Origin of the sequence: Streptomyces sp. NPDC058052 (genome assembly GCF_042885515.1) — a bacterium.
GTDB lineage: Bacteria > Actinomycetota > Actinomycetes > Streptomycetales > Streptomycetaceae > Streptomyces.
Map to the genome: position 1 here is coordinate 1 of NZ_JBHVRX010000015.1, position 55,741 is coordinate 55,741.

Sequence of the window (55,741 nt, forward strand, 5' to 3'; positions counted from 1 at the left end):
GTCCGGAGCGCTCCGGACCGGGGGCGACGCATCCGCGGGCCCCGTCCGGGGCGAAGCGGGGATGACGGGGTCGTACGGGAGTGCCCGGATGCCGGGCGGGACCGCCCGGAGGCCATCCACGACGACCGGACGTGGCACCGGGCCGCCCGGACGTGGCCCAGCGCTGCCGGCAGAGGACGGATGAGACATGAGCGACGCGCACTGGCTCTTCGGGGATCAGCTGGGGCCCGCCTTCCTGGCACCGGGCGAGGACGGGCCCGCGCGCGACGCCCCCGTAGTGATGATCGAGTCCCGCGCCGTCTTCCGCCGCCGGCGCTTCCACCGGGCCAAGGCGCACCTCGTCCTGTCGGCCATGCGGCACCGCGCCGCCGAGCTCGGCGACCGGGTGACGTACGTACGGGCGGACAGCTACCGGGAAGGGCTGCGCCGTGCCGTCGGCCGAGGGCGGGTGACGGTGCACCACCCCACCTCACGGGCGGCGCTGCGCCTGGTCCGGTCGCTGGGCGACGTGGCGGTGCTGCCGCCGCGCGGGTTCCTCGTCGGTCCGGACGAGTTCGCCGTCTGGGCGAAGGGGCGACGCACGCTCCGCATGGAGGACTTCTACCGGCGGGTCCGCCGCGACCACGACCTTCTGATGGAGGGCGACGGCCCGGCCGGAGGCGTGTGGAACCTCGACCACGAGAACCGCGAGCCCCCGCCGCGAGGAGCCCGCTCGCTGGGCGCGCCGGCACCGTACCGGCCCCGGGAGGACGACATCGACGAGGAGGTCCGGCACGACCTGGACCGCTGGGAACGGGCCGGGGACGTCTCCTTCGTCGGCCGGGACGGGGCCCGGGCGTTCCCGGCGGACCGGCGCCAGGCGCTCGCCGCCCTGCGGCGCTTCCTGGACCACCGGCTCGCCGGGTTCGGGGCGTACGAGGACGCGGTGCTGGCCGGCGACGGCGTGATGAGCCACAGCCTGCTGTCGACGTCGCTGAACCTGGGCCTCCTCGACCCGGCCGAATGCGTGGAGGGGGCGGAGGCCGTCTGGCGGGCGGGCGGTGCGCCGCTCGCCTCCGTGGAGGGGTTCGTCCGGCAGATCGCCGGCTGGCGCGAGTACGTCTGGCACCTCTACTGGCACTTCGGCGAGGAGTACCGGACGAGCAACGTCCTCGGGCACACCGGAACCGTCCCCGGCTGGTGGGAGGAGCTGGACGCCGACGCCGTGTCCGCCCGGTGCGTGGCGACGGCCCTGCGCGAGGTCAGGGACACGGGCTGGACGCATCACATCCCGCGCCTGATGGTCCTCGGCAGCTACGCGCTCCAGCGCGGCTGGGACCCGGCCGCCGTGACCGACTGGTTCCACCGCAGCTTCGCCGACGGCTACGACTGGGTGATGCTGCCCAACGTCGTCGGCATGTCCCAGTACGCGGACGGCGGCCGGATGACGAGCAAGCCGTACACCTCCGGCGGCGCCTACATCGACCGCATGAGCGACCTGTGCGGGCCGTGCCCCTACCGCCCGGACCGGCGGGTGGGCGCGGACGCGTGCCCGTTCACGGCCGGGTACTGGGCCTTCCTCCACCGGCACCGCGACCGGCTCCGCAGCAACCCCCGCGTCTCCCGGCCGGTGGCGGGACTCGACCGGCTGCGAGACCTGCCCGCGCTCCTGGAACAGGAGCGGAAGCGGGGTTCCGGCCCGCCGTGACGGCCTGGCGCCCCTCGCCCGCACCGCTTGGCGGGCGAAGCGGGACGTGAAGCTGAGGCGCATGGGGCCGCGGCCGCTCACGCGGGGGGCTCCAGGCCGTCTCTCCCGGACCTTGCCGGGTTCGCGGGCGGCCGGGGCCCGGGGCTTCCGGCCGCTCGCGGGCGGAGCGTCAGTCCTGGATCGCCGGCGCGGGCTCGCTCTTGTAGCTCGACAGGCTGAAGTGCTTGCTCACGAGCTTCCGCCAGGTGCCGTCGGACACCATCTCCCCCAGGGCCTTGTTGATCTTGCCCTTGAGCTCGGCGTCGCCCTTCTTGAGGCCGATGCCGTAGTTCTCGTCACTCAGGGAGAGGCCCACGAGCTTGAACTTGCCCCAGTGCTGCTGCTGCGAGGCGTAGCCCGCCAGGATGGCGGCGTCCGTGGTCACCGCGTCGACCTTCTTGTCCTCCAGGCCCTTCAGGCACTCGGAGTAGCCGCCGAACTCCTGGAGGCCGGCCTTCGGGGCCAGCTTCTCCTTGACGTTCCGCGCGGAGGTCGAGCCGGTGACCGAGCAGAGCTTCCTGGAGTTGAGGTCCTCGACCTTGGTGATCGAGACCTCGTCGCCGCGGACCAGCAGGTCCTGGTGGGTCAGGAAGTACGGACCCGCGAAGTCGACCTCCTTCAGGCGCTTCTCGTTGATCGAGTAGGTCGCCACGACGAACCTGACGTCGCCGCTCTTGATGAGGTTCTCGCGCTGCGCCGAGGGGGCTTCCTTCCAGACGATGTCGTCCTCGGAGTAACCCAGCTTCTTGGCGACGTACGTGGCGACGTCGACGTCGAAGCCCGCGTAGCCGTCCGAGGTCTTCAGCCCCAGACCCGGCTGGTCGAACTTGATGCCGATGACGATCTTCTCGCCCGTGCCACCGGATTCCGACCCGAGGCCGCACGCGGTGACGGTCAGAGCGAGGACGACGGTGCCGGCCGAGCGGATGGTGCGCAGTTTCACGATGGTGCTCTACCCCTGGTGGAGGATCTTGGAGGCGAAGTCCTTGGCACTTGCTCCGTCCTCCGCAGTTGCGAGGACACTAGAGACACAATCGAAGGATTGTCATCACATCTGAGCGGAACTTGAGGTGGCCGCATCACCTTTCCCTCACACCGTCCCGCCACGCGTCGTCCGCCACGCTCCTGTTCCGGGGTGCGTGGCGAACGCGTTCCTACGGTGTCACCGGACCACGAGGCCGCTCGCCCTCGCGTCCCGGGGCACGGATCGGCCGCGCCCGCGGGATGTCCCTCCCCCGACGGCGCATCAGGACCTGCGCGCAGGCCGCGCGACCCGTACGGTCGGGACAGGACGGCGTGCAGGACCGCCGCCCTGGGTGCCGGCGCCGGTCCCCTGAACTTCCCCCCGAGCGGGGGTCCGGCGCCGCCCCCGACCCGAGACGCGGCGACGCGCCCGGTGCCGGTGCCCCCCTGGAGGGCACGCCCGCCGGGCCCGCCGGTCCCGGCCGGGTGACCGCCGTCCGGATGGCCGTCACGAGGGACGGCCCGGTCCGGTCGCCGTGAACCAGCCGCGGGACCCCATCGCACGACCGGCTTCGATGCCGGGTCGGTAGTGGCGAACTGGGAGTGGACGAGGAGCGGCTGGAAGAACGGCACCGCCGCCGTCCGGGACACCAGGTGCGAGACCGTCGACTACGTCGTCTCCATCCACTTCAGGGTCAAGTTCAACGGCCAGACCGTCGCCACGAAGAAGCGGCCGGACCCGGACGGCTGCGGCGGTTCGGACGGCTACTTCCCCGGCCTCGGCTACGACGCCGGCTTCTACGTCACCAGCGTGGAGGTCGTGACCTGCGTCGCCGACTGGGGCGAGCCCACCTGCTTCCACAGCGGCTTCGTGGACAACCCGCTCACCTGAGTGTCAGGTGCTCCTCCCTTCTGCGGCGCGCCGACTCGTCAGGGCGGTGACAGCGGGCCGCAGGAGGGGTGAGGCGCGGGATCCGGGCCGAGATCCCGCAGCCGGCCGCCCGGGCCGCGAACCGCGGGCGGCCCGGCCGGCTCGGCGGCCGGGTACCTGGCTGAAGCGGGGACGGGGCTTCAGCGCAAGAGGTTCCCGCTGCTCGGCCGACGACTACCGGTCGGACTCGAACAGGCTGTTGACCCGGGCGTAGGCCGGTGTGCCGGCCAGGAACCCGAACGTCCCGTGCTCGGACACCTCGGAGGCCGCCGCCAGGAGGCCGCCCAGTGCGGCCCGGGCGAATGCGGAGCCCAGGCTCACCCGGCGTACTCCCAGCTCCGCCAGTTCCGCCACGCTGCCCGCCGCCGGGGAGGCAAGGACGTTCACCGGCCTGCCGACGGACGAGCAGACCGCCCGGATCGCCGCCGCGTCGGGCAGCCCCGGCGCGTACAGCACATCGGCCCCGGCCGCTTCGAACGCCTGCAGCCGGGCGATGGTGTCCGCCAGGTCCGCTCGGCCGTAGAGGAAGTTGTCCGCCCGTGCGGTCAGCACGAAGCCGGACGACACCGATCGTGCCGCCTCCACGGCCGCCGTCACGCGGTCGACCGCTTCTGCCACGTCCCGCACCGGCGCGCCCGGGTCGCCGGTCGTGTCCTCGACGGACGCACCGGCGAGGCCCGCCTGCGCCGCGAGGCGGATGGTGTCCGCCACCTCCTGGCCGGTGCCGCCGTAGCCGCTCTCCAGGTCCGCGGTCACCGGCAGGCTCGTGCCGGCAGCGATGGCCGCCGCGTTGGCCAGGGCTTCGTCCCGGGTCACCAGGCCGTGCCCGTCCGGCCGGCCCAGCGACGTCGCCAGCCCGGCGCTCGTGGTCGCCAGCGCCGCGAACCCCACGCCTGCCAGCAGCCGCGCCGATCCCGCGTCCCAGGCGTTCGCGACCACGAACACGCCCTTCTCGTGCAGCCGCCGGAACGCCTCCGCCTTCGATGCCTGATCCACCATCACCCGTCCCCTTCTCTCACGGCCGGCGGGACGACACGCTCACGCCGTCCGCCCCTGTCGCACCGCACGCTACTGAGTCCAGGTGACGGAGACGGCGCCTCCCGGGAGTGTCCCTTCCCCGGTTCCGCGGTGCGTCACGTCGCAGTGCCCCGCAGGCTCTTGATCACTTCGCGGGCAGCGCGTTCGCCGGATTGGATGGCGCCTTCGATGTATCCGGCGTGCTCGAATGCGGTCTCCGTCCCGGCCCAGTGGAGGGCGCCGACGGACTGGGACGGCATGGGAAGGTATCCGTCGGTGGTCCCTGGGGTAGCCAGTGCCGCGTAGCCGCCTCCGACGTGCTCATCGAGGTGCCATGACTTCTCGTGCCAGCCCGCCGGAGCGAGAGCTTCCGCGCCGATGTGCGGGACGAGCTGGCCGAGCAGGGCCTGGCGCCGCCCTTCGGCGTCCGTCCGGTCGAGCTCTCGCGCCTCCGTGCCGGCGACGAGGATGCACAGGTGCCCTGGGCCGCCGGGTGGCGTGGTGTCGAACACCGCGCCGCCGGGGTGGGCCAGGAGCATGAACTCCCCATGCCCTGTTCGCTGCCTCCAGAAGGGGTGCTCGTAGACCGCGATCGCCTTGTACACCGACCCCATGTAGGTGTTCCGCTCCAGCATCGTTCTGCTCTCGGGCAGCGGAGGGTCGTAGGCGATCCGTGCGGACATGGGGGGTGGGACAGTGACGATCACCCGGGCGGCCCGGAGGGCGCCGCCCGTCGTGTGAAGGGTTGCGCCGCTGTCGTCGTGGTGGATCGCGGTGACGCGACGGCCGGTCAGTACGCGTTCTCCGAGGCCGGCGGCGAGCCGGTCCGTCAGCGTGCCCGCACCGTCGACGATCAGCTTCTCTTGCGCGCCACCGTCGGTGGACAGCATCGCCTTCAGGCCGCCTTGGTGCCGGACCGCGCCCGCGAAGGCATGCATCGAGTAACGGTCGAGGTCAGCTGTGGTGGTGACCGCGACAAGCACTTCGAGCAGCCTGCGCGTCGTGCGGCCGGGGACGTTCCGCAGCCAGGCGCCGACCGTCTGCGATGCCCACTTTCCCGGTGCCGCCCGCTTGGCCCGGAGCTCCCACGCGAGCAGTACGGTGTGCGCCGCAAGCATGGCCGGGTTCATCGCCGAGACCCTACGGGGCCCGTCGACGACGGCAGGCCGCTTGGGCGTGTGCATGGGGAACAGCTCGGCACCGAGCTCAGCGGCCAGGGCGGCGAACCGGTGGTGGCCGTGGCCCACCCATTGGCCTCCGAGGTCCAGGCGTGATCCCAGCGCGGATGTCTCGGCCATCATCCGGCCGCCGGGTCTGGCGGCGGATTCGAGTACGAGCACGTCGATGCCCTGGCGGAACAGCTCTCTGGCTGCGATCAGCCCGGCCATACCGGCACCGACCACGGCCACCGTGGTCGTGGCACGGCCCTCCCCGTCGGCGACCTCTCCCGCTCGTTCAGCTCTCACTGGTTCACCTCTCACCTTCCGCCTCCCGCTTCCTGCCATGAGCGCGCACACAATCACCGGATCGATTCCTTCGAACGCCGGACCCCAGGGACCGGCGGACACGGCGACGACCGGTTCACCGGCGGTCGGCTCGCACCAGCACTCCGGCCGGCCCGGTCAGCCGCAGGACGAGGGACCAGGCGTCGACAACCGGGAACTCGGACGTTCGTCCGAGTTAAAGTAGAGACGGCATCGGCTTGGGGCAAGAGACCCGCCCGAGCCTTCACAGATCGCCGACCCGCCCACGAGCGCGCCGACGACAGGGCCACGCGGTACCTCCGGCACTTCGGGAGCACCGCTGCTGCCTAGGTTCGAGGCGCCTTGAGGCGACTCGCGACCGAACACTCCCGGCCCGTTCCGACTCGTTCCGCTTCCGCCTCCTCGACTCTTGTTGGCGAAACCGTTGCCCGCTATTCTGCAGCGATCCACAGCAGAGTCGTACAAGCGACCGACTTTGAGGAGTGCAGTGACCAATTTCGACGTTGTCGTGGTCGGGGCCGGCCTCGCGGGGCTGACCGCCGCCAGGGCAGTCCGTGCCGCGGGGCGCAGCGTGATCGTTCTGGAGGCCCGGGGCCGCGTCGCGGGGCGTACCCTCGGCCACCGTCTGTCCGACGGCACCCCCGTCGAGCTCGGCGGCCAGTGGATCGGCCGGACCCAGACAGAAGTCCTCAAGCTGGTCGACGAGCTCGGCCTCGAGACGTTCCCGACGTACGACGACGGCGCCGCCGTGACGTTGTACAACGGGACGCTCACGCGGTACGCCGACGAGACCTTCGGCCTCTCCGCCGAGGGCGCGGCGACGGTCGGGCGGCTGCGGCAGGAGCTCGAGGGGCTGGCGGACACCGTGTCGCTGTCCTCGCCCTGGACGTCGCCGGCCGCGGCCGAGCTGGACCGGCAGAGCGTCGGCGAGTGGCTGCACACCCGCACGAGCGACACCGAGGCACTGGCGTTCTGGGGCGCGATCATCCCCGCGCTCTTCTCGGCCGAACCCGCGGAGCTGTCGCTGCTGCACTTCCTCTTCTACATCAAGTCCGGCGGCACGCTCGGAAACCTCGTGTCCACCACGGGTGGCGCGCAGGAGCTGCGGGTCGTCGGCGGCCCCCACCTGATGTCCGAGCGGCTGGCCGACCAGCTGGGTGATGCGGTGCGGCTGAACGCTCCGGTCCGGAAGGTCTCCCAGGACCACGACGGGGTGCGGGTCGACTTCGAAGGCGGACAGGTCACCGCGCAGCGGGTCATCGTCGCGATCCCGCCCACGCTGGCGGGACGGCTCGTCTACCAGCCCGCGCTGCCCGCGTCCCGCGACGGCCTCACCCAGCAGATGCCGATGGGGTCGGTCATCAAGGTCCAGGTCGCCTATCCCACTCCGTTCTGGCGACGGGCCGGACTCAGCGGCTTCGGCTTCAGCCTGGACGAGGGCCTGAGCGTCACCATGGACAACTCTCCGCCGGATGGTTCGCGCGGCGTCCTCGTCGGCTTCTTCGAGGGCGCCCACGCCCGCAGCGCTGCCCTCTTGCCGCTCGAGGAACGCAGAGTCTCGGCGGTGGCCACGCTGGTGAGGATGTTCGGGCCGGAGGCCCAGAACCCCGTCGAGTACGCCGAGCAGAACTGGATGGAGGAGGAGTACACCCGAGGCTGTTACGGCGGCCGGCTGGGGGCCGGTGTGTGGACGCAGCACGGTGCCGCGCTCACCGAGCCGGTCGGCCGCATCCACTGGGCCGGTGCGGAGACTTCGGACGTCTGGAACGGCTACATGGACGGGGCCATACGGTCCGGCCGTCGAGCGGCGGCCGAGGTCCTCGGCCACCAGGAAGCGTGAGCACCCCCGATGAATGCATCCAACGACGGCTCCCCGTCGCTCGACACACTGATCGAGGAGCTCCGCCACGGTGAGCGGACCTGGGCGGCGCTGTCCTTGTCCGCACGCCGCGACCTGCTCACCACCCTGTCGGAAGCCCTCCAGCGGCATGGCCGGGAATGGGTCGACGCCGCCTGCGCGATCAAGCAGCTGAATCCAGAGTCCCCGCTGGCCGGAGAAGAGTGGATCACCGGCCCCTACGCGCTGCTCACCGGCGTAAGCGCCCTGTCGGCCACACTTTCGGCCCTCGAGGCGGGGCACAGCCCGCTGGACGGCTTCCCCCTCTCACCGGCTCCCGGAGACAGGGTCTCCGTCCGGGTACTCCCCCACAGCCTGTTCGACCGGCTTCTGCTCAACGGCTACACCGCACACGTGTGGTCCCGGCCCGGTATGACGGCCGACGGGCTGCGGACGGCCGCGGGGCTGGGGCAGCGCACGCCGAAGGCGACCGGCGGTGTCGGTCTCGTCCTCGGCGCGGGCAACATCTTCTCGATCGCGCCGCTCGACACGCTCTACGAGCTGTTCGCCCACAACCGTGTCGTCCTGCTCAAGCTGAACCCGCTCACGGATCCGCTGCTGCCGGTCCTGAGCAAGGTGTTCGCCGGCTTCATCGAGTGGGGCTCCTGCGGATCGTCACCGGCGGAGTCGACGTCGGTTCGGCCGCGGTGGCACACCGGGGCGTCAGTCACGTGCACATCACCGGCAGCGTCACGTCCCATGACGTCATCGTGTTCGGCCCCGGCGAGGAAGGCAGGGCGCGACAGGCCCGCGGCGAGGTGCTGCTGGACAAGCCCATCACCAGTGAACTGGGAGGCGTCTCCCCGACGATCGTGATCCCGGGGAAGTGGTCGAAGCGTGACCTCGCCTACCAGGCGGAGCACATCGCGACCCAGAAACTCCACAACAACGGGTACAACTGCATCGCGTCACAGGTCCTCGTCGTCAGCAGCGACTGGGAGCAGAAGGACGACTTCCTCACGGCATTGCGCGAGGCATTCACCAGGACGATCACCCGGCCGGCCTACTACCCCGGCAGCGATGAACGATGCTCGGCGGCGGTGAAGGACCACCCGGGCACCGCCAGGCCGGTCGGAGCAGGCACGCGTGTCCTCCTCGAGGAGATACCGGCCGAGGGCGACATCGCGTTCACGGAGGAGTACTTCGCCCCCGTCCTGGCCGTCACCAGCCTCCCCGGACAGGGACGCGACTTCCTCGCCCGTGCCACCGCCTTCGCCAACGAACGGCTCTCCGGCACGCTGGGCGCGAACGTCGTGGCACATCCGCGGACCATCCGCCGGCTGGGTGACGACTTCACCCGGTTCGTCGCCGATCTGCGCTACGGCACGGTCGCGGTCAACGCGTGGACCGGCGTCGGTTATCTGACCGCTCGCGCCACCTGGGGCGCGTTCCCCGGCCACACGCTTCAGGACGCACAGAGCGGCATCGGCATCGTCCACAACGGGCTCCTGCTGGACGGCACCGAGCGCACGATCGTGAGCGGGCCCTTCCGTCCCTTCCCCCGTTCGGTGCTCACCGGACAGCTCACCCTCTCCCCACGGCCGCCGTGGTTCGTCACCAACCGCACCGCGGCCGTCACCGGACGGCTGCTCACCGCCTTCGCGGGTCGGCCAGGATGGTCCAAGCTCCCCGGCATCCTCGCCTCCGCCCTCCGTGGATGAGGCACTGAACCCGCCGGCACCCTCCCCGAGCCAAAAGGACACGCCATGCCGACCTACAACCTCGCCGATCTGCTCGAAGGCAGCGCCAGGAAATACCCCGACCGGACCGCGATCGTGCTCGGCGACACCCGTCTGAGTTACGCGCAGGTCGACGCGGCCGCCAACCAGGTGGCGAATCTGCTGGTCTCCCGCGGAGTGCGGCCCGGGGACAAAGTCGCTCTGATGATCCCGAACCTGCCGCACTTCACCGTCGTCTACAACGGCATCCTCAAGGCGGGCGCCACAGCCGTCCCGCTGAACGTGCTCCTCAAGAGCCGTGAGGTCGGCTACCACCTCGATGACTCCGACTCCGTCGCGCTGTTCGCCTTCGAGGGCTCACCGGACCTCCCCATCGGAAAGGAGGCGCACGACGGCTTCCGATGTTCGGCCGCCACCAGGGAGTTCTTCATGGTGACGGCCGATCCGGCCGCCACCAGCCCCGTCGAGGGAACCGAGACCTTCGGCGGCGCCGTCGCGAACCAGTCGCCGGTCTTCGAGACGGTCCGGACCGACGAGGACGACACCGCGGTCATCCTGTACACGTCCGGAACGACCGGTCAGCCCAAGGGGGCCGAACTCCGGCACCGCAACATGCGCGACAACGCGCTCCTCGGCAGGGAGCTCTTCGGCGCCGACGAGGCTCGCCCGGACACCTACCTGTGTGTGCTGCCGCTGTTCCACTCCTTCGGCCAGACCGTGATCCAGAACGGGGCCGCCGCCTACGGCGGCACCGTGGTGATGCTGCCCCGCTTCGGACCCCAGGCCGCGATCACGGCCATGCTCAAGGACTCCGTGACCTTCTTCGCGGGAGTTCCCACGATGTACTGGGGGCTGCTCGGAGTGCTCGACGAGACGGTCGACGTCGCCACGCTCGCGGGAAACCTCCGCATGGCTGTCGCCGGAGGGTCGGCTCTGCCGGTCGAGATCCACAAGGATTTCCAGCGGCGGTTCGGCGTCGTCATCGCCGAGGGCTACGGCCTCTCGGAGACCTCCCCCGTCGCCGCGTTCAAGCCCCTCGGCGCGCCGGCCCGGCCCGGATCGATCGGGACTCCGCCGCCTGGAGTGGAACTCAAGCTCATCGAGCCCTCTTCGTGGCGGGACGCGGAAGGAGCCGCCGGCACCATCGGTGAGATCGCCATCCAGGGTCACAACGTCTTCAAGGGCTACTACAACAGGCCGCAGGCGACGGCGGAGGTGCTCAGCGAGGACGGCTGGTTCCGCACCGGCGACCTCGCCAGACGCGACGAGGACGGCTGGTACTACATCGTCGACCGCGCCAAGGACATGATCATCCGCGGTGGCTTCAACGTCTATCCGCGTGAGATCGAAGAGGTTCTCCTCACCCACCCGGCGGTCTCGCTCGTCGCCGTCATCGGCGTGCCGCACAGCAGCCACGGCGAGGAGGTGAAGGCGATGGTCGTCCTCAAGGCCGGGGCCACGGTCACGGCCGAGGAGCTCATCGCCTGGGCGCGGGAGCAGATGGCGGCCTACAAGTACCCCCGGATCGTCGAGTTCGCCGACAGCCTGCCGATGACGGCCACCGGCAAGATCCTCAAGCGGGAGCTGCGGTGACACGCCCCGGATCCGGCCGCTTCGACGCGGACGCCGCCGGAGCGGGCTTCCCCATCACCGCCGTCCGCAGCAGGCCGGCACCCCGCCCCCTGCCTGCTGCGGCACGTGAAGCCGCAGACCGGGCCTGCCCGACCGCCCTGGTGGCGGGCCCGCCCAGCACGACCGGAGGTACCCGATGAGCACCGGCAGTCCCGACATCCAGAAGGTCGGCGTGGTGGGCTGCGGCTTGATGGGCTCCGGGATCGCCGAGGTGTGCGCGCGCAGCGGCCTGCACACCTTGGTCTACGAGGTGGACGAAGCCGCTCTGGATTCCGGCCGGGAACGTATCGAGCGGTCGCTCGTGCGGGCCGTGGAACGAGGCAGGCTCGCTCCCGAGGGGGCGGAGCGGGCGAGGGCCTCCTTGGCGTTCACCACCGACCTGGACGACTTCGCCGACCGGGATCTCTCGATCGAAGCCGTTCCGGAGAACGAGAGCCTGAAGGTCGGGATCTTCGCGGCACTCGACCGGGTCGTCCGGCGGCCCGACGCTCTGTTCGCGTCCAACACCTCCTCCATCCCCGTCATGACACTCGGCGCGGCGACATCGCGGCCGGGCCAGGTCATGGGTCTGCACTTCTTCAACCCCGTCCCCGCGCTCGACCTCGTCGAGCTGGTGCCGTCGCTGGCCACCGACGACGGTTCCTGGGCGAGGATGCGGCACTTCGTGAGCACCGTCCTGGGCAAGCACGCCATCGTCTCGCAGGACCGAGCCGGCTTCGTCGTCAACTCCCTGCTGGTCCCCTACCTCCTGTCCGCGATCCGCATGTTCGAGTCGGGCTTCGCCGTCGCGCAGGACATCGACGAAGGCATGGTGCGCGGCTGCGGTCACCCCATGGGGCCGCTGGCGCTGGTCGACCACATCGGACTGGACACGACTCTGGCCGTCGCCGAATCCCTGTACGCCGAGTTCAGGGAGCCGCACTACGCCCCGCCGCCGCTGCTGTCCCGGATGGTCCAGGCCGGCAACACCGGGCGGAAGTCCGGGCGGGGTTTCTACACCTATCCGGCGACCGCGTCCCGTTAGCGGAAGCCCGGCTGCTCGGCCTGCTCCCCTTCTCAGCGCTGCCGCCCTTCGACTCGTGCGGGTCGAAGGGCGGCAGGGCAGGCGTCCGCTACCGGACATCGAGGCCGAGCCGTTCGACCGACCGCCCACCCGGCGGCTCCAGGTGAACGCCCCGGCTGGGACGGGCCGGTCGCGGGCTCATTCACCCACTGACATCACCTCAGGAGTTCTCCATGCTGACGACCCGGTTCACTCAGGAGTTCGGGGTACGCCACCCCGTCATGTGCGGCGGAATGACCGGCGTCGGGACCGCGCCGCTCGTCGCCGCCGTGGCCGAGGCCGGCGGGCTGGGCTTCCTCACCGCGCTCACGCAGCCGACCCCGGCGGCTCTGGCGGATGAGATCAAGCGGGTCCAGGACCTCACGGACCAGCCCTTCGGTGTCAATCTGACGATCCTGCCCACCGTCGCGTCGGTCGACTACGAGGGGTATCGCGACGTGATCGTGGCGTCCGGCGTCCCCTTCGTCGAGACCGCCGGGAGCAACCCGGCGCCGCTGCTCCCCCACTTCCACGACGCAGGCATGAAGGTCGTCCACAAGGCGACCTCCGTCCGGCACGCGCTCAAGGCCGAACGGCTGGGGGTGGACGCCGTGGCCATCGACGGGTTCGAGGCCGCCGGCCACCCGGGCGAGGACGACGTCCCCGGACTGGTGCTGATCCCTGCCGCCGCACGGCAGCTGTCGATACCGCTGATCGCCAGCGGCGGGATCGCCGACGCGTCCGGTCTGGTCGCGGCGCTGGCACTCGGTGCCGACGCCGTCAACATGGGCACCCGGTTCGTCGCGACGCGGGAGTCCCCTGTCCACGAAGCGGTCAAGCAGCAGATCGTGGCGAACGACGAGCGCTCCACGGTGCTGGTCTTCCGCAAGTTCAGGAACACCGCGCGTGTGGTGCGGAACATCGTCAGCGAGGAGATCCTCTCCATCGAGGCGGACCGCGGCACCGACTTCTCCGACATCGCCCACCTCGCCTCCGGCAAGCGCGGCCGACAGCGTGTGCTGGTGGAAGGGCACACCGACGACGGCATGTGGTGGGCGGGCCAGTCGCAGGGGCTCATCCGCGACGTCCCCACCGTCGGTGACCTGATCTCCACTCTCGTCACCGACGCCGAGCACCTGATCAGCGGACGCCTTCAGGGCCTGGTGAACGCGTAGCGACGCTCGGAGAGGTCCTTCGGGACGCTGATCTCCCCTTGCCTGTCAGGCCCCCGGGGTCCGTACATCCTGGAGGAGCCTGTCGACGTGTCGGCCCCTCGCGGAGAAGCCGCGGGGGGCCGAGACCGTGTCCGTGCTGTCGGGACATGGGCCAGGGAATCTCCGGGGCCGCCCCCGAGCCTCGGACAGCTGGTGCGGAGCCTCTGTCGTGGCCCTCGTCAGACACTCAGGGTTGCCCAGACAGCGTCGAGCAATGTGGTGCGTCGCTCCGGTGTCCAGGGTTCGCCGGCGTCGAACCCGGAGACGACGATTCCGTCGACGAACAAGCTGATCAGGTCGGCTTCACGATCGGGGTCGGCCGATCCCGCTTCACGGAGGAGCCGCTCGATCCGCTGGTTCCACCACCGGTTGAACCGGTTGAGTTCGCCTCGCAGTGTCGGATGCCCGGCCGTGTGCAGGACGAGAGCGAGCCAGAAGCGATGGCTGCGTTCCGTGGGGCTCAGTACGGCCCACTCCACCACCGCGCGCAGGGCGGCCTGGCCGTCAAGACCCTCGGTCGCCGCGTCGGCTTCGGCACGCCGGCTGTCGAGTTCTCGGCGGACGGCGTTGCGGAGCAGTTCCTCCCGGCTGCCCACGTAGTGGGTCACCACCGATGTCGACGCTCCGACGTGTTTGGCGACAGCACGGATCGTCACGGTGTCGAAGCCGGCGTCGGCCGCGATGGCGACCACCGCGTCTTCGACAGCCTCGAGTCTGGCTGCATGATCTACCTGGCGGGGCATGCCCACAGCATAGCCGGACCCACAACGCGTGTTGCAAAACGGCTTGCCCCGGCCTTCGCCCTGGAGCCCCGGGGGCGCTGCTCACACCACTCGCCCACGGGGGTTCCGGCCCCAGAAGACCGTGCCCGAACCGGACGGTGATCCGAGGCCGGCTCGGGCACGGTCTGTCTCAGCGATCGGCGCCGCGGGAGAGGACGCTCCGGAGAACGTTCGACGCACCCGCGGGAGAGACGGCGCTGCCGAGCCACCCGAGCAGGAACGAGACCGGAACGGCGACGAGGCCCGGCGAGTGGAACGGATACCAGTCGAAATCCGCGTCGGGCCACAGCGCGTACGAAGTGCCGGAGACCGTGGGTGAGAAGAACATCAGCACCGTGCAGAGGAACAGTCCCCCGTAGACGGACCACAGCACTCCGAGCCCGTTGAACCCTCGCCAGAACAAGGAGTAGACGAGTACCGGGAAGACGCACGACGCGGCGACGCTGAGGGAGAAGGTGACGAGGAACTCCACGGGATGACGGTGGACGGCGACGGACAGGGAGAGGCACAGGACGCACAGGATGACGATCGCGGAGCGAAGCGCCCGCAGCTCTCCCAGGTCGGTGCGGTTCTTCCTTCTCGGCGCGAGCACGTCCTGAGCGAAGGAGACCGCCGCTGCGAAGGTCACGCTGCTGACGCCGGTGAGGACGGCGATGAAGGCGACGCATGCCACGGCGGTGATGAGTACGACGCGGGTGCCCGAGCCGCGCTCGAGTACGCCTGCGGCCAGGAGGATCGGTGATGCCTGCCCATTGGCGTCGACGGCCGCGATGCCTTGGCCGCCGACCACGGCCGCGGCCGCGAACCCCGTGGCGATCAGAAGGACGAAGACGGCGCCGGTGAGACCTATGGCGATGCTGACGGAGCGACGCGCCGCGTGCTCCGTTCTTGAGGCGGCGATCCGCAGGATCAGGTGGGGCAGCATGGCGGTGCCGAGGATCACGACGATGTGATCGCTGAGGGTGCTGAGGGGTCCCAGGCCCGCGGTGTGCGACCAGAGCCCGGGGCTGAGATAGCCCTGCGGGTCGGCGCTGTTGTCGGCTGCCGCGGCGAGCAGGCCGCCCGGATCCCAGTCGAACTCCTCCAGGGCCAGAACGATGACCGCGGCGAGGGCCAGCAGGGTGAGGGGGACCTTGACGACCTGGAGAACGGTGGTGCCCCTGAGGTCCGCCACCGCGGCGAAGCAGGCCACAAGACCGCCCATCAGCACGGTGCACGCGATCTGGATCTCATAGGACGCCTGCCCGATCAGCAGTGCCGCGCTGATGCCGCCGGCACGCAGCTGGATCACCAGCAGGGGCAGGGTGATGACGAGGGTCACCACAGCCGCGGCGGTGCGCGGTCCCGGGCCCGCCGCACGCAGGGCGAACAGACCGCCGAGTGTGTAGTGTCCGCTCTTCCTCATGCGCTGGGCGAGGAGAAGCAGCACGGCGAGCGCGATGACGCTGTCGATGGCGGTGGCGAATCCGTCGTAGCCGAAGAGGGCGACGGCGCCGGTGGTCGCGAACAGGCTGACGACCGATATCTGTTCGCCCGCCACGGCGAACCCGTTGACCGTGGGCGAGAGGGAGCGGTCGGCGGTGTAGAGGCGTTCGGGATCATCGTCCTGGGTCGCCAGCATGAAGACCCACAAGAGGCAGACACCGACGAAGACGAGGAAGGACGTGATCACGGGTCCACTGGCGTGCGAGCCGATGGGGTTGACCATACTCGCGCTCACCGTGTGCACCGCCGGTACTCGTCGGCGTGGAGCGGAACGCCGAGGCCGGTACCGGCTCCGAGACGCTCCGACAGTCGCGTAGCCCGGTTCTCGTACCACCAGGTGGTACCGAGGAGCAGGCCGAGCTGGAGGAGGCCCCATGTGATGCCCAGCGTGAGCCGTCCATGGACCTGGACTTCGGCGATCTGGGCGGAGCATGACAAGACGATCGCGATGCTCAGGGGGACGGCGTTGACCAGGAGGTAGGTCCGCCGGACAGCGGATGCGGGGTCGCGGAGGCTTGCTCCGCTCGTCCGGTGTTCGCCGGGGACGTACTGCTCGGCGCGGGGACGGACAGGGGGCAGCGGGGGGAAGCTGGATGGCACGGGTGTCTCCGGGGCAGGTGAGGTGAGAGACAGGGGAAGCGGCAGCTGCGCCGGGGCGTCCGGGGAACTCCGCGGCGAGGCCCGTGGGGCGTCGCCCGTCCCTGGTCGCCGGGGTGGGGGCAGGCGGCCGGACTTCCCTCTGTGGTCATCGCTGGACTTCGGAAGGACGTGCGGTCGGACCGGGCGCCGCCGATCATCGGGGCGCCCGGCCCATCGGGGGACGCCGGGGTTCAGCCCGTGATGTCGCGGCCGAGCACGCGGCGCGCGATGACCCACTTCTGGATCTCGTTGGCGCCTTCGTAGATCTCGCCGATCTTGCTGTCGCGGTAGATGGTCGACACGACGGAGGTTGCCCCGTCGGCGCCGCGCTCCTGGACGAAGCCCATCCCTCCGAAGATCTGCACGGCGTCCCGGGCGATGTCGACCGAGAGGCGTGTGCCGAGCAGCTTGGCCATGGCGGCCTCCGGTTCGGGGAAGTCGATGCCCTCGTCCATGCGGAGGGCCGCCTTGAGGTAGGTGCTGCGGGCCGCTTCCAGCTGCGTGGCGTATTCCGCGATGGCGAACTGCCAGTGCTGGTTCGCGCCCAGCGGCTTGCCGAACGCGTGCCGGCTGATCAGGTGAGCTGCCATCTGGTCGAAGGCGGCCTGCGCCATGCCCACCCCGGCGGCACCGATGCCGATGCGGCCGTAGGTCAGGGTCTGCAGGGCGATCTTCAGACCTTCACCGACCTGGCCGAGCACATCGCTGTCGGCGAGACGCACGTCCGAGAAGGTGACGTCCGCGGTGAGCTGGCCGCGGTTTCCGATCTTGCGGTCGGGGAGGCCGACCCGGACGCCGGGGGTGTCGGTCGGGACGATGAACGTGGTCAGACGCTCATCGGTGCGCGCCAGGACGATGATGAAGGCGGCGACCGGCGAGTTGGTGATCCAGCGCTTCGTGCCGTTGAGGATCCAGCCGTCGCCGGTGCGGTCGGCGCGGGTCTGCACGGCGGTGGGCGCCAGGTCGCTGGAGGCCGCGGGCTCGCTGGTCGCGAATGCCCCGACGATGTCGCCGGCGACCAGAGGGCGCAGCCACCGCTGCCGCTGCTCGTCCGTGCCGTGCTTGAGCGCGTTGCCGGCGAGGATGCAGTGGACGTCGAAGACGGCGGCCACACTGTTGGAGTGGTAGGCGATCTCCTCGACGGCGACCGCCGTCGCCGTGGCGGGGTGTGTCAGTTCATCGCCACCGACCTCGGCGCCGAACGGGATGCGGAACAGGCCGCGTCGGGCGAGATCGTCGAACACCGCGCGGGGGAACCCCTCGACCCGCTCGTCTCCGGTGGCGATGGCGTGGGCCGCGGGGGCGACGACTTCGTCCGCCATGACACGGACGCGCTCTCGGACGGCAAGGACCTCCTGCGGGCTCAGTCGATCGTGGTACATCCGGTCGTACAGGCGGGCCACGCCGGTCGTTCCGGTCGGGGTGTCTGTCGAGGCGCTCATGGTCGTTCTCTCTTCCGGGCCGGAGGCGTGCGGCAGGGCCGGAACGCCGAAGGCTGCAGCGGGACTAGGAGGAGGACCGGGTCTGGCGGCAGGCGCTGTTCCCGTCCGGCGGATGCGCGATCAGCGGTAGGCGCCGGGCCGCCCCGGTCGCGTCGGACACGGTCTCCGGCAGGCGCCGCTCAAGGGTCTCCGCGCGGCGCATGATGACCAGAAACTCGGTCGGACGTCCGACTTAAGATAGAGGCACGTATCCTTCAGGCGCAACGAGCCGCTTCGCTCATGACTCCCGCCCGCGAGCCGACGCCCGGCGGGGAGGGGCCTCAGTGGGGGCGGACCGCCCGCCTGGGCGCGGCCGGCTGCGGATCCGCGAGCAGGATGACCATGTCGAGCGCATGCCTGAGGTCGCGACGCGCGCGATCACCGTCAGGATTGGCCACGTACTGGAGGATCAGGCCGTCGATCAGGGCCAGGGTGAGGCGCCCGAGGGCGTCGTACCCGATGGCGCAGCGCTCGCCGGCGGCCTGGGCGGCCTGTTCGCAGAACTCGGTGACGAGGGAGCTGTACCGTTCGTACTGCGAGCGGGCCAGGTCGGCCGCCCCCTCAGCCCTCAAGGAGTAGGTCGTCAGCTCGTACTGCATGATCTGCAGGCCGAGCCCGCTCTCCACCAACCTGCGCCAGAAGCCGGCGATTCCCTGCCTGAAGGCATGCTCCACGCCTCGGTCCAGTTCAACCTCGGAGCGCAGCGCCTGCGAGATGTCCTCCACGACCTTGGCCATGACGGCGCGAAGCAGTTGGTCCTTGGCGGGGAAGACGTAGTGCAGCGTCCCCAGAGGGATCCCCGCCTCGGCGGCCACGGCCCGCAGGGTCATGGCGGGCACTCCTACGGAGCCCAGCACACGCATAGCCGCCGCGATGATCTGCTCTTCGCGCTCCGCTGCCCTGACGTAGGCCACCTGGTCCACTCCTCGTTCGGTCGGTCGAGTCTCCCACACCTCTTGCGTTCCACGAGGATCCCCACCTAGGCTAAGTCGGACGCTTGACCGAGTTCAGGAGCAGTTGCGTGGGCTGTACCCGCGGAACGGGCACCCCGACACGCCCATACGCCCCCGCGCCAGAGGGGCCTGAGGGACGAACCGATCGGTCAGCGGCGGCCGCGGACTCCTCGTCGCCGGCCTCCCGAGGAAGCCGCACCGACTGCGGCACCCTCTCGTCCCGGAACGGATGCGGAGGGCATCCGGAGGCCGTCATCGGCCGCTGTCCCGTGATCGAGAAGGGCAGCACCATCCATGCACCTCAGGACGGTCGAACGCGAGACGTTCATCGGCCCGCCGAAGACCATCACCGAACTCTGCTTCCAACGGTGCGCCTGGTGCGCGACCGCCGTGCTGCGCACATCCCTGCTGTGCCCGATCTGCGCCTCCACGGACCTGAAATGGGTGAGCAGTGAAGGCCGGGGCAAGGTGCACGGCTTCGTGACGATACGACGGCAGGGGGCCCGCCCCCGGACGATGGCGGTAGTGGATCTGGGTGACGGCATCAAGCTGCGCGCCTCCCTCGAAGGCGCGGCATTGGACCTCGCGTCCCACGGAGCACCGGTGAGCGTGCTGAGAATCGCTCCCGACGGGTTGCCCGTGTTCGCCCTGGACCGTCCGCCCCGCGAGGACCGGTAGGCGCCACGGCGCCGGCGGAAGCCGATCGGCTGGAGTCCTAGACCACCGTCTCGACGATGTCGGCAGGATGGACACCCACGTTCTCCATGGCGGTGTAGAAGGCTTCGGGGTCGGCCCAGTCCTCGGGAGCGAGCGCCCCTTTCCACTGCGCGGCGCGGTCGAGCGCCAGCGTCACGAAGGCGGCGCAGGCGGTGCCTGCCAGGACAGTGGCATTCCCCAGGGGCGTGACTCCTTCGCCACCGCCCGGGGTTCTGCGGATGACGACCGCCGGATCGCCGTCGTAGGTCCCGGCGACCCGGACCAGGAGCCCGGAGCCGGGGCGCCCCGCGGTACGGATGCGTGCGGCGGCGGGAAAGCGTCGGGGCATCGTGATGCGGGCTGGATGCGCACGCTGCTCGGTGTACGCACCGTCTCCCCCACCGAGGTCGGCCCGGGCTCCGACCCCTGGACCGGATGGGGGACCGTGATGCGCGGGCGCGGCGGTGGCTGCGCTCAGCAGGCGCTCGACTGCGGGCCTGTCGGCTCTCGACTGCTCGCTGGATGTCCAGAGCATGTCGATGGTCTCGACGGAGTCGAGTTCTCTCGCGGCGTCGACGACCAGCACGTTGTTCATGCCCGGAAAGGCTCCACAGCCGATGAACAGGGGAACGCCTGCCTCCTCGGCCCGTCGCGCGAGGGTGGCCAGGGCCGACCTGGTGCTCTCGACGTCGCCGTGGAGATCGAGGTAGGGCACCTTCATGTCGATGCAGGCTGCGCGAACGGCGGCGGTCACCCGGGGGCAGGGGGGCGCGCCGAGGACGACGAGCGCGGCAGCTTCCACGGCGGCGCACAGGGCGTGGTGGTCGCCGGGGTCCAGGGCACTGACGGAGACATGCTCCCCCAGGGCCCGGGCCCAGGGTTCGACGAGGTCCGGGCGGCTGTCGCACAAGGTGACGCTCCGGCCTTCCGTCCCGCGGGCGAACTGTTCCACGGCCGACCGGCACGCAGGGTCCGACGGGCCGATGAAGACGACTCCGCGGCCGGCGCCCACGTCGCTGTTTCCCGTCGCCGCACCACGATTCCGTGTGCCCATGTCGATCTCCCATCTCCGGCCCTTGTGAGGTCACCGCGTCCCGAGGGGTCTTGCTCTGACTGTCGCGTGGCCCGCACGAGCCACCGCGGCCGCGTGGCGGGCCGGTCTTCGAGGCGTCAGCGGGATGACGTGAGCCGACGTGCTTCCGACTCGGGTTCGCGAGTCTCCGGCTCCTCACCGGGTGTGGCGTGATCTCACCCGGCCTGCATGCCGCTCGGAGGCCACGCCCTTATTTTACAACGCGTGTTTCATTTTACGTCGGGGAGAACGTACGGCGGGGGTGTGGCGCCCCGCACACCACACCCCTGCCTCGTCCGGTCGAATGCGCCCTCGCGGTTTCAGCCGCTCACAGCGCCGCGAGGACCTCGTCGGCGACTCGTTCGCCCGAGAGCACCGCGCCTTCGAAGTAACCGCCGTAGCGCGACGAGGTTTCCGTGCCGGCCCAGTGCACGCGCCCCACCGGCTCCGCACCGGCCGTCCTCACACCCTCGAGGGAGCCGGGGCGCGGCCACGCCATGTAGCCGCCCTGTACGAACTCGTCCCGATGCCAGGACTTCTCGTGGAAGCTCAGCGGATGACGGGCGAGCTCACCGAAGTGCCGGGCAAGCTCGGCCAGGATCGCGGAACGGCGTACGTCCTCGCTCAGGCCGTCCAGGTCGCGGGCGCCCTGGCCGGGCACCAGGACACACAGGTGGCCCCGGCCTCCGGGCGGCGAGACGTCGAAGGCAGAAGGAACCGGGCCGTCGAGAGCGAAGAGCTCGCCGCTGTAGCCGTCGGCCCGCCAGAAGGGGGAGTCATAGACGACGACCGCCTTGTAGACGGTGCCCATGAACGTGTCCCGCTGAACGAGTTCCCGCGCCTCCGGGAGTGCGGGCCTGTGCGCGATCGCCTTCGCCACTGGAGGAGCGGTCGTCACGACGACCCTGCGGGCACGCGTAGCGCCGTACGGCGTGCTGACGGTCACACCGCCTCCGTCGCGGGCGATTCCGGTCACCGGCTGGTTCAGCTGGATCGCCGCCCCGAGGTCGATGGCGATCGACTCCGCGAGTCCGCCGGCGCCACCCGTCAGCAGAGCGTCCTGCGCCCCGCCTTCGACTCCGAACATCTCGCGCAGACCTCCCGCACCCCGGATCCCCTCCGCGACGGCCCGAACGGAGACCGACTCCGGGTCGGTGGCGGTGACCTCCCCCAGTGTCACCTCCAGAAGACGACGCGCCCGCCGGGGGCCGACCTTCGCGAGCCACATGGCGAGGGTCTGGTCATCACGCGCTCCCAGTCCGAACCTCTCGGCCGCCGCGAGCCTGATGAAGGCCGCACCCACGGCGACGCCGGTCGCCGAGAGCAACGACACATCGCGCCCCCGGTAGCGGATGAGGGTCTTGCCGTCGGTGTGCGTGGGGAACAGCGACACACCGTACTCATCGGCCAGGGCCCGCATCTTCACATGGTCACGACCGATCCACTGGCCCCCCAGGTCCACTGCCGTACCGGCGGCCGAGGACACCGTCATCGCCCTGCCACCCACACGGTCGGCCGCCTCGAGGACCTGGACCGTGAGCCCACTGTTCAGAAGAGCGCGGGCCGCGATCAGCCCCGCATACCCCGCACCGACTACGACGACATCCACATCGACGTCACTCATGACCGCCCCTTTTCTGCAACAGGTGTTGTGTAACTAGTGTTGCACAGACGATGCGTCATCTGCACCCGAGACGGGGCGGCTCCGAGCGGGCCTCTCCTTCAAGTCGGCGACCGAACAGGCCGACGGAGCAACGGACTTCGCATGTCCGCTTCAACCCGCCCACGCGGGTGCCATGGGCATCTCCACGCCTGACCCACAGGCCGGCAAGGATCGGTTCCTCCACAGGCAGCCGCCGTGTGGATAGCAGGCTCCGCCGCTCCTTGGGGCGTGCGCGCCAGGCGGGCCGAAGTCGCCCTTGACCGTGATGGGGCGTCATAAGGGCTGAGCAGGTATCAGTAGCGCCGGAAGATGTGGCGCTGCCGAGATCGGGGGTGAACGCATGGAGCAGGATCGGTCCGGATACGGGCCAGAACCGCCGCCCTGAGCAGAGGAATCCCGTCCGCCCGAGCAGGGGCCGGGCGTTCGCGCACGGCGAGCTCCACGGCAACCTTATGGAGGCGGACGTCGCAGCGCCGGTCCAGGACGTCCAGGTCATCCGGACCGAGCCGGTACAGCGTGCGCCGTGCGTGCCGGACGGAGAGCGACGTCGGCCGGGGCGGACGTCGGCCCGCCACCCGACACGAACGCGGACCGGCCGCAGGCGATCCGCTCCAGCGCAAGGGGATGCTCAACACGGCCCAGCACCGTGCCGCGCTGACCGCACTTCAGGGCCGGCCGCACTGCCCGGCTACAGACCGGGCGTCCAGGATCGGCATGGATCCCAGCGACGCGCGCCTGTCGAGACAGGGTTTGCACAACGTCCTGGACGGTCTCTCGCCGACGCGGTTGATCCGACGTGTCGAGCCTGTCGGCTCGCCCGCGCGTCACGAGCTTCGCGTGGGAGCCGTTCCGCGGACGCAAGAACCCTGCGGTGAACATCTGACCGGCGCCGACAGGGCAATCCGCCGATGAAAGAGATAACGTCGGGGACGCGTCACCCCCGAAGACTGGTGGCCCGATCCACCAGGACGATGGGAATCGGGCCCTCACCAATCAGGAGAAGAGGTCCTCGTTCTCGTACCTCCGAAAGAATGATTCGAGCTCAGGAGCGATCTCCGAGAATCGCTGGTTCAACGCGAGCCGCATCATCTCGATCTGGACGACTTCCTGATCGATCATGTAATCGAGGAATTTCCTTCCGTCGCCAGGACCCGCTCCCCGCACCCGGCGGAGGTCGTCCAAGTACTTCACGGTCCTCGGGTAGGCGAATTTCAGGAGCGAGCGGAGCATGAATTTCGGCGTGGCACCGACCAGCGAGCCCCTGGCCTTTGTCCAGGCGGTCGGCTCCGTGTTCATGCCCCACTTGCGAGCGGCCTGCTCGTAACGGGGGACGTTGAATCGTTCGAGTTCACTGTAGCCTCCCCAGAAGGCGACCTGAGGGTCGCGACCGAGGCGCCTCGCCACGCCCGACATGGAAATGAGGGCGAACTGGCGGTTCTGGAGTTCATAGTCGAACCCCTTGCTGAATTCCGCGGAATACATCTAACTCTTCCACCTCTCTGTTGCACACGGCACCGCACATGTCATACCCGCAGGTCAAACCTGCTGCGGACTCGCCTCAGCCGTCGCTGCGCATTCCGCGTACGAGTGCACGCACGGTGTTGCCCTTGAGGCGAGTCACGTCGCCCCAGCTGTATTCGGGGATGGTGATGAGACCGAGGGCCACACCGTGCATGGAGCACAGCAGGACGCTCCTCATCTCCAGAGGATCACCGGGTTCGATATCCCCTCTTTCCTGCGCCTCACTCAAGGCGACACAAAAGATATCCAAACCGGACATGGTCGGTGAATTATCGACGAAATACCCTTCCCCCGGGACCTGAAGATGGTCTTCCGTCAGGAAGATCGCCCGGAAATCGGAGGGCCGGTCCAGCCAGAAATCGAGGTACACAAGGCACAGCTTCTCCAGGTCTGCATCCTTCGCATAGCTGGACTTCAAATCGCCGGTGAGCTCTTCAAAAACGTCCTCCCAGATCTGGTGAAGCAGCTGGCGCTTGCCGGGGAAGAAGGAGTAGATGGTCGCGGGAGCGCATCCGGCCCGTTCTGCGACCTTGCGCATCGAGACGCCCGCGTATCCTTCCGAAGCGAAGAGATCCCGGGCAGCCCGAAGGATCACCTCCCGGCTCTCCTCGGCCTTCCGGCGCCGTCGCGAACCTTGCGAAGAATCCTTATCGACTTCCATCCCACGCGTCATAGCCGGACGCTACCGAACGCGTTCGGTAGCGTCAAGCGGAGGTATTCACCATCGACAGTCCAGCGCTCCTGCGGTAGCTCGTACGGGCCCAGGCCGGGCACCGCTTCCCGTCATGACGGCGTCGGCCCGCCGGCCGCCGGCGGACCGCAGCCGGGACCCATGCTCGGACCGGCCGGTCGCACGAGGGCCTCACGGCGGCACGTCGCGCGATCACTCCGCCCTCGGAGACAGGCGGGAGACGTGTGGTTCTCGATCGAGTCAGGGCTTGCCTGGTGCGGCGGCGATCTCGGCGAGGCGGTCGAGGACGGCGCGGATGTCGGGGTGCTGTCCGGTTCCGGCCGGGTACACGGCCTGGACGGTGCGGTGGACGGGGGTGCTCAGGGGGTGGACGCTGACGTCCGGTGAAAGGTCCGGCAGGGCCATCCGGGGAACGAGCGCCACACCGGCCCGCTTCGCGGCGAGTGCGGTCAGGACGGCGAAGTCGCCGGCCACGGCGACGGGGCGGGGCACGAACCCCGCGGCTCCGCAGGCGCGTTGGGTCATCTCGTGGCAGGCGGTTTCCGGGCCGGGCAGCAGCCAGGGAGAGTCGGCGAAACGGCTCAGGTCCGCCGCGGAGCCGGGGGTGAGTCCGTGGCGGGCGGCGTCCGCCGGGTGCAGGACGAGGAGGACGTGTTCGTCAAGGAGCCGGAGCTGTTCGCAGCCTGGCGGGAGGGGGCGGGGAAGCAGGCTGTAGGAGTGGGTCAGGGCGATATCGGCCTGGTGGCGGCGCAGGGCCGTCTCGGCGGCGTCCGGCTCGGCCTCGGTGAGGTGCAGGAGCGGTACGTCGGCCGGCGCGGCACCGGGGTCGGGCCAGAGGCCGGCGATCAGGGTGCGCGCGGCCGAGGGGAAGGCCGCGATCCTGACCGTTTCCCGTGCTCCCTGGCGTACGGATGCCAGGTCGGCTTCGGCGGCGGCGAGGGCGCCCAGGACGACGCGCGCGTGGTCGACGAGGCGCTGCCCCGCGGCGGTCAGCCGGAGTGTGCGGCCGTTCTTCTCCAGCAGGCGCACTCCGGCTTCCTTCTCCAGCGCCGCCAGCTGCTGGGATACGGCCGGGCCCGTGAGGTGCAGCGCCTGGGCGGTGGCGGCCACGGTGCCCCGCTCGGCGAACTCGGCCAGCAGACGGAGTCGACGCACATCCAACACAAAGCGCTCCTACCTCTATGGGGAAGAAAGAGTAACTGGAACTTATCGATCCAGGGCGGCAGGGTCGGATGGGTGAGATACGACAAGACCTTCCTCGCCCTGACCACGACCGTGCTGCTGTGGGCCTCGGCCTTCCCCGCGATCCGCGTCGCCCTGCGCGGCTACGGACCCGCCGAGCTGTCGTTCCTTCGGCTGGCCGCGGCCTCGCTCGCCCTCGTGGCCGTGGCTCGGGTCGCGAAGGTGCGCCGGCCCGCCGCGCGTGACCTGCCGCGCATCCTGGTCGTCGGCGCGGCCGGCATGAGCGGATACCAGCTCCTGCTCAACTGGGGCGAGCTGCACGTCCCCGCGGGCACCGCCGCCCTGATCGTCGCGGTCGTCCCCGCCATCAGCGCTCTTCTGGCCGCGGCGTTTCTCGGTGAGCGCCTCGTCCCCGTCCGGATCGCCGGGTCCCTCGTCGCCCTCGCCGGAGCGGCGCTCATCGCCGTCGCCGGCGGTGAGACCGGCTACACCGGCGCTGCCTGGGCGGTGCTCGCGGCGGCGGTGGCCCAGGCCCTTCACCACTTCGCGATCAAGCCCCTGCTCTCCCGCCACACCGGCCTCGAAGTCGCCGCGTACGCGATGTGGGCCGGTACCGCGCTCCTCGTCCCTCTCGCGCCCGCGACCCTCCACGCGGCCCTGTCGGCCCCTGCCGAGTCCACCCTCGCGGCGGTTCTCCTCGGCCTGTTCCCGTCCGCCGCGGGCTTCGTCGTCTGGGGCTACGCCGTGGCGCGGCTCTCCGTCACCATGGCCACGGCGGCGCTCTACCTGGTCCCGCCCGTCACGCTCGTCATCTCCTTCCTCTGGCTCGGCGAGACGCCGGGGCCGGCCGAACTGCTGGGCGGCGTCGTCACCCTCGCGGGTGTCGTCCTGCTCCACCAGGGGGCCCGCGCCCGCACCGACGGCTCCCGACGGCTTCCGACAGGGGCGCGCCGTGGTCGGCGATGAGAACCCGGCCGACGAGCATCCAGCCTCCCTGGAGGGGTCCGCTCGTCGGCGCGCGAGCTGGAGCTCGGTCGCGGGGAACCGGGTTGCGAGGCGGTCGGGAGGTGCGGTGGGATCGGGACGCGCTGGGCACCTGGGGCCCCGGCGGAGGGAGGGATCGGTCCATGGACGGAACGGCCGCGCTGGACGGCGTGCTGGAGCGGACGCGCGAGGTCCGCGTGAGCCCGGTGGGCGGGTCCCCGGCGGACGGGGACATCCGGGTGGACCTCTCCGATCCGGAGGAGTCGGCGCAGTTCAGAACGGCCATGACCGTGGGATCGCTGTCCGGGTTCCTGTGCATGTGCCTCGGGGACGTCCGCTTCGAGCTGTTCGACCGGTCCGGTGAGCAGCCGGCCGTCGTCGTCCTGCACCACGGGACGACGTTGAGGTGGGGGCGGTGGGAGACCGACGCGGTGCTCACCGACGGCCACCTGCTCCTGGCGTGGCTGGCCGGGCACGGCATGTCCGGCCCCCTGCGGCAGTTCGAGGCCGACCGGGTACGGGCAAAGGAAGGGGCCGAGGAGCAGCGCACCTGGCTGGCCGCGATGCCCGCCGGACTGGAAGGGACGGCCGACCGGATCCTCGGCCTGTCCCGTACCGGTGGCAGTCCCTCCCCCGCATTGCTCGCGGAACTCACGGACCGGCTGCAGCTCATGTGCCCCGACCCGGTGGAACGGGCACTGGCCCTGCTCCACTGGTACGGATCCGGCAGCGGGCGCTGCTCCGGCCACCCCGTGCACGAGGGCGTGCCTGGCGAGCTGCTCGGCAGAGTACCGCTCGCCGACCTGCTCGCGGCCCTGGACGACCCGCGGGCCGACGAGCGGCACGACGCCGGGGCCGTGCGGCATCTGGTGGGCTGGAAGACCCGCCCACGCCAGAAGCGGGACGTCGCCGGCCTGCCCGAAGCACTGCGCGAGCGACTGCTGGCGCACGCGCGCCGCTCCCCCGACGCCGACAAGCAGCGCCGCGCGGAACGGTGGCTGGCGCCCCCACGCCCCTGAGCCACTCCACGGGCGGGGCAGCCGGCGCTCCGCGTCGGGCAGGGGAGCCGTAGGGTGCTGCCTCGTGCACCAGCTTGAGATATCCGACCTGATCACGGCGAGGGAACCACTCAGCGGCCGCCGGCTCCCGGTCCGGCGCGCGGAGGTGATCCAGCGGCTCCTGGAGAGCGGAGACGAGCGCGGGGCCCGGATCGTCGCCGAACTGCCCGTGGACCAGGACGGCGTACTCGACCCGCACGCCGTGGACCGCCTGCTCATCAGCGTGCACACCGAGCTCCAGCGTCTGAGCGAGGAGCTACGGATCGGCGAGCGCCTGGTCCACCTGCTCGGCCCGCTCTTCACCGCGATCCGGTCGACCAGCGCGCGGCCCGGCCCGTACCGCCTGGTCGACGTCGGCTGCGGCCTGGGCTACCTGGTCCGCCGGCTGGCGGCTACCGACGCCCTGCGAGCGGACGTCGAGCTGGTCGGGGTCGACCTCGACGCGGCACTGGTCGGCGAGGCGGAACGGCTGGCCCGCGCGGAGGGGCTCGGCTGCCGCTTCGTCCACGGAAACGCCTTCGACCTGCCGGAGGCAGCCACCGTCTACGTCTCCACCGGCGTGCTGCACCACTTCCGTGGCCCAGCCCTGGCCGAGTTCTTCCAGGCCCAGGCCGCCTCACCCGCGCTCGCCTTCTGCCACTTCGACATCGCCGCGTCCCGTCTGGCCCCGATCGGCGCGCGGATGTTCCACCACGCCCGGATGCGCCACCCGCTCGGCCGCCACGACGGCGTCGTCTCCGCGCTGCGCGCACACAGCGACGAGACCTTGCTGCACGCCGCCGCCGCACCCGGCATCCGGCCGCTGCTGTACGAGCCGCGCGGCTTGGCGAACCCGTTCTGCACCACGGTGCGGCCGGTCATCGGAGTGCGCCCGCACCTGGAGGCGCCGCTCCGCCGGGCCATGGGACGGGCCGCGCGCCGGCTCGTCGGCCCGGAGCACCTCGCCGAGGGCTCCGGATGACGCCCGCGATCCTGCTCGCGCTCCTCGGCCTGGTGGACGCTTCGTTCAGCGGATTCCGCGCCTATGCCGGCCGTGACGCCCGCATCCGCAAGCACCGGGCCGCAGCACGAGCGGCCCTACGCGGGCTGGCCGTCGGGGCCGTGCTGCTGCTCGCCCCCGCGCTGACCGCCGCCGCCGCTCTCCTGACCGCGTCGGATCGGGCCAGGACCTTCGACACGCTGACCGCCGGCGGTCTCGGCTATCTGCTCCCGCTCGTCCTCTACGCCGCCGTCGTGATGGTCTCGCTCGCCGCGTACTTCGTCCTGCCCTTCCGGGCGGGCACCCTCGCCATGGTCGTCGGCCTCGGCCCCCTGACCCTGCTGCGCCCGCTCGCTCTCGCCGCGGCCTGCCTCGGCGCACTCGTCAACGGCGGCGGGCCCCTGTCCCTTCTCGTCGGCACGATCGCCGGAGCCGCCGTGCTGTGCGTGGAACCCGCCGTTCACCGACGCTGGTACCAGCACGTGCGGTGAACGCCGGCGGCGAGGGTCAGAGCCGCACCAGCCACAGGACGAGCCTGGCCAGCACGAGCACGCCGAGCACGATCCCGGCTTCGAGCAAGTGCCCGCGTACGCGTCGCCGCAGGAGCCGTACTCCGCTCCAGACGCCGAAGGCGGCCAGGCCGGAGGAGACCAGCAGAATGACGGCCTGCGGGAATGTGCCCGCCCCGTTCGCCGCCACCACGCTGAGGACGACGTAGGCCAAGAGCGCCTGCGGGAGCCCGAGAAGCCACACCTTCCGCACGTCAGCCGGATCGGGGCGGCCTGCGGCGGGTGCCACGCTCGGCGGGGGTGGCACGGGTGGCGGCGCCACCGGGCCTTGAGCGGCTCCGTCGGCAGCCGGTGCCTGAACCGGCGGTGCGGGAGGGAGGCGCAGGACTTTGGTCATGAGCCCGAGGAAGTCCTGGTCCGCGCGCAGTTCGTCGGCCAGCACGGAGGCGACGATCGCCGCTGAGCCCTCGCCGGGCTGCTCATGGAACCGTGACAACGCGGAGGCGCCCAACGTGCTCCGGCCCAGCCGCCCCCAGACAAGTTCCCTGACGGCCGCCCGCTGTTCGGCTCGAACGGGTGATTCATCTGTGAGCAGCCTGACGGCCGCCGTCGCCAACTCCGAAGCCCGCATGCCCCACCCTCCCCCGTGCGCCCACACGTGCTACGAGGGTAGGGGCACCGGCCTTCTCCCGAACAGGGATCCGCAGTCGCGCTCTCAGATGTCCTGAACCACGGACAGGGGTGGATCGATGAGCAGCGGAGGCCGCCTGCCCGGGCGCTGAAAGACCGGCCGAGCGAGGCCCTGTCGTCCCCCGTGGGCGGCTGCGAAGGGCGGCGCCGAGCGGCCCGCGGGCGCGACCGGGGTGGACGGGGCAGAGCTGCCGACCGTCACCCCCGGCCGGCGCCGTCGGGGTGGAGCACGGCCACGGCGATCTCCCGCACGCGGTCCAGGCTGATCCCCGTGCGCTGCTCGACAGCGAGAGGGTGGTCGGTGGGTTCCAGTTCGACGAAGGGGCGCTCACCGACCGGGCGGGTGTGCACGTACGTCTTCAGGTTGAGCGTCGTCGACGGGTACACCGGCAGGTCGGTGGTGAGCCAGCCGAAGGAGGGCGGCTCGGACTCCCGGCCGGGGGTGTCCCACAGGTCTGCCGCCCGGGAGAAGTTCTCTCGGCTGAGCGAGACCCATACGCCCCAGGAGAACACCTCGTCGCTTCCGATGACCGGAATCTCGATCAGGCCCTTCACGAAGTAGTGCTGCCCACGGACCACGCACTGGTCGACGGAGAGGAGGCAGTCGTCGGCCTCGTCGAAGGCCGGATCCCATACGGCGGGGGCCCCGGCCGTGTAGTGCATCGGCAGCTCAGGGTGGTGGGTCCCGCAGCACGTGCAGGTGAACCCGAGATCATCGGTCATGAGGTCGAAGCCTAGTGACGGGTTCCGGTGCCGCCCCGGGTGGGGCCCGGACCCCGGGCGGGCCGTCGTACGGCCACCCGGCGTCAGCCGCCTGCGGGCAGGGAGGCGGTGGAGAACGCGTCGAGCGACTCCGGGACGGTCTGGCCGCCGTCGACGGTCAGGGTCTGGCCCGTGATGAAGGCCGCCTCGTCGGAGGCGAGGAACGCCACGGCGTGCGCGACGTCCGCGGGCTCCCCGATCCGGCCCAGCGGGATCGAGGCCGTCATCGCGCGCACGTACTCCTCGCCCAGCGCGGCGAGGCTCTCGGTGCGGACGTTGCCCGGGAGGACGGCGTTCACCGTGATGCCCAGGGGGGCCAGTTCCAGGGCCGCGCCGCGCAGGAACCCGAGCTGCCCCGCCTTGCTCGCCCCGTAGTGCGACCAGCCGGCGTACCCCGTGGTGGGACCGGTGATGGAGGACGTCAGGACGACGCGGCCGCGGCCGGCGCGCTCCATCGCGGGGAGGCAGGCCCGGACGGCGAGGATGGAACCGCGCAGGTTGACGGCCAGCACCTCGTCGATGTCGGCCGCGGTCATCTCCCGCAGCGGCTTCTCGGGGAACACCCCCGCGTTCGCGCACAGGACGTCGACGTGGCCGTGGCGCCGTTCGGCCTCGGCCGCCATCGCCTCGACGGCGGCCGCGTCACGCACGTCCACGCCCATGCCGGTGACGCGCCCGCCCGTGGAGCGGGCGAGACCGTCAGCGGCCTCCCGGGCCACCGCGTCGTCCCGGCCCGTCACCAGCACCGCCGCTCCGCGTCGGGCGAAGAGCTCGGCGATCCCCCGCCCGATGCCGCGTGTTCCGCCGGTCACCACGACGGACCGGTCCTGCCAAGGGGTGTGGTGCGTCATGGCTCGCCTACCTCGTCCTCCGCCGGCTGCCGCCGCGGACGACCCTGCGGCGGCCGCTCACCGTAGCCGACCCGGGCTCGCGTGCCGGCCGAGCGCGGCCGTGTCCGACGGCGCGGTGTCCGAATGCCGAGGGGCCACGATCCGGACACGGCGCGAGCGGGGTCGGCGGCTCGTCCCGTCGCGCGGCGGCGCGCCGCGGGCCGTGGGCTCACCTGAAAGGATGGCCCCGCGCCACCACTCGTGGCCGTGGTCGGTCCTTCAGTGTCCGGCAAGTCGACGCTGCTCCACATCGTCGGCACCCTCGACCGGCCCACCGCCGGCACGGTCGCGATCGCCGGGCACGACGTCGCCACCCTCACGGATCGGCGGCTCTCGACCCTGCGCGCCCGCCACATCGGTTTCGTCCTCCAGACGTTCGATCTGGCCCCGGGCTTCGACGCCGTGGACGACGTCGCCGAGGGGCTGCTCCACTCCGGACTGCCCCGGGGCCGCCGTCGCACCCTGGCCGCCGAGGCACTCGCGCGGGTCGGGCTCGCCGACCGGATACGGCACCGGCCGCACGAGCTGTCCGGCGGTCAGCAGCAGCGTGTCGCCATCGCCCGCGCCATCGTCGGCCAGCCGTGCCTGTTCCTCGCCGACGAGCCCACCGGCGCGCTGGACACGGCCTCCGGCAGAGCGGTCCTGGAACTCCTGCGCACGCTCAAGGACAAGGGCGCGACCATCGCGGTCATCACCCACGACGCCGAGATCGCGCAGGCTCTGCCGCGCCAGGTCGGGATCCGCGACGGCGGGGTCGTCGCGGACTCGTCCCGGGGAAGGCTCGTAGGCTGATGCCCGGCACGTGGAGGCGGACGGAGTCCCGGGCGCCCGACGAGCCGGCGTCTGCGCTCAAGGACCGCCGGCTGGGCCCTCGCGACGTGCTGCACGTCGGTTCGGCCGGACTGCGCAGCCGGCCCCCTCGGGTGGTGTTGTCGGCGCTCGGGATCACCATCGGCATCGGCATCGGCATCGGCATCGGCCCATCGCGACGATGATCGCGGCGGTGGGCATCTCGGCCTCCAGCCAGGCGCAGTTGCTCCAGCGTCACGACGTGTCCGGCGCGAGCGGAGACCTCCGGCACACGGTGCGCCGCTCACGGCTGATCCCGGAGGAGGAGACTGGCGGCATCGCTGTGAAGGCGGCGACGGAAGAACTGCTCGATGTCGTCCGCGGCGCCACTGCGTCCGGCACCTGGTTGAATTCCGTCAACGGCCGCTACCCCTCCGTCGTCCTCGGACACGTCGCCGCGCAGCGGCTCGGCAACGACCGGGCGGGACGTCAGGTCTGGATCGACGACCGGTACTTCACCGTCGTCGGCATCCTCGATCCCTTGCCGCTCGCCCCCGAGATCGAGCGGTCCACGGATACGTCCGTCCGGCAGGTCCAGCGGCTCCTCGCGCCGACGATCGACCCTCGGAACAGGACACCGCGCCGACCCGTTCGACGCGCACGGCTCGGACGGCTCGAACGGCTCGAACGGCTCGAACGGTCGGACGGCTCGGACGGCTCGGACGGCTCGAACGGCGATCGCACCTGACGGTGTCGGGGATCTTGGCCACGACGGTCGGTCATGCCCTCGGCATCTCCGTCTCCAAGATCCCCGACCTCGTCGCCCGCGATCAGCTCTGCGTCTCCTCGCGGCGTCCAACAACCGCCGCATCGGGTACGAGGAGCAGCTTTCCGGTGGTACGCCGAGCCTCCAAATCGCTGTGGGCCTGGGCGGCCTCGGACAATGCGTAGCGGCCCGTCACGCTGACCTCAAGCGCCTTGGAGCGCACCCACTCGAACACATCGGCAGCCCGTCGGAGCAGTTCGGACCGATCGGCGATGAAATCCCCGAGACTGGGCCGGATCAGGGTCAGCGAACCGCCGCGGGCGAGCCGCATCGGATCGAACGGAGGCACGGCACCACTCGCCGCGCCGAAGAGCACGAGATGGCCGCGGGTCCGCAGGCTGGCGAGGCTCGCATCGAAGGTGTGCGCGCCGACGCCGTCGAAGACAACCGGCAGTCCCTGACCGCCGTTGAGCCGCCTCACCTCGGCTGCGAGATCGTCGACCGCGGAGGAAAGGATCACCTCATCGGCCCCGGCACGCTTCGCCAGCTCGGCCTTCGCCGTGGTCGACGTCGTGCCGATCACCCTGCCGCCGAGATGGGTGATGAGCTGGGTCAGAAGCAGCCCCATGCCGCCGGCGGCCGCATGCACGAGCACCGTGTCGCCCCCCTGAACCGGGTAGGCGTCCTTGACGAGATAGTGCGCGGTCATGCCTTGGAGGAGCACGGCGGCGGCCGTCTCGAAGGCGATGTCGTCGGGCAGCGGCACCAGCCGGGAGGAGTCCACGACGGCCCGCTCGGCATACGTGCCGGGAATCTCCACCCAACCGACCCGGTCCCCGACCGCGACGTCAGCGACGCCGGGTCCGACCTCGACGACCGTGCCGGCGCCCTCAGTGCCCGGGGTGAAGGGCAGCGGGAGGCTGTACCGGCCCTCGCGGTGGTAGACGTCGAGGAAGTTGATCCCGGATGCGGCGACCTCCACGACCGCCTCGCCCGGACCCGGCCGCGGCTGGTCCACCTCGGCCTCCCGCAGCACCTCGGGACCGCCCACTTCGTACACCTGAATCGCTCGCATGACCCTCCAATTAACGGTTCGTCCCCCACCAACCCCGTTGATGGCGATCCGATTCCCGGCCGGCGGACCAGCACGCCGCCTGGCCGAGATGTGACTTCAACGCCGCCCACAGTGCCGGCTGATCTCCATCCGCGTCCCTCCGCCCACGCCGCCTCCGCCCGCGTCGGCACGAAGGACAGACGCAGCTCACGCGCGCTGACCAGCTGCTTGGACCGGGAATACGCCTCGATGAGGTCCTGCGCGCCACCCACCGGACGTGGGATGCCGCAGCGCTGCGGAAGCTCTCGCACGACCAGCGTGTGGTGATCGGCCGCCTCGCCCGCACGGCCCGCGCCCTGGCCGCCGACGCCGGGCTTACCCAGCGCCAGGAGTCCGCGATCGGGCGCTGGGCTGCCAGCGTGGAGAACTCGACAGCCCTAGTGCCGTATCAGGCAACGTTCGCCCTGTTCTGATGGGTGCATTGTCGCCTGGTAGCGTCGCTCTCTTCGGCTGGGGCAGCCTGCTGGAGTCTTGATGGGATGCACGGTGACTTCTCCAGATGGCGATGTCCTTGCCGCTGCGGTGGCAAGGGTCGCGACGGCCTTCGGTGGCATGACGGCCCAAGCGGACGAGACTGGGTGCGGCCGGTGTTTCGATGAGGTCGAGGTCGAGCTGCTGCGGACTCCTGACGTCCCGCTCCCGGCGGATCTTGTCGGCCGGGTCGCGCAGAAAGATCCTTTCCACTGGGACGACCAGCCCGCGATCATCCGTCGTGTTCTGCCGCAGCTCGTCGTGGTGCTCGCCGAGGGCGCGGCCGAGTCCCCTCTCATGGCCCGTGGACTGGCCGCGGCGGGCTGGTCGCGGTGGCCTCGTGAGCAGGCTGGGGCAGTGGCCGGTTTCCTGGAGGCGTGGTGGACACAGGCCCTCCGGATGGAGTCGCCACCGACCCCGGTGTGCGAGGTCTTCGAGACCTGTGTGACCGCGAGTTCCTCGGTCGCCCCGTGGCTCGCCCGCTGGGAGGCGGAGACTGGCCCGGTCGCCCGCCACCACCTGACTGAGAGCGTCGGCTGGTGGCGGGAGGAGTTGGCGTCCGATGACTCGCCGTTCTGGTGGTGGTGGGGCACCGCGGCGGAGGAGCGGGCCGCCTGGCACGAGGTTAAGACATGGCTGGCCGCTCAGACCCAGGCAACCATGGTGCCGGACGGACTGCGGCCTGACCGGCAGTAGCGACCCCCGACACGGTCAGGTTCAGGCGACATTCGCTCTGGTCACGACCGTGCGCAGGCGCTGGTCAGCAACGTGGTTGTTCCGCCAGATGATGTAGCGGCGGATCATGCTGCCCTGCTCTTTGTGATCTGCGTGGTCCGTGCCGTCGAGGGTGAAGTAGCGCAGGGCCGTGAACTGGGCCTCGATGCGGTTGAGCCAGGAGCTGTTGGTCGGGGTGTAGGCCATCTCGACGTTGTTCGCCGCAGCCCAGGTGCCGGCGTGCTGGCACCTTTTCGTGGTCAGGTGCGGGGAGAAGTTGTCACTCACGATCGCATTCCGGACCTCGGGCGGGTAGAGGCTGCGCAGGTAGCGGCAGAACTCCAGGAACTGGGTGCGTTTCTTGATCGGTTTGATGTGGCCGTAGAGCTTGTCCTTGGCCAGGTCGAGTGCGGCGAACAGGTGTCGTACTCCGCCGTAGCGGTTGTAGGTCGCCCGCCGCCGTCGTCGTGGTTCGCGGTCGAGGTCCTTGTGCTTGCCGCCCCGCTCGGCCCATTGTCGTCCGGGGTGTGGCATCAGGTTGAGCGGGCCGAACTCGTCCATGCAGAAGATGACTTCGGGCTCGCCGCCCTCGGGTATGACCTCGCCATCGGCGATCGCATAGAGGTGCTCGACGCGGGCCTTCTTGGCCGCGTAGTCCGGGTCGCGGGAGGTCTTCCAGGTCTTCAGGCGTTGAAAGGAGACGCCTTCCTCGCGGAGCAGGATGCGCAGGCCCTCGTGGCTGATGTCGTCGACCACCCCCTCGGCAACCTGGAAGTCCGCCAGCTTGGTCAGGCTCCACGTCGAAAACGGCAGGTCGTGCTCGGTCGGCTTGGACTTCGCGATCTTCTTGATCTCCCGGCGCTCCGGCAGGGTGAAGGTCCCGGGCCGGCCGCCGGAGTACTTCGGGTACAGCGAGTCGAAGCCGTCCGCATTGAAGTTGTGGATCACGTCTCGGACCCGGTCATGGCTGGTGAACGACACCTCGGCGATCTTCGCCACCGGCATACCCTGCGCGGACAGCAACACCATCTGGGCCCTTCGCCAGGTCACTACCGATCCGGTGCCCCTGCGGATGATCTGCAGCAGCCGCCTTCCCTCGTCGTCATCAATCTCGTGCACGCGTACTCGTTCTGCCACCCCGACAAGGTGACCGTCACACGCCGCCCGGCACAGCACCCGGACGGCGCGTCACATCACAACAGGGCAAACGTTGCCTGATCCGGCACTAGCAACCACCACGGGTGAACGGACCCTGGCCCGATGACGAGGCCGGCCGCGCCGCCCATCCTCCCGGGAGAGGAAGCTGCGATCTTTGTCCAGGCGAACGGGCCCAACGCCCACATCGCTCGGTTCCTCGAACCCTACGGGTAGGCTCGTCTGCATGGGAATTGACTGGGAAAACATACTCGACGCAAGCGGTGACGGCCTCGACGATGCCTACGACAGCGCGGTCTCCGCGGCCGTCTACAGCGATGACCCGGGGGATGACCTTCAGCCACTCCCAATCGGCGAAGAGTACGACGACACAGACGGCTTGCGCTGAACTGAGCGCACGCACGAAACGTCCCGGCATGCCACGGCGTTTCGCCATCTCAGAGATCGTCTCAGGTCAGGGGTCGGTCAAGAGGCGGCCGAGCTCGACTCTGCGGCTCGTCGCCGCCTTCACCGAACTCGTCATCCCCGGCAACGGGGCACGAGGGCGCTACCGAGCACCGAGGTCACGGCCTCGGCCGATGGATGAAGGCCGAGTCGATTCCGACAGGCCCACAGGGACTATCCGGACCTCGGTGGCCTCCTGACCGACACCGCCGACAGCAATGCGCACATGCGACGGGTCAACGACGGTCTCGGCTACACGCCCACGCACACAACACACCAGTATCAGCTCGACCTTTGGCAGAGAGCGGACGGGCCGGACGGGGGGACATCACTCCGCACGACCTGTCCGTGCTTTCGATGCACGCCCTAGCCGACCAGAGCGGCTGTCACGATCTCTTCCACACGGCTGCGCTGCTGCGCGGGGGTGGCCGTGGAGCCGGGACGCAGTGCGTAGACGGTTCTGCGGTGGTTCTCGGCGCCGGCGAAGGCGCCGCTGGTCCAGCCGCCGCTGGAACCGGTCTTGCCCCAGACCCTGGTGCCGTTCAGCTCGATGCCCATCAGTCCGCCTGCGCTGAAGCACGCCGTCGGCGGCGGGCAGCTGGTGTTCCCGGGGGCGCTCGGGACCTCGGGTATCTCGAAGAGGTGTCGCTGCTGGGCCGGCGGGAGGAGCCGACCGCCGAGGAGGGCCCGCAGGAAGGTGTCGAGGTCCCTCGCGGTCGACGTCAGGCCCCCCTCGGACCAGGCCCAGGCGAGAGCCGGGTCGGTGGACAGGGCAGTGTGACGCAGCGCCAGCGGACGCAGGATCCTCCGGTCGAGCTCGCTCGTGAAACCGCGGCCGGTGAGCTTCTCCACGAGCAGTCCGGCGACGAAACTGTTCAGCCCGTTGTACTGCTGGACGGTTCCGGGTGACGGGACCCGGCCGGGTCGCGCCTCGGCGTCCGCCGCGAACGAGGCGGCGACCACGCCCCGAGGATCGAGCGGCACCCTCGCCGGTCGCGGCAGGTCGCTGGTGTGGTCCAGCAGTTGACGCACCGTCACGTCTGCGTACGAGGCCGGGATCAGCTCCGGCAGGTGGGAGCGGACACGATCGTCGATGCCGATGCGGCGCTCGGCGACCAGCTGGAGCACCACCGCGTCGGTGAACACCTTGGTCACGCTGCCGATCGGGAAGGCGGCTCCGGCCTCGACCGGTCCGGCGGTCCCGGTGTAGGAGGCGCCCACGCCCCGGTCGCCCACGCGCACCAGCGCCGCGTCCGTCACCGGATCGGGGAGGGTCGTCAGAAGGGCTTCGACCGCGGCGGTCTCTCGGTTCCCGACGGTCGGGTTCACGACGCTCCCCTCGGGGGCGGCCGAGGCGGTCGGCGCGCCGGCCACGCCGGTGACGAGCGCGGCCAGCAGGGCGCCGGTGACGATGTGTCGGTGAGGAACGGGGAATCGCGTCAGCATGAGTGGCTCCAGGGACCGGGCACTTGTGGCCGGAGTCGGGCAACGGGTTCGTGGTCTGATGTCGATGTCGATGTCGATGTCGGACGATGGTGTTCGTCCTGGACCAACTCTCCCCGCCGGGAGGGTGGCTGATCATCCGTGACCACCCTGACCCGACCCGGAACCCGTCCCGGACACCTTTCAGGGGTGTCCCTCAGGCGGGGCGGCGACGCCGGGTGCCTCCGCCGGTTCCGTTCAGCGGGATCAGCGTCTCCAGGTGAGCGCCCTTGACCCAGGAACCCAGCAGGTCGCGGTGGAGGGCCACGATGTCCTGGCGCAGTGCCAGGCCCCGTGCGTCCCTCGTGAACGCGTGGCCGGTGGTGACGAACAGGGCGACGTCCGCGCCGTGTTCCGGGCGGGCGGTGCCGACGAACTTCTGCATGTCGTGCGAGGGCACGCTCCGGTGCGGCGCGTACTTCTTGCACTGGATCACCAGCTTGCGGCCGTCCGCGAGGTAGCCGACGACATCCGCGCCCAGGTCGCCGCTCTTGCCGCTGACGACGACCCGCGTGCAGCCGTCCCTCCGGCACAGCTCGGCGACATACGTCTCGAACTGCTGCCACGACAGGGCGTCGACCTCGGCCATCGACAGCTCCCGCGCCCGGGCTTCCTCCCGCGCCCGCCACGCCCGGTCCTGGCCGACCGCGCGTCGGTGAGCCCGCAGCAGCGCCCACCCGGCCCCGCCCAGCAGGGCCGCGGCGGTGGCGGCCATCAGGACGGGCCACACCACCGACCAGTGTCGGGTCACCCACACCGCGGCGACCACCGCCACCACCGCGCCCCAGCCCTGGAGCTGCCTGCGCGTCCGCTTCTTCAGGCGCCGGCGCCGTCGACGTGCCGCCATCACTGTTCCGCTCCTTCACCAGCCGTCGCCGCTCAGGGACCGGCCGATCCCTGCCCTGGCCCTCATGTGTATCCGGGCCTCGGCGCGGCCGGTGGCGGGACGCCTGTGAATGGCACGAAGCCGCCGTGGCCGGCCGGATGTACCGCTGCCCGGCCGGCGGCCAGGAGGCCGCGCGCTCCGTCCGCACGAACCCGGCGCCGTCAGTGGGGGCAGGCGTGTCCCTCCGCCCGGTGCCCCATCCACACGACGACGTCGCACACCCGCAGCGCGCTGACCGTCTCCGGCACGCCGGCGGTCCGGCGCAGCGCGAGCGACTGGCGGTGCAGGGCGTGGTCGTCGGCACGCAGGGCGGCGTGCAGGGCGAGCCAGTACGAGGGGCGCGGTCTGCCCACCGCGCAGCGCACGACCCTGTCGTAGACGGGCAGCAGCCGGGGGCGCTTGCGCGCCAGGATCTTGCCCGCGATGACCCATCCGACGTCCGGCTGGTGCCGCAGGAGATTCCACGCCTGGTCCGCCGGCGAGCCGACGGACAGGTCGGCCGCCGTGGCGTCGGCCATGTCCGTGTCCGTCGGGACGGCCGACAGCAGGGCGGAGAGCCGCGCGCCCAGGGGACCCTCCAGGATGTCGAGCGCGACGGGCGCGGGCACGGTCACCGACAGCGTCTGCACCGCGATCAGGTCCTCCGCCGTGATCCGGTGCGCGACCTCCGGCCGGTCACCCCCCTCGGCCAGGTGCTCGAACCGGCGGCCGGTGAACGGCTCCGATTCGGACGCCGAACCGAGGGCGAAGTAGCGCCGCAGATCCGTGACGGCCCGAGGGGCCGCGAGGTACGCCGCAAGGCGTGCCGGGAAGGAGGGCGAAGGGTCTGCCATGGACATCGATGCTCCGCTTCGGTCACGGTCGGACGGGCACGCTTCTCCCGGGCGATCGTAGCCAGGTCGAGCGGATCGGGTCCGTCCTGTTCGCAAGCCGCATCGCGGCGCGTGGCCTGGTCGGGCGGGGCGGCGGCGTGCAGGATCACCTTGCCGGGCGTGAAGTCCGGTGTCCCATAGCCCAGTTGACGACGCATCGGCTCGGGTGCGCCGTGGCCGTGGAACCCGTCGAGGTCTTGCGTGTCGCCTTAAATCGTTCAACAATCCTCAAGTAGAACGTGATGTGCCGACTGAAGGATCCGTACCTCCGGCCCCAGGCCGGGGTCAGGGGGATGTCATGGGAGAGCTGCGGGAGGGCGCGCGGTTCGGGATGTGGGCCGTGGGCGGGGTCATCGGGCTGGCGGCCGTCTGTCTGGTCGGCGTGTTCGCCTTCGGCGGCGCGGGGTGGGTGAGCGCGCCGTTCCGGGGGCAGGTCGAGGAACGGGAGCTGACCTCCGGGTCCGGGACGTTCCGGCTGACGACGTACGAGACGTTCTTCGACCTGTGCGCGGCCGTGCAGAACGCCGAGGGGACGATCCTCGTGCTCCAGCAGGAGCGGGAGGCGGCTTCACCCGCGCGCAGGGGTCAGATCGACCAGTCGATCACCGCCCTGCGGGCGACCCGGATCGAGTCCGTCAACGAGTACAACGCGAAGGCCGCCCAGGAGCACCGTGCGCCATTCGTCGACAAGGGTCTGCCGCCGCGGCTCGACGCCGGTGCCGGGGAGACGGCGTGCGTCGCCTGATCCAGGGGAAGGGGAGGAAGCACCATGCGCAGGATCACGCGCGTCGTTCTGGCCGTCTGCTCGGCGGCGGCCCTCGGGCTCACGCTCGCCGCCTGTTCCGATTCCAGCCAGGACAAGGAGGCCCAGGCCAAGCAGGAGGGGTACGACCACCTCGTCGCACAGCAGCCGGCGGGCCGGATGGAGTACTCGCCGACCCGTGAGTCGATCAACCAGTGGGTCGAGACGTGGGGGAAGCGGGGCAAGCTGTCGTACGTCTACATCCAGAACGCCAAGGGCGAGTACGGGTACTTCGTCATGAAGGGCCTGCCCGTGCCGCGCTGCAAGATGCTCACGCCGACCGAGCGGATGGAGAGGTCGGACGGCGTCTCGGCGGTGCTGCCGCAGCCCGGGATGGACGGCACGTACTCGACGGGCTCCACCTGCAACGCGTACTACGGCTTCGACGCCACGACCGGCGCCTACATGGAGTTCACCGTCGGCACGAACCAGTCCTTCTTCCTCTTCGACCGGCCCATGGCGATGCCGGAGTACGCCGACGCCACCCAGCTCGGCCCCACCTCCGTGAAGAACGCGGGGAAACGACCGTGACCGGACTTCCCTGCTCGACGTTTCTGCTGGGGTCGCTCCAGGTGACGCTCGCGATCTTCCTGCTGGCCTCCGTCCACTTCTACGTCCGCCTGCTGCGCACGGGCGTCACCCGGCTCGCCTGGCCGTCGGCGGGCCTGTACGGGTGCGTCCTGCTGTGCGGCGTGGGTCTGATCCCCTGGTGGACAGGGCGGTTGGCCGTCGTGGTGCCGTGTGCGGCGTCCGTCGTGGTCCTCATCTGCCTTCTCGACAGTCTGCGCGGCGGGCTCGCCCACGCCGCCACCGGCGCCCTGATCGTTCTGATCGCCTCCGTCATCGCGGTGGCGCACCTCCACACCGCCGCTTCGCTGGACGGGTCCTTCTGGAGCTGGACGCTCACCGGCAGCGGGGTGTTCCTGCTGATGGTGTGCGTGCTGAGCAGTTCCACCGACCCCGTGCCGAAGCGTGTGGGGCACGCGGCGCTCGGACTGGCCAACACCGCATGCGGGATGGCGATGATGACGACGTGACGGCCCGCCCGCCGGCCGCCGCTGCCTGGTGTTCCGCACCTCACCGTCACGACGGCGTCGCGCCCGGCCCGCCCGGCGGTCGTCCGTCGGACGACGGGGCCGGGACGGAGGCCCCCGGCCGGCGGTCAGCTCGTCGCCTCGGCGTCCAGGCAGGCGAGCAGGAAGTCCTTGACCTCGGTGGCGTGGAAGCGGGGGCGGGCGTGCGCGGGGCTGGAGCAGAGCAGGACGGGTGCGTCGTCGAGGTCGTCGGGGAGGCGGCCGTGGCTGCCGCGGACGCACCGCGGGTCGGTGGGCACGACGGACATGGCGCCGCGGATGCCGAGTCTGAACTTGGCGAGGGTCACGGCCGCCTTCGCCATGACCAGGGGGTCGGCCGGGTCGAAGAACAGCTCGGCCGGGTCGTAGCCCGGCTTGCGGTGGATCTCCACGCCTCGGGCGAAGTCGGGTGCCCGCTCGTCGTCCAGCCAGTAGTAGTAGGTGAACCAGCTGTCGGAGGAGGCGACGGCGACGAGTTCACCGGCCCGCGCGTGGCGCAGTCCGGCCTTCTCCTGGCCCGTGCGGTCCAGAACCTCCTCGACGCCCTCCAAGGCGAGCAGCAGCTCCCGCACCCGTGGCTCGTCCGCGGGGTCGGGCACGTACACGTGGGCGATCTGGTGGTCGGGGGTGGCGAAGGCGCGGGAGGTCCAGGGGTCGAGGTATTCCATGCCCTGCTGGGTGTACACGCGCAGCAGGCCCTCGCGGCGCAGGGCCCGGTTGATGTCGACGGGGCGGCGTACCTCGGTGATGCCGTACTCGCTCAGCGCCACGACCGTGCTCCCCCGTGCCGCCAGGGTCTCCAGGAGCGGTGCGAGGACGGCGTCGAGGTCGCGGGCCGCGGTGCGTGCCTGGGGGGCGTTCGGGCCGTGGCGCTGGAGGTCGTAGTCCAGGTGCGGGAGGTACACGAACGTGAGGTCCGGGTCGTGGTCGGCGAGGACGCGGCGGGTGGCGTCCACGATCCACCGGGAGGAGGCGAGGCCGGCCTTGGGGCCCCAGTAGTCGAACAGGGGGAAGGGGCCCAGCTCGGCGGTGAGGGTGTCGCGCAGCGCGGCCGGGACCGTGTAGCAGTCGGGGGACTTGCGTCCGTCGTAGTGGTAGACGGGGCGGGGGGTGACGGTGATGTCGACGTCCGCTCCCATGGCGTACCACCAGCAGATGTTGGCGACCTTCAGTCCGGGGCGGGCGCGGCGGGCGGTCTGCCAGACCTTCTCGCCCTGGACGAGGGCGTGGTGCTGGCGCCAGAAGGCGACCTCGCCCATGTCGCGGTCGTACCAGCCGTTGCCGACGACGCCGTGCTCGGCGGGCATCCGTCCGGTGAGGAAGGTGGACTGGACCGCACAGGTGACCGCGGGCAGGACGGTGTCCAGCGGGGCGGCGAACCCCGGGTCGGCGAGGGCGCGCAGGCGGGGCATGTGGGCGAGCGTGCGCGGGGTGAGGCCCACGACGTCCAGGACGACGACGCTCATCGGACACTCCTGTTCGGTGCGGAGGGGCGGGCGGGCGTGGTCCCGGGGGTGGTCAGTCCGAGGGCGAGCAGTTCGCGGCGGGTCCACGCCAGTTCGGCGGCGATCCCGTCGGCGAGGCCGGTGCTGTCGCTCGGGGGCTGCGGCAGCACCGACCACGTGTAGGTCTCCGTCTCGAAGTGCCGGGTGACGGGGGTGTCGGCGCGGAGCAGTGCGGCGAGCGTGGCGCGGAGCAGCGGCCGGGTCGACGCGAGCGGGGGCACCGGGTCGGCGTGGACGGGGATGTGGAAGTGGGTGCGCCAGGGGGCGGTGCCGTCGAGGGCGTCGGGTCCGGTGAGCGCCTGGGACAGGTCGTCCGTCCCGCGGCCGGTGCCCGCCGTCCGTGTCTGGTGCAGGAAGCGGGGTTCGGCGAAGGCGGTGAGCGCGGCGCGGGTGGCGGGGTCCGCCGGGTCCTCGGCGTGGAGGGCGCAGGAGATCTGCGTCTTCACCACGGGGATGCCCGCCCGGGCCAGCCGGTCCAGGGCGTCCGCCGGCGTCTCGAAGGCGACGGCCAGGTGGCAGACGTCCAGGCACAGGCCGAAGTGGCGGGGGTCGAGGTCCGTCAGGTGCCGTACGGCGTCGGTGGTCGTCTCGACCAGGCAGCCGGGTTCCGGTTCGAAGGCGACGCGGACGGTCCGTCCGGTCCTCCGGTGGAGCGTGCGGAGCTCGTCTCCGAGGAGCCGGATCTGGGCGCGGGCCCGGTCGGTGTGGTGCGGGCTCCAGTCCGTGGCCCAGCCGAGCGGCAGGGTGGAGACGCTGCCCTCCGGCACGTCGTCGGGGAGGAGCCGGGCGAGGACGTGGGCCAGGTCGGCGGTGTAGCGGCGTCGTTCCGGGGAGGTCCAGTCGGGCCGGTACACGGCGTGCTTGACGACGGGCCGGTGGAAGCCGCCGTAGGGGAATCCGTTGAGGGTGACGACTTCCAGGCCGCGCGCGGCGAGTTCCTTCCGCAGCCTCCGTGTCAGGGCGTTGTCGGCGGCCAGGGCGGCGGCCACCTGGTGGGCGAGCCACAGTCCGATGCCCAGGACGGGTTCGGCGAGGCGGGCGCGGACGGGCAGGGCGTAGGTGTCGAGCTGGGCGAGAATGCCGTCCAGGTCCTCGGCCGGGTGCACGTTGGTGCAGTAGCCGAGGTGGACGAGGTCGCCGCCGGGGTGGCGCAGGCGCATCAGCTGCCGCCCCTGCGGATCGAGTTGCCGGCGAAGACCGTCTCCTCCTCGGGGTGTGCGGCGGCGTCCGTCACGAGCCGGCCGCTCTGCCCGTAGAAGGCGACGGGGTTGCGCCACAGGACCTGGTCGACGTCGTCCTCCGTGAACCCGGCGTCGAGCATCGCGACGGCGGTGGCGTGGGTGCGCAGCGGGTCGCTGTGGCCCCAGTCGGCGGCCGAGTTGACGAGGACGCGGTGGAGACCGTGTTCCTTGAGGAGGGAGACCATGCGGTGCGGGTCCATCTTGGTGTCCGGGTAGATCGAGAAGCCCATCCAGCATCCGGAGGCGGCGACGAGGGGGGCGGTGACCTCGTTGAGGTGGTCGACGGCGACGAGGGAGGGGTCGATGCCGTCGGCGCGGACGAGTTCCAGGGTGCGGGCGGTGCCGGTGGCCTTGTCGCGGTGCGGTGTGTGGACGAGGGCGGGCAGGCCGTGTTCGCGGGCGAGCGCCAGCTGGGTGGTGAAGGCGTGTTCCTCGGCGTCGGTCATCGCGTCGAAGCCGATCTCGCCGACGGCGACGACGTTGTCCTTGACCAGGTAGCGGGGCAGGTCGTCGAGGACCGGCAGGCAGCGGGGGTCATTGGCCTCCTTGGGGTTGAGGGCGATCGCGCAGTAGTGGCGGATGCCGTACTGGGCGGCGCGGTACGGCTCCCAGCCGAGGAGCGCGTCGAAGTAGTCGTGGAAGCTGCCCGGGGAGGTGCGGGGCTGGCCGAGCCAGAAGGCGGGCTCGACCACGGCGCGGACGCCGGCGGCGTGCATGGCCCGGTAGTCGTCGGTGGTGCGGGAGGTCATGTGGATGTGGGGGTCAAAGATGCGCATGGCGCTCTCCCGTGTCGTGGAGGTCGAGCTGGGTCAGCAGGTCGTCGGGGACCGGCCGGCCGGCGGCGGTGCGTTCGGCGGCGAAGGCGCGGAACATGCGGACGAGTTCGGGGTCGGTGCGCCGGGCCAGACCCGCGACCGCGTCCAGCGGGATGTCCATGAAGACGCACTTGAGGACGGCCTGGCGCCAGGCGGGCTGGTCGAGGTGGCGGGCCGCGTAGGGGCCGGCGGCGGCGGTCACCAGGCGGGCGTCGTGGGTGCGCAGGGCGTCGGCGACCAGCGGCAGCGCGGTCGGGCCGAGGTCTCCTTCCCGGTCGAGGAGGGGCAGGGCCCGGAGCACCGCGAGCCGTTCGGAGGCGTCGCCCTGCCGGTACACCTCCTCCAGGGCGGCGGCGCGCTCGGCCCGGGTGCCGGGAAGGGCCTGGAGCAGCCGGGCGCGGACGGCCTCGCCCGCGGCGGCACCGGTGTGGCGGGCGGCGACGGGGAAGAGCGCGGTCAGGGAGCGGGGGTCCGCGCGGACGCTGCGGACGGCGTCGGCGGTCCAGGGGTGTTCCGAGGCGGCGCGCAGGGCGTCGAGGGAGCGGGCGGCGGTGACCGGGCCGCTGTGGCCGTGGCGGGGCAGTTCGACGGAGATCAGTCCGCGGTACCCGGTGTCGGCGAGGGCGGCAAGGACCGGGGGGAAGTCGATCTCGCCCTGTCCGAACTCCAGGTGTTCGTGCACGCCGCGGCGCATGTCCTCGATCTGGACGTTGACGAGCCAGGGCGCGGCCCGTCGGACGCAGGCGGCCGGTGTATCGGGTTCCAGGCACTGGCAGTGTCCGATGTCGAGGGTCAGGCCGAACGTGTCCGGGTCTCCCAGGGTCGCGCGCAGGTGCTCGTAGCCGTCGAGGTCCGCGACGAGCATGCCCGGTTCCGGTTCGAAGCCGAGGCGGACTCCGGCGAGGGCGGCGGTCTCCACGAGCGCGCCGCAGCCGTCCGCGAGGTGCCGGAACGCTTCCTCGCGGTTCGCGCCGGGCTCGGGGGTGCCGCTCCAGAAGGAGACCGCCTCGGCCTCCAGGTCGGCGGCGATGCCGACGGCGCGCCGCAGGAAGCCGAGCCGGCGCGCGCGTCCCTCCGGTTCGGTGGCGAGGAGGGTGGGGGCGTGCTTGCGCCAGGGGTCGAGCAGGTAGCGGGCGCCGGTCTCCACCACGACGCCGAGGCCGAGCGCGGTCAGCCGGCGCCGGGTCCGGGCGAGCCGGCGGCTCAGCCCGGCGGCGTACGGGTCGAGGTGGCCGCGGTCCAGGGTGAGGGCGACGCCGGTGTAGCCCAGTCCGGCGATGACCTCCAGCGCCTCGTCGAGGCGGTGGTCGCCCAGTCCGTTGGTGCCGTAGCCGAAGCGCAGTGCGGTCATGTCGGGGACACCTTCCGGGACAGGGCCCTGGCCAGCGGGTAGGCGGCCAGGAGCGAGAACGCGGCGCGGGCGGAGCCGCCGCGGGCGGTCAGCGCCGCCTGGAGCGGGATCATGGCGTGGATCCCGGCGCCCACCGCGCGCTTCAGGCGGGTGGGGTCGGGGCGGACCGTCGCGGTCAGCTGGGCGGAGCCGGCCGCGAGGGCGTAGCCGCCGAGGAGGGCGGTGGAGGCGGCCCGGCGGGCGCGGCCGGTGGCCCGCGGGGTCAGCGCGGCGGCGAGGAGGGCGACCGCGCCGGTGGCGGCCAGCGCGCCGGCGGGCAGAGCGGCGCCCGCGCCGAGGGTCTCCCTGCGGCTGACCGCGGTGATCGCGTAGGTGTGCCCGGCGAGGAGGGCCGCCGGGGCGCACGCGTGCCGGGCGCGCCGGGCGCCGGCGCCCATGAGGACGTCGAGGCCCCGGGCCGCGGCCATCGTGGCGGGTCCGTACGGCGTGTGCTTCAGGGCGAGGTCGTAGGCCCAGACGGTGGCGGCCAGCGGCACGGCGACGGCCAGGGTGTCCCGGCCGGCGGACGCGGCGGCGGTCAGGCCGGCGCCGGTGAGCGCGGCGGCGGTGCCGAGGGCGGCGCGCGGGCTGATCCGGCCGGACGGCACGGGCCGGTGGGGGCGTTCCTCGGCGTCCTCGTGGCGGTCCGCGTAGTCGTTGAGGGCCATGCCCGCCCAGTACAGGCAGGTGGAGGCGGCCGCGAGGCGGACGGTCCGGCCGGGTGCGGGCGGCCTGCCGCTCGCGGCGGCGCCCGCGAGGGTGTCGCCGAGCACGGTGAGCGCGGCCGGGGCCCGTACGAGTTCCACCAGCGCGCGGGCCGCGGTGAGGGGCCCGGCCGGGTTCATCGTCCGGCTCCGGTGTACCAGGCCCTCAGGTGCTCGAACTGGGTGACCAGCCGGTGTTCGGCCGGGGCGTCGCCGGCCCGGACGGGGTCCTTGAAGAAGAAGGAGAGCTGTTCCTGCGGCCCGGTGGCGCCGTGGTCCCGGGCGCGGGCGAGGAAGCGGGCGAGGTCGAGGACGAGCGGGGCGGCGAGCGCCGAATCGACGCCCTGCCAGGTGAACTGGAGGGTCATGGGGGTGCCGAGGAAGCCTTCGAAGGCGATGTGGTCCCAGGCGGTCTTCAGCTCGCCCATGCTCGGCACGTAGTCGATGTGGGTGAGGCCCTCGACCCCGTCGCCGAGGAGGGCCGTGAGGCCGCTGCGCTTGGAGCTGTTCTTGCTGAGGGCCGCGTCGGGGTCGGCGAGGGTCGCGCCGTCTCCGCCGCCGAGCAGGTTGGTGCCGGACCAGGACCGCACCCGCAGCCCGCGGTGGGTGAACATCGGCCCGAGCGCGGTGCGGACCAGGGTCTCGCCGGTCTTCCCGTCGCTGCCCGCGTACGGCAGGCCCTGGAGGGCGGCGAGTTCGCGGAGGGCGGGGATCCGGAGGCCCGCGGAGGGCGTGAACCCCACGTGGCCGCAGTCCGCGAGGAGGGCCGCGCAGGCGTACAGGGAGCTCGGGGGCAGGACGCCGGGGGCCTCCCCCAGGGCTTCCTCCAGGGCGGCGAGGTCGGCGTGGGCCGGGTGCGGGGCGAGCGGGGGTTCGGTGGAGGCGACGTCGACGACCACGACCTGGTCGAGGCCGTGGCGGTCGCGGAAGGAGGCGATGTCCTCGGCGAGGGCCGCGGCGGTCTCCCGCTGGGGGCGTTGCTCGTCCGCGCGGGCGCCGGGCCGGATCTCGCGGTCGGCGGCGTCGAGCGCCTCGGCCACGGCGGGGAGGAGCGCGGGCGGGAGGACTCCGCCGGCGGCGAGCTCCTCGGCCCGCTTGGGCAGCGGGACGCCGGTGACGTCGTGGCCGCCGAAGACCAGCCGGTCGACCGCGGGCAGGCCGGCGTCCGCGAACTCGGCGAGCTCGGCCACCATGCCCGTGGGCGGGACGAGTCCCGCCGCGACGGCCGCGGCGCCGGCGACGGCGGTGGTCGCCACCGAACCGCGGGCGCCGACGAACCAGACGCCGGTCCGTCCGGCTCCGGGCGCGGGGGTGTCACTCATGGGTGCTGCCTTCCTTCGTCGTGGGGGTGGTGAACGCGGCGTCGAAGGCCGCGGCCGGGGGCCGGATCGCGGCGAGGCGGCGGATGAACCCGACGGCTTCGGCGGCGCCGTCGAGCCGGTCCATCCCGGCGTCCTCCCACTCGATGGAGACGGGGCCCTCGTAGCCGATGTGGTTGAGGGCACGGAAGCAGTCCTCCCACGGCACGTCCCCCCGTCCGGTGGAGACGAAGTCCCATCCCCGGCGGGGGTCGCCCCAGGGCAGGTGGGAGGAGAGGCGGCCGCGGCGGCCGTCGCGGGGGCGGACGCGGGTGTCCTTGCAGTCGACGTGGAGGATCCGGTCCGCGAACTCCAGGATGAAGTCGGCGGGGTCGAGGTCCTGCCAGACCATGTGGGACGGGTCCCAGTTGAGGCCGAACGACGGGCGGTGGCCGATGGCTTCGAGGGTGCGCCGGGTGGTCCAGTGGTCGTAGGCGATCTCGCTCGGGTGGACCTCCAGCGCGAAGCGGACGCCGTGCTCCTCGAAGACGTCGAGGACGGGGTGCCACCGGTCGGCGAAGTCGCGGTATCCGGCGTCGATCATGCCGGGGGTGGGGGGCGGGAACATGGCGACGGTGTGCCAGATCGACGAGCCGGTGAAGCCGACGACGGTGTCCACGCCCAGGAGCGCCGCGGCCCGGGCCGTGTCGCCCATCTCGCGCGCCGCGTTGCGGCGTACCGTCTCCGGATCGTCGGACCAGAGGCGCTCCGGGAGGATCGCGCGGTGCCGTTCGTCGATGGGGTGGTCGCAGACGGCCTGGCCGACGAGATGGTTGGAGAGGGCCCACGCGCCCAGCCCGTGGCGGTCGAGGACTTCTCGCTTCCGGCGGACGTAGGAGGGGTCGGCGAGGGCGCGGTCGACCTCGAAGTGGTCGCCCCAGCAGGCGATCTCCAGGCCGTCGTAGCCCCATCCGGCGGCCAGCCGGCAGACCTCGTCGAACGGCAGGTCGGCCCACTGCCCGGTGAAGAGGGTGATCGGACGTGTCATGACGCAGGCACCTCTGGGGTCGGGAAGGGACGTGTTCGGGAGAGAACAGGGACGGGAGGGGCAGGGGTGGGGCCCGGTGCCCGCCCGCGGTCAGGTGCGGGCGGGCACCGGGTGCTGGGAGGGGGCTCAGCCGACCTGGCCGAACCTCCACTTCTGGCTCGCTGCCGTGGTGCTGCACCTGGACTGGATCAGCTGGACGTCGTTCGCGGTGGATGCCTGGGGGATGTTCAGGCACTTTCCGCTGAGGACGGAGACGATCCGGTAGGTGTCGAAGCCGGCCTGCTGGAGCTTCCACTTCTGGTCGGAGGCTCCGGCGGCACACGTCCACTGCTGGACGTCGGCGGCGTTCTTGGACGCCAGGTCCAGGCACTTGCCGCTGTGCTGCGCGGTGAGGGTGAAGGCGCCCGCGCCGGCGTCGGTGAGCGTCCACCGCTGGTTGGTGCCGCCGGTCGCCGTCCACTGGATGACGGCGGCGCCGTCGGCGGTCGACTCGTTGCGCACGTCCACCCGCTTGGCGCTGTGGGCGCTGGTCAGGGTGTAGGTGCTGCCGCTCTGCGGGACGGGGCCGCTGGTGCCGGGGGCGTTGAGGAAGAGCGCGTCCACGTCGAAGGAGTTCGCGGTCGGCGCCTTGAAGACGGCGTACACGGTCTGGGTGCCGCCGGGGTCGGTGACCGCGACGGGGTCGAGGTTGACGTAGGTGTCCCAGCCGCCGGTGGCGGGGACGGGGCTGGTGGCGATCAGCGCGCCGGTCGGCGAGCCGGCCCGGAGCTCGATGGAGCCGCCGGTGTCGGTCGGGGCGGAGACGCGGAAGGTGACGGATTCGACTCCGGCCAGGTTCAGCGGCTTGAAGGAGATCCAGTCGTTGTCGGAGACGTCCCCGACGCGCTTGCCGTTCTCCGCGCCGCTCTGGTCGACGACCCGGATGCCGGACTGGGCCGTGAAGTACTCCGCCTGCTTGTGGCGGGGCTGGAGGGTCGCGCTCGTGGTGCCCTTCAGGCCGCCGGCGTCGGTGTAGTCCGCCGACAGCACGAGGTAGGTGTTGGCGGTGGCGTCGTGGCCGGAGGCGCTGGTGGTGATGGAGCCCGAGCAGCCGGTGTACTGGCCCGTGTCGTGGCTGTGGCTGTCGTGGCCGAGTGCGGCGGTGACCACGACCTTGGAGCAGTCGACGGTCCCGTCCTCGGGGTCGACCACGCTGACCTGGTAGGAGATCGTGTCGCCGTAGTCGAGGACGCGGCCGTCGGCCGGGCTGGTGAAGGTGACCTTCGGGCGGGTGTTGCCGACGACGATGGGCACGTTGGTGGTGCCCGTCTTGCCTCCGGCGTCGGAGACCGTCAGACGGGCGGTGTAGGTGCCGTTGGTGGTGTAGGTGTGGCTGGGGCTGGGGCCGGTGCCGGTGGAGCCGTCACCGAAGTCCCACTCGTACGTGAGCTGGTCGCCGGTGTCCGGGTCGGCGGAGCCGGTGGAGGAGAAGGTGACGTCCAGCGGGGCCTGGCCGGAGTCGGGGCCGGCGCTCGCCTTGGCCAGCGGGGAGCGGTTCCCGGCGACGTAGTCGATCCGGTAGATGCCGTCGTCGGTGTTGGCGTGGCCGTAGCCGTTGCCCCACTCGGCCAGGTACAGGGCGCCGTCGGGGCCGAACTTCATGTCGATGGGAGCGCGGGCGCCGAGTTCGGCGACGAAGGGGTTGATCTTCAGGAGGTCGCCGGCGGCGTCGAGGCGGAACTCCTTGACGAAGTTGCGGCTCCACTCGTAGAAGAACGGCGTCTTGTCGTAGTACGCGGGGAACTTGCGCTCGGAGGTGCTGGCCGCGTCGTAGTGGTAGAACGGGCCGCCCATGGGGGCGGCTCCGCCGGCGAGGTCGATCTCGGGGAACTCCTCGGAGGCGTGGTAGTCGTACCAGACGGTCGCGGGCTTGGCGGCGGGCAGGCTGGTCAGTCCGGTGTTGTTGGGCGAGTCGTTGACCGGGGCCGCGCAGTCGAACTTCGCGCCGGAGGTTCCGGTGGCGAAGTCGTAGTCGTTGAACGGGGTGTTGTCGCCGACGCAGTAGGGCCAGCCGTAGAAGCCGGGCTGCTTGATCAGGTTCCACTCGACGGTGCCCTCGGGGCCGCGGTTCGGGTTCGCGCCGCCCGCGTCGGGCCCGTAGTCGGCCGCGGAGATCCAGCCGGTCTCCGGGTCGACGCCGAAGCGGAAGGCGTTGCGGAAGCCCATCGCGTAGATCTCGGGCCGGGTCTTGGCGGTGCCCGGCGCGAACAGGTTGCCCGCGGGGACGGAGTAGCCGCCGTCCGCCTCGGGGTGGACGCGCAGGATCTTGCCGCGCAGGTCGTTGGTGTTGGCGGACGAGCGCTGGGCGTCGAACTTCTCGCGGCCCTGGCGTTCGTCGATGGGCGTGTAGCCGTCGGAGGCGAACGGGTTGGTGTCGTCGCCGACGCCTATGTAGAGGTTGCCGCCGGGGCCGAAGTCGAGGCTGCCGCCGGTGTGGCCGGGCTCGTCCGAGCCGCGGTAGGCCGGCACCTCGATGACGGTCTTCGCGCTGGCCATGTCGAGCGTGTCGTCGCCGTTGACGGTGAACCGGGTGACCCGGTTGATCTCGGCGGTGCCGGCCGGCGAGTGGTTGACGTAGATCCACCGGTTGGTGGCGAAGTCGGGGTCGAGGGCCAGGCCGATGCCTCCGTCCTCTCCCCCGTCGTACACGTCGAGCTGGCCCGCGAGGTGCGTCTCGGGCGCGCCGTCGTGCTCATGGATGACGTTCACCTTGCCCGAACGGGAGATGTAGTACACCTTGCCGTCGGCGGCGACGTCGAGCTGCATGGGCTGGTCGGGGGCGCCGTCGAGGGTGACCTTCTGGAAGCGGTCGGAGACGGTGCCGCCGCAGTCGCCCGCGGCGGCGCCCGAGGCCCACTGGAGGCCGCCGAGCAGGTGCTTCAGGAACAGCGGCTCGGAGTACGAGGCCGTCTCGTGGCCCATGGCGGTGGCCCAGACCTTGCCGCCCTCGGCGTTGCGGCACCAGGAGATCGGGTGGTCGGCGCCCATCCGCGCGCCGCCGGCATCGTAGGTGGTCTCGTCGGCCGTGACGAGGACGTGGACGTCACCGCGCGCGTTCTTGTCGAAGTTGTACCACTCCTCGGTCCGCACCCAGCGGTCCGGGAGGTCCTTGGTCGAGGGGTGGACCTTGTCCGCGACCTTGGCCGTGCCCTGCACGATGCTGGAGTGCGCCGTCATGTGGGCGCCGGCCATCACGACCTCGTCCCACCAGGGGAACTCGGACTCGATGTTCATGTCCGTGGCGTTGTGGACGGCGACGATCCCGTGGCCGCCGCGCACGAACTCCTGGGCCGCGGCGCGCTGGGCGTCGGTGTCCCAGACCATGCCGGAGGACTGGAGCATGACCACGGCGTCGTACGTGCTGAGGCCGGTGGTGCTGAAGACGTTCGCGTCGTCGCTCTGGACCATCTCGATGCCGTTGTCGGCGCCGAGCTGCTCGAATGCCTGGATCGCCGCGTCCATGGACGCGTGCCGGTAGGCGCCGGGCGCCGTCTTGGTGAAGAGGAGGACCTTGAACTCGGCGTCGGCCGTGTGCCCGTCGTGGGCGACGGCGGGCGCGGCCTGCAAGGCCGTGAGGCCGAGCAGGGGCACGGTGAGCGCGGCGAGGGCGCGCTTCACCCAGGGGTGTGACATAGGGGGTTCTCCTTGGGGAGGGAAGACACGTGGAGAAAGGTCACAGGGTGCGGAGGAAGGCGAGGCCGTCGGTCGCGAGCGTGTCCTGGTCGGCCGCCAGGGGCCGCCAGACGGAGGCCGCGGTCGCGATGGTGGTGTTGTCCGGGGTGAAGGACTCGATGACCCACGGACCGGTGTAGCCGGCGTCCTCGACGGCCGCGGCGAAGCCGGGCCAGTCGAAGTGGTCGGTGCCGGGGGCGCCCCGGTCCGTTCCGCACACCTGGAGGAGGGCGATGCGGGATCCCGCGTCCCTGATCGCCTGGGCGGGGCTCCTTTCCTCGATGTTGAGGTGGTAGGTGTCGAGTGCGAGGCCGCACTCGTCGGGGAGGGCGTCGAGGGCCTGTTCGACGGTGTTGATCAGGCTGGTCTCGTACCGGTTGAGGGGTTCGACTCCGACGCGTACGCCGTGCTCCCCGGCGTACGCGAGGACGGGGCGCAGATTCTCCCGCAGTTCGGCGAGGACGGAGCGCCGCTCGTCCGGGTCGAGCTTCCAGGTGCGTCCGACGGAGGCGTAGGCGGGGCCGCAGATCGTCGGGGAGCCGACCGCGACGGCGACGTCCACGCAGTGGCGCAGGTAGTCCTGGGTGGCGCGGATCGTCTCGGGCGGGGCGGCGACGAGTTCCCGTCCGGGGGGCATGACCAGGACGACGGAGGCGTCCAGGCCGTGGTCCTTGAGGAGTTCGGCGGTGCGGTCGGGGGTCCAGTCGCCCGGGTGCTCGACCGGGAGTTCCACGGTGTCGAAGCCCCAGCCCGCGATCCGCGGGACGAGCCGCGCCAGCGAGGCGTCGGTCGAGGGCGAGTCCCACACCCAGGTGTTGACTCCGATCGCGGCCATCTACTTGCCGCCCCAGTTCTGCGGGTATCCGGGCAGCTTCTCGCAGCCGCAGAGCGCGTAGTGCAGCGGCGGCATTCCGGGCCTGAGGTAGCCGTCGCGCTCGTCCTCGGTGATGGCCGGCTGCGGGAGGTTCCACGTCTTCGGCACGCTCTCGCCCTTGAGGACCTTGAGCGCGGCGATGACCGGGGTACGCCACTGGTAGGTGGGGTAGGTCGGGGCGATCGCCGTGAGCTTGGCGTCCTTCCACTTCTGCAGGAAGTCCTGCTGGTCCTCGCCGTTGAGGGGCGGGACGGGAAGGCCGGCGTCCTCGAACGCCTCGACGGCGGCGACGGCGGTGGCGCCGGAGTCCAGCCAGAGGCCGTCGATCTTTCCGTGCCGCTGGATGTAGTTGGTGACGATGCTCTTGGTCTTGGCGGCGTCTCCGTCGGTGAACTCGACTCCGACGACGTCGAGTTCGCTCGCGTCGAACGCCTTCTTCGCGGCCGACCAGCGCGTCTCCAGGACGTCGACGCCGGGCGAGATGCGCAGGGCGAGGACCTTCCCGCCGGGCTTGACCTTCTGGGTGAGGAACTCGGCGCCGTCCGCGCCGAAGGCGTAGCCGCCGATCGGCTTGATGAAGGTGACCGGGCAGTCCGTGCCGACGCCGCGGTCGAAGAGGATGACCGGCACCTTCGGACAGGCGCCCTTGACGGCGGGGGTGAGGGTGGCGGTGGTGTTCGGCGAGACGATGAGGGCGTCGCACCCCTTGGCGGTGAGCTCGGCGATGTCGGAGATCTGCTTGTCGTCCTTGCCCTCGGCGTCCAGGACGGTGAAGTCGGCGATCTCCTCGTGCAGGGCGACCTCGGCCTGCATGGTCTTCCAGCCCACCTGGCGCCAGGGGTTGTTGGTGGCGGCGTTGGAGAAGCACAGGTGGTACGGGCCGGTCTTCTTGTACCGGGTGGTGTCGACCGGCTTCGGGTCGATGGCCTGCTCCCACGGCTTGTCGGCGGGACCGGTCGGCTGCT

The 55,741-nt window shown here is 71.3% G+C and carries 50 protein-coding genes and 1 pseudogene (1 of these 51 cut by a window edge); 20 read left to right on the top strand and 31 right to left on the bottom strand.

The genetic code is table 11. From position 1 onward, the window contains the following. The first annotated feature begins 187 nt into the window (after window positions 1-187). Complete coding sequence (locus ACFVU3_RS21045; protein WP_390068195.1) at window positions 188-1,687, top strand: cryptochrome/photolyase family protein; 1,500 nt, start codon at window positions 188-190, stop codon at window positions 1,685-1,687. A gap of 169 nt (window positions 1,688-1,856) precedes the next feature. Here ACFVU3_RS21045 and ACFVU3_RS21050 read toward each other — a convergent pair whose 3' ends face one another. Further along, complete coding sequence (locus ACFVU3_RS21050) at window positions 1,857-2,669, bottom strand: glutamate ABC transporter substrate-binding protein (RefSeq protein WP_390068197.1); 813 nt, start codon at window positions 2,667-2,669, stop codon at window positions 1,857-1,859. A gap of 609 nt (window positions 2,670-3,278) precedes the next feature. Here ACFVU3_RS21050 and ACFVU3_RS21055 point away from each other — a divergent pair. Continuing rightward, window positions 3,279-3,581 carry a hypothetical protein gene (locus ACFVU3_RS21055; protein WP_390068199.1) on the top strand — a complete coding sequence of 101 codons (303 nt, stop codon included), beginning with the start codon at window positions 3,279-3,281 and terminating at the stop codon, window positions 3,579-3,581. Between the two features lie 213 nt (window positions 3,582-3,794). On the opposite strand, the gene ACFVU3_RS21060 is transcribed toward ACFVU3_RS21055, so the two are convergent. Together ACFVU3_RS21060 and ACFVU3_RS21065 are read right to left on the bottom strand one after the other, a co-directional pair. Next, window positions 3,795-4,619 carry an isocitrate lyase/phosphoenolpyruvate mutase family protein gene (locus ACFVU3_RS21060; protein WP_390068200.1) on the bottom strand — a complete coding sequence of 275 codons (825 nt, stop codon included), beginning with the start codon at window positions 4,617-4,619 and terminating at the stop codon, window positions 3,795-3,797. A 134-nt stretch (window positions 4,620-4,753) separates the two neighbouring features. After that, the gene (locus tag ACFVU3_RS21065) at window positions 4,754-6,025 is read right to left on the bottom strand and encodes a flavin monoamine oxidase family protein (protein WP_390068202.1); all 1,272 of its coding nucleotides are present in this window, start codon (window positions 6,023-6,025) and stop codon (window positions 4,754-4,756) included. A gap of 583 nt (window positions 6,026-6,608) precedes the next feature. Between ACFVU3_RS21065 and ACFVU3_RS21070 the strand changes: the two genes are divergently transcribed. The 5 genes from ACFVU3_RS21070 to ACFVU3_RS21090 all read left to right on the top strand — a co-directional run bounded on the left by ACFVU3_RS21070 (window position 6,609) and on the right by ACFVU3_RS21090 (window position 13,546). After that, a complete protein-coding gene (locus ACFVU3_RS21070; RefSeq protein WP_390068203.1) occupies window positions 6,609-7,961 on the top strand; it encodes a flavin monoamine oxidase family protein in 1,353 nt (450 codons plus the stop codon). Window positions 7,962-8,119: 158 nt separating this feature from the next. After that, entirely contained in the window at window positions 8,120-9,679 is a 1,560-nt protein-coding gene (locus ACFVU3_RS21075) for an aldehyde dehydrogenase family protein (RefSeq protein WP_390068204.1), read from the top strand. Window positions 9,680-9,724: 45 nt separating this feature from the next. Next, window positions 9,725-11,290, top strand: a complete 1,566-nt coding sequence (locus ACFVU3_RS21080; protein ID WP_390068205.1) for a long-chain fatty acid--CoA ligase — start codon at window positions 9,725-9,727, stop codon at window positions 11,288-11,290. 175 nt (window positions 11,291-11,465) lie between these two features. Beyond that, window positions 11,466-12,353 (top strand): 3-hydroxybutyryl-CoA dehydrogenase, encoded by an 888-nt coding sequence (locus ACFVU3_RS21085; RefSeq protein ID WP_390068207.1) that lies wholly within the window; start codon window positions 11,466-11,468, stop codon window positions 12,351-12,353. Window positions 12,354-12,565: 212 nt separating this feature from the next. Then, window positions 12,566-13,546 (top strand): NAD(P)H-dependent flavin oxidoreductase, encoded by a 981-nt coding sequence (locus ACFVU3_RS21090; RefSeq protein ID WP_390068208.1) that lies wholly within the window; start codon window positions 12,566-12,568, stop codon window positions 13,544-13,546. A 218-nt stretch (window positions 13,547-13,764) separates the two neighbouring features. On the opposite strand, the gene ACFVU3_RS21095 is transcribed toward ACFVU3_RS21090, so the two are convergent. The 5 genes from ACFVU3_RS21095 to ACFVU3_RS21115 all read right to left on the bottom strand — a co-directional run bounded on the left by ACFVU3_RS21095 (window position 13,765) and on the right by ACFVU3_RS21115 (window position 18,925). Then, window positions 13,765-14,328 (bottom strand): TetR/AcrR family transcriptional regulator, encoded by a 564-nt coding sequence (locus tag ACFVU3_RS21095; RefSeq protein ID WP_390068210.1) that lies wholly within the window; start codon window positions 14,326-14,328, stop codon window positions 13,765-13,767. A 169-nt stretch (window positions 14,329-14,497) separates the two neighbouring features. Then, complete coding sequence (locus tag ACFVU3_RS21100; RefSeq protein ID WP_390068212.1) at window positions 14,498-16,087, bottom strand: transporter; 1,590 nt, start codon at window positions 16,085-16,087, stop codon at window positions 14,498-14,500. After that, window positions 16,084-16,452, bottom strand: coding sequence for a hypothetical protein (locus ACFVU3_RS21105; protein ID WP_390068214.1), 369 nt, complete (start codon window positions 16,450-16,452; stop codon window positions 16,084-16,086). Before ACFVU3_RS21105 ends, ACFVU3_RS21100 begins: the two co-directional genes overlap by 4 nt. Before the next feature lie 230 nt (window positions 16,453-16,682). Further along, a complete protein-coding gene (locus tag ACFVU3_RS21110; protein WP_390068216.1) occupies window positions 16,683-17,933 on the bottom strand; it encodes an acyl-CoA dehydrogenase family protein in 1,251 nt (416 codons plus the stop codon). Window positions 17,934-18,253: 320 nt separating this feature from the next. Beyond that, window positions 18,254-18,925, bottom strand: coding sequence for a TetR/AcrR family transcriptional regulator (locus tag ACFVU3_RS21115; RefSeq protein WP_390068218.1), 672 nt, complete (start codon window positions 18,923-18,925; stop codon window positions 18,254-18,256). A 294-nt stretch (window positions 18,926-19,219) separates the two neighbouring features. Here ACFVU3_RS21115 and ACFVU3_RS21120 point away from each other — a divergent pair, with 294 nt between their 5' ends. After that, a complete protein-coding gene (locus ACFVU3_RS21120; protein WP_390068219.1) occupies window positions 19,220-19,603 on the top strand; it encodes a Zn-ribbon domain-containing OB-fold protein in 384 nt (127 codons plus the stop codon). 37 nt (window positions 19,604-19,640) lie between these two features. On the opposite strand, the gene ACFVU3_RS21125 is transcribed toward ACFVU3_RS21120, so the two are convergent. From ACFVU3_RS21125 to ACFVU3_RS21145, 5 genes are all read right to left on the bottom strand, one after another. Further along, window positions 19,641-20,675 (bottom strand): hypothetical protein, encoded by a 1,035-nt coding sequence (locus ACFVU3_RS21125; protein WP_390068220.1) that lies wholly within the window; start codon window positions 20,673-20,675, stop codon window positions 19,641-19,643. Between the two features lie 346 nt (window positions 20,676-21,021). Then, window positions 21,022-22,317 (bottom strand): flavin monoamine oxidase family protein, encoded by a 1,296-nt coding sequence (locus tag ACFVU3_RS21130; protein WP_390068222.1) that lies wholly within the window; start codon window positions 22,315-22,317, stop codon window positions 21,022-21,024. Window positions 22,318-23,349: 1,032 nt separating this feature from the next. Further along, on the bottom strand, window positions 23,350-23,838 hold the full coding sequence (locus ACFVU3_RS21135; protein WP_390068224.1) for a hypothetical protein: 489 nt from the start codon (window positions 23,836-23,838) through the stop codon (window positions 23,350-23,352). Window positions 23,839-23,914: 76 nt separating this feature from the next. Further along, complete coding sequence (locus ACFVU3_RS21140) at window positions 23,915-24,550, bottom strand: TetR/AcrR family transcriptional regulator (RefSeq protein ID WP_390068226.1); 636 nt, start codon at window positions 24,548-24,550, stop codon at window positions 23,915-23,917. A gap of 258 nt (window positions 24,551-24,808) precedes the next feature. Next, entirely contained in the window at window positions 24,809-25,732 is a 924-nt protein-coding gene (locus tag ACFVU3_RS21145) for a LysR family transcriptional regulator (protein WP_390068227.1), read from the bottom strand. A 72-nt stretch (window positions 25,733-25,804) separates the two neighbouring features. Between ACFVU3_RS21145 and ACFVU3_RS21150 the strand changes: the two genes are divergently transcribed. From ACFVU3_RS21150 to ACFVU3_RS21165, 4 genes are all read left to right on the top strand, one after another. Next, window positions 25,805-26,716, top strand: a complete 912-nt coding sequence (locus ACFVU3_RS21150) for a DMT family transporter (protein ID WP_390068229.1) — start codon at window positions 25,805-25,807, stop codon at window positions 26,714-26,716. A gap of 161 nt (window positions 26,717-26,877) precedes the next feature. After that, complete coding sequence (locus ACFVU3_RS21155; protein ID WP_390068231.1) at window positions 26,878-27,753, top strand: hypothetical protein; 876 nt, start codon at window positions 26,878-26,880, stop codon at window positions 27,751-27,753. Between the two features lie 64 nt (window positions 27,754-27,817). Beyond that, window positions 27,818-28,753 carry a class I SAM-dependent methyltransferase gene (locus tag ACFVU3_RS21160; RefSeq protein WP_390068232.1) on the top strand — a complete coding sequence of 312 codons (936 nt, stop codon included), beginning with the start codon at window positions 27,818-27,820 and terminating at the stop codon, window positions 28,751-28,753. Continuing rightward, the gene (locus ACFVU3_RS21165; RefSeq protein WP_390068234.1) at window positions 28,750-29,262 is read left to right on the top strand and encodes a hypothetical protein; all 513 of its coding nucleotides are present in this window, start codon (window positions 28,750-28,752) and stop codon (window positions 29,260-29,262) included. Before ACFVU3_RS21160 ends, ACFVU3_RS21165 begins: the two co-directional genes overlap by 4 nt. Before the next feature lie 16 nt (window positions 29,263-29,278). Here ACFVU3_RS21165 and ACFVU3_RS21170 read toward each other — a convergent pair whose 3' ends face one another. The 3 genes from ACFVU3_RS21170 to fabG all read right to left on the bottom strand — a co-directional run bounded on the left by ACFVU3_RS21170 (window position 29,279) and on the right by fabG (window position 31,583). Continuing rightward, on the bottom strand, window positions 29,279-29,722 hold the full coding sequence (locus ACFVU3_RS21170; protein ID WP_390068236.1) for a hypothetical protein: 444 nt from the start codon (window positions 29,720-29,722) through the stop codon (window positions 29,279-29,281). A gap of 446 nt (window positions 29,723-30,168) precedes the next feature. After that, window positions 30,169-30,633, bottom strand: coding sequence for a DUF2199 domain-containing protein (locus tag ACFVU3_RS21175; protein WP_390068491.1), 465 nt, complete (start codon window positions 30,631-30,633; stop codon window positions 30,169-30,171). Window positions 30,634-30,776: 143 nt separating this feature from the next. Continuing rightward, window positions 30,777-31,583 carry a 3-oxoacyl-ACP reductase FabG gene (fabG, locus tag ACFVU3_RS21180; protein ID WP_390068237.1) on the bottom strand — a complete coding sequence of 269 codons (807 nt, stop codon included), beginning with the start codon at window positions 31,581-31,583 and terminating at the stop codon, window positions 30,777-30,779. 240 nt (window positions 31,584-31,823) lie between these two features. Between fabG and ACFVU3_RS21185 the strand changes: the two genes are divergently transcribed. After that, window positions 31,824-32,414, top strand: coding sequence for an ABC transporter ATP-binding protein (locus ACFVU3_RS21185; protein ID WP_390068239.1), 591 nt, complete (start codon window positions 31,824-31,826; stop codon window positions 32,412-32,414). A 199-nt stretch (window positions 32,415-32,613) separates the two neighbouring features. After that, a complete protein-coding gene (locus tag ACFVU3_RS21190) occupies window positions 32,614-33,159 on the top strand; it encodes an ABC transporter permease (protein WP_390068241.1) in 546 nt (181 codons plus the stop codon). Window positions 33,160-33,241: 82 nt separating this feature from the next. Here ACFVU3_RS21190 and ACFVU3_RS21195 read toward each other — a convergent pair whose 3' ends face one another. Beyond that, on the bottom strand, window positions 33,242-34,252 hold the full coding sequence (locus ACFVU3_RS21195; protein WP_390068243.1) for a quinone oxidoreductase family protein: 1,011 nt from the start codon (window positions 34,250-34,252) through the stop codon (window positions 33,242-33,244). A 513-nt stretch (window positions 34,253-34,765) separates the two neighbouring features. On the opposite strand from ACFVU3_RS21195, the gene ACFVU3_RS21200 reads away from it, so the two are divergent. Then, window positions 34,766-35,458, top strand: a complete 693-nt coding sequence (locus ACFVU3_RS21200) for a hypothetical protein (protein WP_390068245.1) — start codon at window positions 34,766-34,768, stop codon at window positions 35,456-35,458. 21 nt (window positions 35,459-35,479) lie between these two features. Here ACFVU3_RS21200 and ACFVU3_RS21205 read toward each other — a convergent pair whose 3' ends face one another. After that, the gene (locus tag ACFVU3_RS21205) at window positions 35,480-36,613 is read right to left on the bottom strand and encodes an IS630 family transposase (protein ID WP_390068246.1); all 1,134 of its coding nucleotides are present in this window, start codon (window positions 36,611-36,613) and stop codon (window positions 35,480-35,482) included. A 244-nt stretch (window positions 36,614-36,857) separates the two neighbouring features. On the opposite strand from ACFVU3_RS21205, the gene ACFVU3_RS21210 reads away from it, so the two are divergent. After that, window positions 36,858-37,019: a hypothetical protein gene (locus ACFVU3_RS21210; RefSeq protein WP_390068248.1), complete on the top strand. Its 162-nt coding sequence runs from the start codon at window positions 36,858-36,860 to the stop codon at window positions 37,017-37,019. Between the two features lie 109 nt (window positions 37,020-37,128). Continuing rightward, window positions 37,129-37,370 (top strand): annotated as a pseudogene (locus ACFVU3_RS21215) (GNAT family N-acetyltransferase); the annotation flags it as partial. Between the two features lie 71 nt (window positions 37,371-37,441). On the opposite strand, the gene ACFVU3_RS21220 reads toward ACFVU3_RS21215, so the two are convergent. The 3 genes from ACFVU3_RS21220 to ACFVU3_RS21230 all read right to left on the bottom strand — a co-directional run bounded on the left by ACFVU3_RS21220 (window position 37,442) and on the right by ACFVU3_RS21230 (window position 40,276). After that, window positions 37,442-38,521 carry a serine hydrolase domain-containing protein gene (locus ACFVU3_RS21220; RefSeq protein ID WP_390068249.1) on the bottom strand — a complete coding sequence of 360 codons (1,080 nt, stop codon included), beginning with the start codon at window positions 38,519-38,521 and terminating at the stop codon, window positions 37,442-37,444. A 193-nt stretch (window positions 38,522-38,714) separates the two neighbouring features. After that, window positions 38,715-39,404 (bottom strand): restriction endonuclease, encoded by a 690-nt coding sequence (locus tag ACFVU3_RS21225; RefSeq protein WP_390068251.1) that lies wholly within the window; start codon window positions 39,402-39,404, stop codon window positions 38,715-38,717. A gap of 200 nt (window positions 39,405-39,604) precedes the next feature. Beyond that, a complete protein-coding gene (locus ACFVU3_RS21230; RefSeq protein WP_390068253.1) occupies window positions 39,605-40,276 on the bottom strand; it encodes a DUF6308 family protein in 672 nt (223 codons plus the stop codon). Window positions 40,277-40,613: 337 nt separating this feature from the next. Here ACFVU3_RS21230 and ACFVU3_RS21235 point away from each other — a divergent pair, with 337 nt between their 5' ends. Genes ACFVU3_RS21235 through ACFVU3_RS21245 form a run of 3 tightly spaced genes read left to right on the top strand, consistent with a single transcriptional unit; the run spans window position 40,614 to window position 42,154 of the window. Further along, window positions 40,614-41,060, top strand: a complete 447-nt coding sequence (locus ACFVU3_RS21235; protein WP_390068255.1) for a hypothetical protein — start codon at window positions 40,614-40,616, stop codon at window positions 41,058-41,060. Window positions 41,061-41,084: 24 nt separating this feature from the next. Then, window positions 41,085-41,648, top strand: a complete 564-nt coding sequence (locus tag ACFVU3_RS21240; protein ID WP_390068257.1) for a hypothetical protein — start codon at window positions 41,085-41,087, stop codon at window positions 41,646-41,648. Next, the gene (locus tag ACFVU3_RS21245; protein WP_390068259.1) at window positions 41,645-42,154 is read left to right on the top strand and encodes a hypothetical protein; all 510 of its coding nucleotides are present in this window, start codon (window positions 41,645-41,647) and stop codon (window positions 42,152-42,154) included. The genes ACFVU3_RS21240 and ACFVU3_RS21245 overlap by 4 nt, the downstream gene beginning before the upstream one ends. Window positions 42,155-42,279: 125 nt before the next feature. Here ACFVU3_RS21245 and ACFVU3_RS21250 read toward each other — a convergent pair whose 3' ends face one another. From ACFVU3_RS21250 to ACFVU3_RS21295, 10 genes are all read right to left on the bottom strand, one after another. Next, window positions 42,280-43,656 carry an alkaline phosphatase family protein gene (locus tag ACFVU3_RS21250; RefSeq protein ID WP_390068261.1) on the bottom strand — a complete coding sequence of 459 codons (1,377 nt, stop codon included), beginning with the start codon at window positions 43,654-43,656 and terminating at the stop codon, window positions 42,280-42,282. Continuing rightward, the gene (gene eboE / locus ACFVU3_RS21255) at window positions 43,653-44,855 is read right to left on the bottom strand and encodes a metabolite traffic protein EboE (RefSeq protein WP_390068263.1); all 1,203 of its coding nucleotides are present in this window, start codon (window positions 44,853-44,855) and stop codon (window positions 43,653-43,655) included. The genes ACFVU3_RS21250 and eboE overlap by 4 nt, the downstream gene beginning before the upstream one ends. Further along, window positions 44,855-45,712, bottom strand: a complete 858-nt coding sequence (locus ACFVU3_RS21260; protein ID WP_390068265.1) for a TatD family hydrolase — start codon at window positions 45,710-45,712, stop codon at window positions 44,855-44,857. Before ACFVU3_RS21260 ends, eboE begins: the two co-directional genes overlap by 1 nt. Continuing rightward, window positions 45,699-47,102: an EboA domain-containing protein gene (locus ACFVU3_RS21265; RefSeq protein WP_390068267.1), complete on the bottom strand. Its 1,404-nt coding sequence runs from the start codon at window positions 47,100-47,102 to the stop codon at window positions 45,699-45,701. Before ACFVU3_RS21265 ends, ACFVU3_RS21260 begins: the two co-directional genes overlap by 14 nt. Beyond that, entirely contained in the window at window positions 47,099-47,986 is an 888-nt protein-coding gene (locus tag ACFVU3_RS21270; RefSeq protein ID WP_390068269.1) for an SCO3242 family prenyltransferase, read from the bottom strand. The genes ACFVU3_RS21265 and ACFVU3_RS21270 overlap by 4 nt, the downstream gene beginning before the upstream one ends. Further along, window positions 47,983-49,167 (bottom strand): inositol-3-phosphate synthase, encoded by a 1,185-nt coding sequence (locus ACFVU3_RS21275; RefSeq protein ID WP_390068270.1) that lies wholly within the window; start codon window positions 49,165-49,167, stop codon window positions 47,983-47,985. The genes ACFVU3_RS21270 and ACFVU3_RS21275 overlap by 4 nt, the downstream gene beginning before the upstream one ends. Further along, on the bottom strand, window positions 49,160-50,191 hold the full coding sequence (locus ACFVU3_RS21280; protein ID WP_390068272.1) for a sugar phosphate isomerase/epimerase family protein: 1,032 nt from the start codon (window positions 50,189-50,191) through the stop codon (window positions 49,160-49,162). Before ACFVU3_RS21280 ends, ACFVU3_RS21275 begins: the two co-directional genes overlap by 8 nt. Window positions 50,192-50,317: 126 nt before the next feature. After that, window positions 50,318-53,863 carry a ThuA domain-containing protein gene (locus ACFVU3_RS21285; RefSeq protein ID WP_390068274.1) on the bottom strand — a complete coding sequence of 1,182 codons (3,546 nt, stop codon included), beginning with the start codon at window positions 53,861-53,863 and terminating at the stop codon, window positions 50,318-50,320. A gap of 40 nt (window positions 53,864-53,903) precedes the next feature. Then, window positions 53,904-54,737, bottom strand: a complete 834-nt coding sequence (locus tag ACFVU3_RS21290; RefSeq protein ID WP_390068276.1) for a sugar phosphate isomerase/epimerase family protein — start codon at window positions 54,735-54,737, stop codon at window positions 53,904-53,906. Further along, on the bottom strand, window positions 54,738-55,741 hold the 3' portion of the coding sequence (locus tag ACFVU3_RS21295; protein ID WP_390068277.1) for a substrate-binding domain-containing protein. 211 nt of this gene lie beyond the right edge of the window; the window shows 1,004 of its 1,215 coding nt (coding positions 212-1,215); its start codon lies off the right edge, out of view — the gene reads right to left on this strand; its stop codon occupies window positions 54,738-54,740.

What these genes read in the sequence shown, in the direction of transcription:
- ACFVU3_RS21140 (WP_390068226.1), bottom strand. Translation starts at nt 24,550, where the DNA reads ATGACGCGTGGGATGGAAGTCGATAAGGATTCTTCGCAAGGTTCGCGA.
- ACFVU3_RS21220 (WP_390068249.1), bottom strand. Translation starts at nt 38,521, where the DNA reads ATGCTGACGCGATTCCCCGTTCCTCACCGACACATCGTCACCGGCGCC.
- ACFVU3_RS21065 (WP_390068202.1), bottom strand. Translation starts at nt 6,025, where the DNA reads ATGGCCGGGCTGATCGCAGCCAGAGAGCTGTTCCGCCAGGGCATCGAC.
- ACFVU3_RS21125 (WP_390068220.1), bottom strand. Translation starts at nt 20,675, where the DNA reads ATGGGCACACGGAATCGTGGTGCGGCGACGGGAAACAGCGACGTGGGC.
- ACFVU3_RS21260 (WP_390068265.1), bottom strand. Translation starts at nt 45,712, where the DNA reads ATGCGCATCTTTGACCCCCACATCCACATGACCTCCCGCACCACCGAC.
- ACFVU3_RS21250 (WP_390068261.1), bottom strand. Translation starts at nt 43,656, where the DNA reads ATGAGCGTCGTCGTCCTGGACGTCGTGGGCCTCACCCCGCGCACGCTC.
- ACFVU3_RS21285 (WP_390068274.1), bottom strand. Translation starts at nt 53,863, where the DNA reads ATGTCACACCCCTGGGTGAAGCGCGCCCTCGCCGCGCTCACCGTGCCC.
- ACFVU3_RS21045 (WP_390068195.1), top strand. Translation starts at nt 188, where the DNA reads ATGAGCGACGCGCACTGGCTCTTCGGGGATCAGCTGGGGCCCGCCTTC.
- ACFVU3_RS21090 (WP_390068208.1), top strand. Translation starts at nt 12,566, where the DNA reads ATGCTGACGACCCGGTTCACTCAGGAGTTCGGGGTACGCCACCCCGTC.
- ACFVU3_RS21230 (WP_390068253.1), bottom strand. Translation starts at nt 40,276, where the DNA reads ATGGCAGACCCTTCGCCCTCCTTCCCGGCACGCCTTGCGGCGTACCTC.
- ACFVU3_RS21155 (WP_390068231.1), top strand. Translation starts at nt 26,878, where the DNA reads ATGGACGGAACGGCCGCGCTGGACGGCGTGCTGGAGCGGACGCGCGAG.
- ACFVU3_RS21240 (WP_390068257.1), top strand. Translation starts at nt 41,085, where the DNA reads ATGCGCAGGATCACGCGCGTCGTTCTGGCCGTCTGCTCGGCGGCGGCC.
- ACFVU3_RS21075 (WP_390068204.1), top strand. Translation starts at nt 8,120, where the DNA reads ATGGGTCGACGCCGCCTGCGCGATCAAGCAGCTGAATCCAGAGTCCCC.
- ACFVU3_RS21135 (WP_390068224.1), bottom strand. Translation starts at nt 23,838, where the DNA reads ATGTATTCCGCGGAATTCAGCAAGGGGTTCGACTATGAACTCCAGAAC.
- ACFVU3_RS21080 (WP_390068205.1), top strand. Translation starts at nt 9,725, where the DNA reads ATGCCGACCTACAACCTCGCCGATCTGCTCGAAGGCAGCGCCAGGAAA.
- ACFVU3_RS21270 (WP_390068269.1), bottom strand. Translation starts at nt 47,986, where the DNA reads ATGAACCCGGCCGGGCCCCTCACCGCGGCCCGCGCGCTGGTGGAACTC.
- ACFVU3_RS21095 (WP_390068210.1), bottom strand. Translation starts at nt 14,328, where the DNA reads ATGCCCCGCCAGGTAGATCATGCAGCCAGACTCGAGGCTGTCGAAGAC.
- ACFVU3_RS21265 (WP_390068267.1), bottom strand. Translation starts at nt 47,102, where the DNA reads ATGACCGCACTGCGCTTCGGCTACGGCACCAACGGACTGGGCGACCAC.
- ACFVU3_RS21175 (WP_390068491.1), bottom strand. Translation starts at nt 30,633, where the DNA reads ATGCACTACACGGCCGGGGCCCCCGCCGTATGGGATCCGGCCTTCGAC.
- fabG (WP_390068237.1), bottom strand. Translation starts at nt 31,583, where the DNA reads ATGACGCACCACACCCCTTGGCAGGACCGGTCCGTCGTGGTGACCGGC.
- ACFVU3_RS21225 (WP_390068251.1), bottom strand. Translation starts at nt 39,404, where the DNA reads ATGGCGGCACGTCGACGGCGCCGGCGCCTGAAGAAGCGGACGCGCAGG.
- ACFVU3_RS21275 (WP_390068270.1), bottom strand. Translation starts at nt 49,167, where the DNA reads ATGAGTGACACCCCCGCGCCCGGAGCCGGACGGACCGGCGTCTGGTTC.
- ACFVU3_RS21235 (WP_390068255.1), top strand. Translation starts at nt 40,614, where the DNA reads ATGGGAGAGCTGCGGGAGGGCGCGCGGTTCGGGATGTGGGCCGTGGGC.
- ACFVU3_RS21120 (WP_390068219.1), top strand. Translation starts at nt 19,220, where the DNA reads ATGCACCTCAGGACGGTCGAACGCGAGACGTTCATCGGCCCGCCGAAG.
- ACFVU3_RS21110 (WP_390068216.1), bottom strand. Translation starts at nt 17,933, where the DNA reads ATGAGCGCCTCGACAGACACCCCGACCGGAACGACCGGCGTGGCCCGC.
- ACFVU3_RS21190 (WP_390068241.1), top strand. Translation starts at nt 32,614, where the DNA reads ATGATCGCGGCGGTGGGCATCTCGGCCTCCAGCCAGGCGCAGTTGCTC.
- ACFVU3_RS21085 (WP_390068207.1), top strand. Translation starts at nt 11,466, where the DNA reads ATGAGCACCGGCAGTCCCGACATCCAGAAGGTCGGCGTGGTGGGCTGC.
- ACFVU3_RS21195 (WP_390068243.1), bottom strand. Translation starts at nt 34,252, where the DNA reads ATGCGAGCGATTCAGGTGTACGAAGTGGGCGGTCCCGAGGTGCTGCGG.
- ACFVU3_RS21210 (WP_390068248.1), top strand. Translation starts at nt 36,858, where the DNA reads ATGGGAATTGACTGGGAAAACATACTCGACGCAAGCGGTGACGGCCTC.
- ACFVU3_RS21280 (WP_390068272.1), bottom strand. Translation starts at nt 50,191, where the DNA reads ATGACACGTCCGATCACCCTCTTCACCGGGCAGTGGGCCGACCTGCCG.
- ACFVU3_RS21200 (WP_390068245.1), top strand. Translation starts at nt 34,766, where the DNA reads ATGGGATGCACGGTGACTTCTCCAGATGGCGATGTCCTTGCCGCTGCG.
- ACFVU3_RS21060 (WP_390068200.1), bottom strand. Translation starts at nt 4,619, where the DNA reads ATGGTGGATCAGGCATCGAAGGCGGAGGCGTTCCGGCGGCTGCACGAG.
- ACFVU3_RS21130 (WP_390068222.1), bottom strand. Translation starts at nt 22,317, where the DNA reads ATGAGTGACGTCGATGTGGATGTCGTCGTAGTCGGTGCGGGGTATGCG.
- ACFVU3_RS21290 (WP_390068276.1), bottom strand. Translation starts at nt 54,737, where the DNA reads ATGGCCGCGATCGGAGTCAACACCTGGGTGTGGGACTCGCCCTCGACC.
- ACFVU3_RS21165 (WP_390068234.1), top strand. Translation starts at nt 28,750, where the DNA reads ATGACGCCCGCGATCCTGCTCGCGCTCCTCGGCCTGGTGGACGCTTCG.
- eboE (WP_390068263.1), bottom strand. Translation starts at nt 44,855, where the DNA reads ATGCGCCTGCGCCACCCCGGCGGCGACCTCGTCCACCTCGGCTACTGC.